Source organism: Mycobacterium sp. 1165196.3, assembly GCF_001673415.1.
Taxonomy (GTDB): domain Bacteria; phylum Actinomycetota; class Actinomycetes; order Mycobacteriales; family Mycobacteriaceae; genus Mycobacterium; species Mycobacterium europaeum_A.
On sequence record NZ_LZLU01000025.1, the window covers coordinates 1 to 56,651 of the forward strand.

Genomic DNA, 56,651 nt, shown 5'->3' on the forward strand with positions numbered 1-56,651 from the left:
GAACTCGACTACCACCTGTATGGAGCGTCGGGCATCCGGCATTTCAAGGGCACGACATCACCGCCGGCGCAGCACGGCTCCCTGACCATCGACGTCGCGGTCTCGGCGGGTGACGGCACCGCGGTCACCCGCAGCTACGTCGCCGGACACGACGACGACACCGTGCGCGCCGTCGACTCGCGCCGCGGCGGACGGGGCATGGAGGTACTGGCCAGCGCGCGATTGCCGGCGCCGATCCGCGCACTCGGCACCGACGACACCAGGATCTACGCCGCCACCGACCACGAACTGGTGACACTCGAGACCGCCAGCTTCACCGGCTTTCCCGACGGGCGAATTCCCGTGCTGCGCACCATCGATTACCGGTCGGGGCTGCCTCCCGACGCGCAGCCGGCGCGCCTGTCGGGCATGGCCGTCGGGCCGCATCGGGTCTACCTGACGTTCGTCGAGGCGCCCTACGTGGTCGGCATCGCCAAACCGCGCCTGTGACGGCCGTGGTTTAGCCCCACGCCCTTGTCGGCTACATTTCGGGCAGGTTCTCCCGAAGGAGGCGCTGCGTGACCCACCCGCAGGACCCGTATTGGCAGAACCCGCTGAGTTACGACCCGCTGGGCCGCGTCCCGCCCCCTGACATTGAGCCGCTTCCGGCGCAGCCGCCGCCGTACGCACCGCAGCCCGCACCCCCCTACCGGCCGCCCGTCAACACCCTGGCCACCCTGTCGCTGGTCTTCGCGTTCCTGTTTGCGCCCGCGGGGGCGATCCTGGGGCACCTCGGGCTGGCGCAGATCCGTCGCTCCGGCGAACTCGGCCGCGACCGTGCGCTGGTGGGCGTGACGCTGTCGTACATCTTCATCCTGTTGGCGGTCGTCGCCCTGGCGGGATGGGCCACGCTGGGCGGCTCGACCTCGTCGCACCGGACATCCCCCGGCTCCAGCACGGCCGCCGGGCCGCCGCCGCCCACCGTGCCGCCGGAGACCATCGCCACCCTGCTGCCCGGGCTCGATGCGCTGCGCAACATCACCGGCGACGCGAATCTAGACGTCGGTCCGACCTGGAACAGCCCCGGTCGCTCCCCGGACGACGGCAGCATCGACCGCCCGGAGTGCTGGGAAAGCATCGCCGCCGGCAGCCCGGACGCCTACACCCCCGGGGTGTTGGCCGGATATCACGCCGGTGAGTTCACCGACACCCGCAGCATGCTGAAGTCCATGCAGGTCATCCAGGGCGTCGCGGCGTTCCGCGATCCGGGCGCGGCCCAGGCACAGCTGGCCACCCTGCTGTCGGGATGGCACAAGTGCGGCGGCTCGACCGTCACCGTCTCCGCTCCCGGCGGGCAGCCGATCCCGATGTCGGTGAGCGCCCCCGCCGACGCCGGCAATGGCATCACCACCCTGGACCTGACGCCCAAGGGCATCCAGGTGCGCTCGGCACGGGCGATCGCGGCCAAGGCCAACGTCGTGATCGACCTGAACGTGTCCGCCAGCGGCACCACGGACAGCGCGCCACCCCGCGCGGCAGCGGTCAGCATCGCCAACTACATCCTCGGCAAGATCCCCGGCTAAGTAGGCTGTCCGCATGAAGTTTGTCGACGTCGACGGGGTCGGCCGGGTCAGCCGGATCGGCCTGGGCACCTGGCAGTTCGGTTCACGCGAGTGGGGTTACGGCGACAGCTACGCCGCCGGCGCCGCGGGTGACATCGTGCGCCGCGCCCGCGCCCTGGGGGTGACGCTGTTCGACACGGCCGAGGTGTACGGCCTGGGCAAAAGCGAGCGGATCCTGGGCGAGGCGCTAGGCGACGAGCGCGCCGAGGTGGCGGTGGCCAGCAAGATCATGCCGGTCGCGCCCTTCCCCGCGGTGGTCAAGCAACGCGCCCGCGCCAGCGCGCAGCGGCTGGGGCTGGACCGCATCCCGCTCTATCAGATCCACCAGCCCAACCCGGTGTTCCCCGACTCGGTGATCATGCCGGGCATGCGTGACCTGCTCGATGACGGCAAGATCGGCGCCGCCGGCGTCTCGAACTATTCGCTGCAGCGCTGGCAGAAGGCCGACGCCGCGCTGGGCCGCCCGGTGATCAGCAACCAGGTGCACTTCTCGCTCGCCTACCCGAAGGCGCTGAAGAATCTGGTGCCGTTCGCCGAGCGGGAGAACCGCATCGTGATCGCCTACAGCCCGCTGGAACAGGGACTGCTGGGCGGTAAGTACGGCGTGGACAACCGTCCGGGCGGCGTGCGCGCGGTGAATTCCCGGTTCGGCACCGAAAACCTGCGCCGCATCGAGCCGCTGCTGCAGCTGCTGCGCGATGTCGCAAAGGACGTCGACGCCAAGCCGGCGCAGGTGGCCCTGGCCTGGCTGATCAGCTATCCGGGTGTGGTCGCCATTCCCGGCGCCTCGTCCGTCGAGCAGCTGGAGTTCAACGTCGCGGCGGCCGACATCGAGCTGCCCACCGCATCCCGTGACGCGCTCACCGAGGCGGCCCTGGCCTTCCGGCCCACCTCGGCGGCGCGCTTCGTGACCGACCTGGCCAAGGAGAAGCTCGGCCGCTGAGCTGCCGGCTTACGACTGATTGGCCTCGGCGAACGCCGCGGGGCTGGCTGGCGCGCCGCGCGCCACCACCAGCGGCATCGACGTCGAGGAGTTGGTCCGCAGGATCGTGTGCACCACGTCGATCAGGTCTTCGACGGGCATCAACTTGCCGGGCATGCAACCGCGCGAGGACCACAGCGGGACCGCCTTCATCGCGAGGTCCATGTCCCAGCCTTCGTTCATACCGGTCTGACCGTCGCCCTCGCCGCCCGCGCACTCCCCGACGATCAGGTTGGTGAAGCCGATGTCGGAGTGCTCGGCCCGCCACGCCTCCACCAACCGTTCCAGGGCCGCCTTGCTGACGCCGTATGCGCCCAGGCCCGGCCACGGCGGCCCGAAGGTGCCGGCGTCGGAGGACAGGTAGACCGCCTTGCCGGCCGACGCGGTCAGGTGCGGCACCGCCGCGGCGGTCACCAGCGACGCCCCGATGACGTTGGTGTCGAAGATGCGTCGCCAGGTGTCGGCATCGGTGTCGACCATGCGGACCAGTGGCCCGACGGCCGGCGTGTAGACCACATTGTCGATGCCGCCGAGCGCGTCGGCGGCGCGGTCGATGGCCGAACGGCACGACGCCTGGTCGGTGACGTCGCATTCGATGGCGACGGCGTTCGGGCCGGCGTCCTTGGCCGCGGCCTCGATGCGCTCCCGACGCCGGGCAAGCAGCGCGACCTGATCACCGCGCTGCGCGAGACCGACACCTATGCAACGCCCCAGACCGCTGGAGGCGCCGACCACCACTGTCCTTGACATATTCGCCCTCTCTTGTAACGCAAGACGCTGTCGCCAGAAACCTACCGGATGGCGGGCGCCGCGTGGTGATCACTAGGGCGCTTAGTTCGGAACGACGGTGTTGCGGTCACCCGATTTGGCCCGGTACATGGCCTCGTCCGCGCGCGCGGTGACCGTGTCGACGGACTCGCCCGAACGGGCGAGGGTGGCACCGATGCTCAATGTCGCGCGAATCATGTTGCCGGACAAGTGGATCGGTTCGGCGACCCGGCCGCGAATCTTTTCGGCGATCTGGGCGAGCTCGTCGGTGCTGCGAACGTCGGGCAACAACACCAGTATCTCGTCGCCTCCCGTCCGCCCGACCGTGTCGCCGCGGCGAACGCTCGCCCGGATCCGCGCCGCCAGGGTTGCCAGCACGAAGTCGCCCATGCCGTGTCCCCAGGTGTCGTTGATCGCCTTGAAATGGTCGACGTCGCAGAACAGGACGCCGACGTGCGTGCCGGCGGGTTGCGGCTGCGCCAGTGCGGATTCGAGCAGGCTGAGCGCCTCGGCCCGGTTCACCAGCCCGGTAAGGGTGTCGAACCGCGCCAGCCGTTCCAGCCGCTGCTCGGCCTCGACCTGATCGTCGACGACGCGTAGCGCCGCGATCAGCCCATCGGTTTTGCCCTCGGCGTCGGTGTAGGGCTTTCCGTGGCCGTCGACCCAGTGGTACTCCCCGTCGACCGAAGACACCCGGAACCGTTGCAGAACCTGTTCGCCGTCGGCGATCCGGCGCACGGCGGCAATGAGTTTGTCGCGGTCCTCGGGATGGATGCGATCGGCGAACGCCGAGCCGATCCAGCGCTGCGGCGGGCCGCCCAGCGCGGCCTGCACCGACGGCGAGACCCACGCGATCTCACCCCCGCGAAAGTGCACGATGATGTCGACCGCGTTGTCGGCGAGGATGCGGTAGCGCGCCTCGGCCTCGGCGCGCTCCTTGCTGGCGAGCTCCTTGGCGATCAGCAGCTGTTGCTCTCGCTGGCTGAAGTAGAACGTGACCACGCCGACGATGAAGGTGCTGAACAGGATTGAGAATGTCCACTCGGCGTGCTCGCCCAGACCGAACGCCAAAAACGCCGGTCTCGACAGCGCCACCACAAGAGGAAAACCGGCAAGGATTCCCGCCAGCCGCACCAATGACCGCCGATCGGGACGGGCGAGCAGCCACGCGACCGGAAAACGGTCGGGTCGCGCCAGCGACGTCGCCGCGATGAGCACCAGCAGCGCCGATGCCGTCGAGAGCGCCTGGCCGGTCGAGGGCGAAACACCAACAAGCGCCAGCGCATCGAACAGGTAGGCGCCGACGGTGACGAGCGGAATGGCCCCACTGCCCGCCAGGCACACCGGCCAGAGCGTGCGAGTGCCGCGATCCACTCGGATCAGCGCGACGGCGACGGCCAGCAGCAGCACCGGCGCCGCGGTCTGCGGGCTGGGACGTCCCGGCCACGAGGTTTGCCGACCGCGCACCGCGTCCCCGAACAGCACCTGGTCGACACCGAGCGACCCGATGGGGGTGTACTCGAGCAGGATCACGACGGCCAACACACCCACCATCAGGGCCAGAGCACGTCCGACCCAGATGCGGTTGGGCGACGGGTGGCCGGACTGCGCCAAAATTGCGGCGCCCAACGCCGCCAGCCATAACGCGGTCCACGGCGTCATCGGCGGCCAACTCGGATAGATCCGCGTCAGCCCGTCAACCCCGGTCGACCAGCCGAGCCAGGTCACGGCGGCTATGACGAGCACCGCCAGCGGGGCCGTCCGGGCCGACCGCTGCAATGCCGATTCCGCAGCCGATTCCGCAGCCGATTCCGCACGCGCGCCGAGGGCGGCCCTGTCCATCGGCTGTCCCTTTCATCCCCGGCAGTGGGTCTGGCGAGGCCGCGGTCGGCGGCATCTGCGCGGCAAAATAGTTGTGCGCAGAAAGTTAACCGATGTCGCCTATTCGGCGCGAGCTATCCGCTCGATCCGCAGAAACGGGGGGATGCAGCCAGGGGAACGCGGCTACGGGTGCCGCGAAAGGCTAGTCCGAGGGCAGGGCCCGCAGCACCACGGCGGTGTGCGCTTCCACGTTGAGCCGGCCACCGCCGGGCACCTCCTCGGCCGGCGTGGTCTCTTCGGGTCCGGTGAACACTACGACCTCCCAGGCGGCGCCGAATTCCTTTGGTGGCAGGGTGAATTCGATCGGCTCGTAGTGGGCGTTGAAGCACAGCAGGAACGAGTCGTCCAGGACCCGCTGGCCTCGCGCATCGCGGTCGGGGATGCCGTGGCCGTTGAGGAACACCGCAACGGATTTGGCGAAGCTGGCGCCCCAGTCCTCGTCGGTCATCTCGGTGCCCTCGGGGGTGAACCAGGCGATGTCCGGCAAGCCGTCCTGCCCGCGTCGGCCCACCGGCTTTCCGGAGAAGAAGCGGCGCCTGCGGAACACCGGATGCTCGGCGCGCAGCGCCGAGACCGCCCGGGTGAATTCCAGCAATCCGGCGTCGGCGTTGTCCCAGTCGATCCAGGTGAGCTCGTTGTCCTGGCAGTAGCCGTTGTTGTTGCCGTTCTGGGTGCGCCCGAGTTCGTCGCCGTGACAGATCATCGGCACGCCCTGGGACAACAGCAGCGTGGTCAGGAAGTTGCGCTGCTGGCGGGCGCGCAGCGCGTTGACCTGCTCGTCGTCGGTGGGGCCCTCCACGCCGCAGTTCCAGGACCGGTTGTGGCTTTCGCCGTCGTTGTTGTCCTCGCCGTTGGCCTCGTTGTGCTTTTCGTTGTAGGACACCAGGTCACGCAGCGTGAAGCCGTCGTGGGCGATGACGAAGTTGATCGAGGCCACCGGCCGGCGCGCGGTGTGCTCGTAGAGGTCCGCCGACCCGGACAGCCGGTAGGCGAACTCGTCGAGGGTGGCGGGTTCGCCGCGCCAGAAGTCGCGGACGGTGTCCCGGTACTTGCCGTTCCACTCGGTCCACTGCGGCGGGAAGTTACCCACCTGATAGCCGCCCGGGCCGACGTCCCACGGCTCGGCGATCAGCTTGACCTGGCTGACGGTCGGATCCTGTTGCACGAGTTCGAAAAACGTCGCCAGGCGGTCGACGTCGTAGAACTCGCGGGCCAGCGTCGAGGCCAGGTCGAAGCGGAACCCGTCGACATGCATCTCGGTGACCCAGTAGCGCAGCGAGTCCATGATCAGCTGCAGCGCATGCGGATGCCCGACATTGAGGCTGTTGCCGGTGCCGGTGTAGTCCATGTAGTACTGCTTGTCGTCGTCGACCAGCCGGTAGTACGCGGCGTTGTCGATGCCCCGCATCGACAACGTTGGGCCCAGATGGTTGCCCTCGGCCGTGTGGTTGTAGACCACGTCGAGGATGACCTCGATGCCGGCATCGTGCAGCGAGCGCACCATGGCCTTGAACTCCTGGACCTGCCCGCCCGGCGTGGTGGAGCTGGAGTACTTGAAGTCGGGCGCGAAGAACCCGATCGTGTTGTAGCCCCAGTAGTTGGACAGTCCCTTGTCGACCAGGGTGGAGTCGTTGGCGAAGTGGTGCACCGGCATCAATTCGATCGCCGTGACCCCGAGTTCCTTGAGGTGCTCGATGATCACCGGGTGCGCCACCGCGGCGTAGGTGCCGCGCAGCGGTTCCGGGATGTCGGGGTGGGTCTGGGTCAGCCCCTTGACGTGCGCCTCATAGATCACCGTGTCGGCGTATTGGTGATCCGGTGGACGGTCGTTGCCCCAGTCGAAGTAGGGGTTGATCACCACCGACTTGGGCATGCTTTCCGCCGAGTCGTCGTCGTTGCGGCTGTCGGGGTCACCGAAGTTGTAGCTGAACAGCGACTGGTTCCACTCGAAGGAGCCGTCGATGGCCTTCGAATACGGGTCGACCAGCAGCTTGTTCGGGTTGCAGCGCAGCCCCGCCTGCGGGTCGTACGGACCGTAGACGCGGTAGCCGTAGCGCTGGCCCGGTTCGATGTTGGGGATGTAGGCGTGCCAGATGAAGCCGTCGATCTCGGGCAGGGTGACGCGGCTCTCGACGCCCTCGGCGTCGAACAGGCACAGCTCTACCCGCTCGGCCACCTCACTGAATACGGCGAAATTGGTGCCCGCGCCGTCGTAGGTCGCGCCCAGCGGGTAGGCCCGGCCCGGCCACACCTCTCCGGTGGGCGTGGGAGCGAGGGCGTCTGCGGTGGTCATGGCGCTTTCAATACCCTGCCGTCATGGCCGTCAAACCGTGGGCCACGCCTGGCGTTGCCGGAACTGAGCGGAAAGCCTTGTGGCATAGGTGATCACGGCTTGAGTATGACCTTGACCGCACCGTCCTGCTTCTTCTGGAAGATGTCGTAGGCGTGCGGGGCCTGGTCCAACGGCAGCACGTGGGTGGCGAAGGTGTCGACGCCGAGCGGGTCATCATCGGTCAGCAGCGGCATGATGTCGTCGACCCACCGCTTGACATTGGCCTGCCCCATCCGCAGCGTCACCTGCTTGTCGAACAGGGTGAGCATCGGTAGCGGGTCGGCGGTCCCGCCGTACACGCCGCTGAGCGAGATCGTTCCGCCGCGCCGCACGATGTCGATGGCCGAGTACAGGGCGTTGAGCCGATCCACCCCGGCGGTCTGCATCAGCCGCTTGCCCAACGCATCCGGCAACACGCCGGTCACCTGCTGCGCCAGTTTGGCGGCCGGCGAGCCGTGGGCCTCCATGCCCACCGCGTCGATCACCGAGTCGGTTCCCCGGCCGTCGGTCAGGTCGCGGATCGCGTCACCGATTGAGGAGTCGAGCCGCCCCAGATCGATGGTGTGGATGCCGCGTTTCGCGGCGCGCCCCAGCCGTTCGGGCACCAAGTCGACGGCGATGACGCGGTAGCCCAGGTGGTCGGCGATGCGCGCGGCCATGTCGCCGATGGGGCCCAGTCCCAGCACGGTCACCGAGCCACCGTCGGGGATGTCGGCATAGGCGACCGCCTGCCATGCGGTGGGCAACACGTCCGACAGGTAGACGAACCGCGAATCCGGCGGGCCCACAGGCACTTTGATGTGAGTGAACTGCGCCTGGGGGACGCGTAGCAGCTCGGCTTGGCCGCCCGGGATTTCGCCGTAGAGCTCCGAATAGCCGAACAGTGCCGCCCCCATGCCCTGGTCGCGCACCTGCGTGGTCTCGCACTGGGTGTAGAGCTGCTGGCCGCACATGTGGCAACTGCCGCAGGAGATTTGGAACGGGATGACGACCCGGTCCCCCACCCGCAGGTCGCCCGTCTGCGCGCCGACTTCCCGCACGATGCCCATGGCTTCGTGCCCGAGGATGTCCCCGGGGTTCATGAACGCCCCGAGAATCTCGTAGAGGTGCAGGTCGGAGCCGCAGATGTTGGTCGACGTGACTTCCACGATGGCATCCGTCGGCTGCTCGATCTTCGGGTCGGGCACCGAATCCACCCGCACGTCGCGCTTGCCCTGCCAGGTAACAGCCTTCATACGGCTGGCACATACCCGTCTGGCACTCGTCGAAACCGCGCCGCGGCCGGGGGCCCGTCCGGCGCGGGCAGCGCCCGACGGCGAGCCGGCGGACATGATCGCGGCCGGCCGCGATTCGGTCAGGCGGCCACGGCGCAGTGCCGCGAATGATCAAACCAAAGGTCTTGGGCGCCAGCAGTTTTGATCGTCTGGCCGACCTGCCCTGAGACGCATGGTCAGTGCCGGTGGCCCTTGAGCGGGTGCTCGCTGTCTATCAGCGCCGCCGCGATGTCGATGAGCCTGATGTTGGATTTCTGCGAGACCCGGGTGAGCAGTTCGAACGCTTCGACGGCGTCGAGGTTGAATCGCTCCATGACCACGCCCTTGGCCTGGCCGATGATGTCGCGGGATGCCAAGGCGCTGCGAAATTGGTCCTGCCGGCGCATCATCGACCACGCCAGCGCGATGTGCGTTGCGAACACCGCCCCGACCTCCACGGCGTCCTCGCTGAAGGCCTGCGGGCGCTCGGCATAGAAGTTGAGCGCTGCCATGCTGGTGCCGTCGATGAACAACTCGTACGACAGGATCGAGCGGATCGGCGTCTGCTCGAGCGCCAACCGGCGATAGCGCAACCAGCGCTGTTCGGCGTTCAGGTCGGCGATGTGCATGATGTGGTGCTCCCAGGCGGCCGCCAGACACGGCCCTTCGCCGGCGCTGTTCTGGATCGCGTCGAGCACCATCGGGTAACGATGCGTGGCGACCACGCTGCTGACCGACTTGTTCTTCTCGGCCAGGGTGATACCGGCGTACTGGGAGCCGGTGACGTGGTCGACCCCGCTGTCGATGAGCTCGTGCAGCCCGGACGCGGTATCGCTTTGTTCGCGCTGCAGATTCGCCACCAGCTCTATGAGCTGAGTGACGATCGTGGCATTGCCACCCCGCATGACATCACCCCCGGAGCCGTCGTGGCCCGCAGAGCCCTTTCTCGCCTTCATGGGGTCCACCACACGCGTGCGAATGCGAACGCCCAACGAGAAGTCTATGGGCCATACAACGAAGCGCAAGGCCGGATAACGAACCGGTCCGAGCGACACCGGCGCGCCACCCGGGCTACCCGCAGAGCCCGAACCCTTCCGTAGCCAACCCTGACGTCAGAAACCCTTCCCAGCCAACGTCTTTCGCGGCCACCAGATACCGAGACGGGACGGGCCTCGCGACCCGTCCCCGATGCGCGCCTACACTCGGGACGGTGACCTCCATTGTGATCGTGGGAAGCGGCTTCACCGGATTCACCTGCGCCCGTCGCCTGGCCCGCATCATGCGCCGACGACGCGTCCCCGTCGACATCACGATGATCTCCCCGGTCGACTACATGCTGTACACGCCGCTGTTGCCCGACGTCGCCGGTGGGGTCGTCGATGCCCGCTTTGTCGCTGTCCCCCTGGCCAATTCGCTCAAGGGGGTGCGCGCGCTGCGTGGCCGCGTGGACGCGGTGGATTTCACCCAGCGCACGCTGACCTATTGCGATCCCGAAGAGCGCAGCCATTCGATGTCCTGGGACCGGCTGGTGCTGACGCCGGGGTCGGTGACCCGGCTGTTCGATGTGCCGGGGCTGGCAAGGCACGCGCGCGGGTTGAAGACCACCGCCGAGGCCCTGTACCTGCGCGACCACTTCGTCGAACAACTGGAGCTGGCCAACATCGAGGACGATCCTCGAGCGGCCGCCGCCCGGCGCACGGTCGTGGTGGTGGGCGCGTCGTATTCGGGGACCGAACTGGTCGCACAGCTGCGGGCGCTGGCCGACGCGGCGGCCAAACAGATGGGCTTCAACCGCGCCGAGGTGCGGTTCCTGCTGCTGGACCTGGCCGACCAGGTGATGCCGGAGGTGGGAAAGCGGCTGGGTGACGCCGCGCTCAAGGTGTTGCGCAAGCGCGGAATCGACGTCCGGCTCGGCATCACCCTCAAGGAGGCGCACGCCGATCACGTTGTGCTCAGCGATGATTCGCGTATCGACACGCGCACCATCGCCTGGGTGACGGGGGTGACCGGCGCACCGCTGATCCAGGACCTGGGGCTGCCGACCGAAAGGGGCCGGCTCAAGGTGCAGGCCGACCTGCAGGTGCCGGATCACCCCGAGGTGTTCGCGGCCGGTGACGCGGCCGCGGTACCCGATCTGACCCAGCCGGGGAAGATCACCCCGCCGACCGCCCAGCACGCGACCCGGCAGGGCAAAGCGCTGGCCCGAAACGTCGCCGCCAGCCTCGGCTATGGCAGCAGTAAGGAATACAAACACCGCAACCTCGGCCTGGTGGTCGACCTCGGGCCGCGCTATGCGGTGGCCAATCCGCTCAACATCCACCTGTCCGGGCTGCCCGCGAAAGCCGTCACCAGGTCCTACCACCTGTATGCGATTCCCCGCGGCGTCAACCGGTGGGCGGTGTCGCTGGCCTACCTGACCGACGCGCTGTTCACCCGTTCGGTCGTGTCGATCGGGTTGACCTCCGAGGACGACGCGCAGTTCACGGCCAGCGAAGGCATCCCGATGCCGAAGACGAGCTGAGCCGACCGCGTCTCGGGGTTCAGCCCTCGGCCGACTGCTGGGCCATCGCGTAGGCGAGCTGAAGAAAGTCCGCGCCCGCCAGCGCGCTGAACACGCCGGCGACCAGCCGGGTGAACCGCGGCGCGAACACCAGGCCGATGGCAAACCCGGTGGCCACCCACATGTCCAGGCAGAACGGGCAGGTCAACAACTCTCCCAGGCTGTGCCGCAGCGGGCTTTGCTCGCGGACCTCTTCCTGGACTTCGGCCGGGCCGCCGGTGCCCGCGTAGCGGGTGAACGGCGCGCGCAGCGGGCTCGTCACGGCGTCCTTGGTCAGGGTTCGCGACAGCTTGTGGGTGCCCAGAGTGAGAATGAGCAGGTCCTGGAGCCGCCACCGGGTGGGCAACGTGCGACCGGTGGCCAGCGCCGCCAGCACCGCGGCGACCACCACCGTGCTGTAGACGGCCATGACGGCCAGGTAGCCCCCCAGCGGCCGGTCGTTGTCGCCCCGGTAGGCGTCCGCTTCTTGGCGTGCGCCATCGACGACCTGGGCACCGGTTTCCGTCAACTCAGCCATCGCTTCTCCTAGAACGCATAGCGGGACGGGTACCCGGCCTGGGCCGCTGCAATCGGCGACGGCTCAGACGGTGTCCGGCTCGGAGCGCTTCGCCGTTTTCGCGGCCTCTCGCAATGTGCGGTTGGTGGACCGCAGATCGGTATTGGCCGCCGACAACGTGGCATTGTGGTCCTCGAGATCGAGGATGCGCGCGACGCCGGCCAGGTTGACCCCGGAATCGACCAGCGCTGTGATGCGCTTGATCCTGGCCAGATCATCGGCGCTGTACCGGCGGGTGCCGCCTTGGCTGCGCGACGGCGCGATCAGGCCGTAGCGTTCGTAAAGCCGCAGCGTCTGCACCGCAGTCCCGGACAATTCGGCGGCCACCGAGATGCCATACACCCCATGGTCGGACGCCGGAGCATCCGCGTTACCGCGGTAGTCGACCATCGCGCCTCCCCTTTACCTTCCCGCTTAGAAAATCTGTTTAGCATACTTGCGTCTTTCTGTCGACGGTGCTATACAAAATCTATGTCATTGGACATAGGAAATTGCCGACCCACAGCCTAGATTGGAGTGAGAGGTGACCACCATGCTGATGCGTTCAGACCCGTTCCGTGAGCTCGACCGCTTCGCCCACCAGGTCCTCGGTACCGCCGCCCGTCCGGCGGTGATGCCGATGGATGCATGGCGCGAAGGCGAGAACTTCGTCGTCGAGTTCGACCTGCCCGGCATCGACGCCGACTCGCTGGACATCGACATCGAGCGCAATGTGGTGACGGTGCGCGCCGAACGACCGGCCGTCGACCCCAACCGCGAGATGCTGGCCACCGAGCGGCCGCGCGGCGTGTTCAGCCGCCAGCTGGTACTCGGCGAAAACCTCGATACCGACAAGATCGAGGCGTCCTATTCCGAAGGCGTTCTGCGCCTGCACATCCCGGTGGCCGAGAAGGCCAAGCCGCGCAAGATCACGGTCGGCCGCGGCGACGGCCACAAGGCGATCAACAACAAGGCCTCGGAACGCGAGGTCATCAACGCCTGACCGACGGCGGGCCGGGCGGCGGCCGTACCCACACCGGCATGCGGCCGCCGCACCCCCGGCTCCTGGCGACCGGATACACGATGAAATGGGAACTCGACGGCCAAACCGCCAACGTTGAAGAGGCGTTGGGCGGCGGCGCCGCGCAACCGGCGGGGTGGTTTCGGTTCTACTTCACCGACCAGCGCTGGGAATGGTCCGAGCAAGTGCAACGCATGCACGGCTACGAGCCCGGCAGCATCACCCCGACCACCGAACTGGTGCTGTCCCACAAGCATCCCGAGGACCGCGGCAACGTCGCGGCCACCATCGATCAAATCGTCCACACCCGCCAGGCGTTCAGCACGCGCCACCGGATCGTCGATACCCGGGGAAAGGTGCACCACGTCGTCGTCGTCGGAGACCGGCTCTTCGACGACGACGGTGACGTGATCGGAACGCACGGGTTCTACATCGAGGTCTCCGCGCCCTACGAACAGGCGCGCGAGGACGCCATGAGCGCGAAAGTCGCTGAGATCAGCGAGAATCGGGCCGGCATCGAGCAAGCCAAAGGCATGCTGATGCTGATCTACGGCATCAGCGACAGCGCGGCTTTCGAGTTGCTCAAGTGGTTGTCGCAGGAAGCCAACGTCAAGCTGCGACCGCTTGCCGAGCAGATCGCCCACGACTTCCGCAACGCCGGCCTGCCGCTGAACACCCAGTCGGAATTCGACCATCTGCTGTTGACCGCGCACGAACGCGTCCAAAGTAACCGCCAATAGCGGTTGCAGGCCAAGGCTTTTCGGTGCTCAGTGGTCGAGCACCGGGGCGACCCAGTGCACCCGGGTACCGCCCCCGGGCCCACCGGTGATCGCACAGCTGCCGCCGAGTTGCTCGGCGCGCCGCTTCATGTTGGCCAGGCCGCTGTATCGGGTGTTGCCGGCCGGTATGCCGCATCCGTCGTCGATGACGTTGAGGATGAACATGTCCGCGACGCTGATCTCGACGGTCAGCCGCGACGCTCCCGAATGACGAAGGGCGTTGCTGACGGCTTCGGTGGTGACCGCTTCGGCGTGATCGGCCAGCTCGGCGCTTACGGCGCTCATCGGCCCGTCGATGCGCAGGGTCGTGAGGACATCACGGTTTCCCGTCAGGTCGGCCACCACCCGCTGGATGCGCTGCCGGAAATCACCACTGGCGGCCACCGGGGATTTGAGCGCGAAGATCGTGGTGCGGATTTCCTCGATGATGGTCTGCAGATCGTCGAGCGTGCGGTTGAGCCGGTCGGCCACCTCCGGCGAACGCGCCCGGGCCAGGGTGCCCTGCAGGTTCATGCCGGCCGCGAAGAGCCGTTGGATGACGTGGTCGTGCAGGTCGTGCGCGATGCGTTCCCGCTCGGCCAGAATGCTCAACCGCCGGGCGTCCTCGCGCGCCGACGCCAGCACCAGCGCGATCGCGGCGTGGGTGGCGAAGTCACTGACCAGATCCAGATAGCTCTCGTTGAACGGCGGCTGCTCGGCGCCGCGGGCGATGGCGATCACCCCGACGACCTCGTCGCGGGCGCGCAGCGGCATCAGGATCGCCGGACGCTGCCCGACGTCGGTGAAGGACTGGATCGGGTAGCGCAGCTCCTCGGTGATCAACGGTTCCCCGGACCGGAACACCGCGCCGCTGGTGGAGCCGTGCACCGGAACCCGCTGCCCGAGCACCTCCGAGGCGTGCAACCCCACCGCGGCGGACACCACCAGCGTGTCGACCTCGTCGTCGGACGCGTCGGCGTCGGCCGGCACCAGGACAATCGCCTGTTCGGCCTCGGTCAGCAGACGCGCGCGTTCGGCGATCAGTTGCAGGGGGCGCCGATGCGGTTCGGGACGCGCCAGCAGCGCGGTGGTGATCTCGCGGCTCGCCTCCATCCACTTCACCGACGTCCGCTCGCGTTCGAAGAGCTGTGCGTTGTCGATGGCGACGGCGGCCCCGAACGCCAACGCCCGCGCGGCAACCTCGTCGGGCTCGGAGAACACCCGCGCCGGATCGACGTGGGTGAGATACAGGTTGCCGAATACGGTGTCGCGGATGGTGATCGGGACCGCGAGGAAGGCGCGCATCCGCGGATGGTGTTCGGGAAAGCCGACGGCGGCGTGGTGCGTGGTCAGATCGTCCATCCGCAGCGCGGGCGTATCCAGCAGCGACAAACTCAGCAGGCCCTTGCCGACCGGCAAATGCCCGATGCGCCGGACCGTCTCGACGTCCATGCCCTCGTGGACGAACGAGATCAGGTTGCCCTCGCGATCGCGGATCGCCAGCGCGCCATAGGGGGCGGAGGTCAATTCCCTTGCCGCGCTGATGATCCGGTGCAACGTGGCGTCCAGATCGAGACCCGCGCCGATCTCGACGATGACCCGCAGCAGCTGCTCCATCTGATCGCGCGAGGCCAGCAGCTCGTCGAGCTGGGCGTGCATCTGGCTGACCAGCTCGCGCTGCCCGAGTCCGGCTAAGGCCGAGCCCTTCTCGCCGCCGCTCACCCCGACCAGTCCGGCGCACTCGACGGTGGGCCGGACCGCTGATTCAGTTTCGACGCGAACACCGCCGCCTGGGTGCGGCGCTCCATGCCGAGCTTGGCCAATAACCGGGATACGTAGTTCTTCACCGTCTTCTCCGCGAGGAACATGCGCGCGGCGATCTGTCTGTTGGTCAGTCCCTCGCTGAGCAGTCCGAGCAGCGTGCGTTCTTGCTCGGTCAATCCGGACAGCGGGTCCTCGCGCGCGGTCGTGCCGCGCAGCTTGGACATCAGCGCGGCCGCGGCGCGGTTGTCGAGCAGCGATTTGCCGGCGCCCACCTCTTTGATGGCGTGGGCCAGCTCCATGCCCTTGATGTCCTTGACCACGAATCCGCTGGCGCCGGCCAGGATCGCCTCGAGCATCGCCTCATCGGAGGTGAACGACGTCAGCATCAGGCAGCGCAGGTCGGGGTGATCCGCCACCAGGTCGCGGCACAGTTCGATGCCGTTGCCGTCGGGTAGCCGAACGTCGAGCACGGCAACGTCGGGCTGCAACGCCGGGATGCGCGCCTTCGCCTCGGCCACCGTGCCCGCCTCGCCGACGATCTGAAGATCCGGATCGGAGGCGAGTAGATCGGAAAGACCGCGACGGACGACCTCATGGTCGTCGACCAGGAACACCTTGACCATGGCGAGCCCTTTCCTGCCGGTCTGGCAACTGGAAAGATTGCGACCGACCCACCCAATATCCCATATTTCGAAGGCAGCCGCCGGGACGCAACGGGTTCAACGACTTTGGTCCCCACGGGTCGGGACCTTCGGCCGACGCCCCGGCCGGTGATGCGCCAATAGTGTTGCGGCCGTGGTCTATTGCGGCGTCAACCGCACCCGCGGAAAGGAGCTTTCGATGACCGATGAGGGAGTCGTCATCCTGCCGGTGCACGAGTGCTGGGAACTGCTGGGCAGCGCGGCGCTGGGGCGGCTGGTCACCTACGCCGACGGCCAGCCCGATATCTTCCCGGTCAACTACGTCGTCCAGCGCCGAACCGTGGTGTTCCGCACCGCGGGGGGCACCAAGCTGGTCAGCTCCGCGATCAACAATCGGGTGCTCTTCGAAGTCGACGACCACAACGTCGCCGAGGCGTGGAGCGTGATCGTCAGGGGCAAGGCGCGCTCGCTGCACACTCCCGAGGAACTCGAGGAGGCCGAGCGCGCGCAGGTGCTGCCGTGGACCAGGCCGGAGAAGACGCACTATGTGCGCATCGTGCCGGAAAGTGTCACCGGCCGCAGGTTCCAGTTCGGATCACCACCGAGTGACGTTTAGCGCCCGCGGTCACTCGCCCACTCGACGAAGTCGTCGAGGTCACGTCGCGGCGTCGCCGGCAGCGGATCGGCGTTGATCGGCGCCCAACCCACCCGGAGCAGCATCTGCGGGTAGTTGCTGTCGCCGAAGATGTCGCGGCGTACGGCCTCGCGGGTGCCGGCCGTCTCCAGCGGTTCGGTGACCGGGCAACTGGCCAGGCCGGTTGACGTCGCGGTGAGCAGCACCGCGCTGGTGGCCTCACCGGCGCGCAGCTGGGCCAACCGGTCGTCGTGGCGGGTGCCCAGCGCAAGCACCACCGCGTTGTCGTCGGCCGGGGACGAGTCCGGTGCCATCGGCAGCGCCGCACCCGCGAACAGCCGGCTCGGGATCTTGGCCTGCGGGTCCGATATCGGCGCATTGCGCGCGGGCACCCCGGCGACCGAGAAGTAGCGCCCACTCCATGCCGCCAGCTCGACGAGATAGTCCTGGGTCAGGTGATCACGGACCGACTGCGCGACGATGCCGTGCAGCGCCTCGATGTCTTCCACCTGACACAGCGTGACGCCGTTGCGCGCGGCCCGCGCCGCCATCAGCGCGATGTCGCCCATGGGCACCGGCCAGGAGCTGTAATAACGCCGATCGGTGCGCCGCCGCGGTATCGCCGCGGCCAGTGCGATGTCGACGGAATCGGCGGGGTACGGCGAAAGCTGCAGCGTGGCAAGGTGATTCGGGTCGGCAACGTTCGGCAGCCGCAACACCTTGGACCGCCACCCCACCGCCGCGAACGCCGCAACGCAGTGGTGCAGCGCCGTGCCGCAACTCAGAACCAAGTCGCGGCCGTCGGGGTCGGTGTTGGGCAGCTGGCGGCCGGCGTCGGCGTGCAGCTGCAGGCTGGTCGCGTCGACGCGCCACCGCCACGGTTGGGTGTTGTGCACCGACGGGGCGCGTGAGGCCAGCTTCAGGGCGGTTCGGATCGTCCCGGCGTCCGGAAAGCGGTCGTTCATGCCATGGTCCCCCTTCTCTCCTAGCGCCTTGCCGGTATCCACCATCACGCGTTGTTCTCGACAGCACGAGGGCAGGACGGCTCTAACTCGAGGGACTTTCGGCCAATCTCCGTGGCCGCCCCGCCGCGGGGCCCTTCGCCCTTATGCTGACGACGATGGCGAACCACGGCCCCGATCCCACCACGCCGCTGTGGCGCGCGGCCCAGGTGTTCCGGCTGCTGAGCTGCATCTACGCCACCGGCTTTCAAATCGCGATCAATCCGGATCTAATGCGGCCGGTGCTGGGCTGGGTGCTCTTCGGCGCGCTGATCGGCTGGAGCGCGGCCTGCGCGGTCGCCTACCTGCGCGGCTTCGGGCGCCGGCCGGCGTGGGTGCTGGCCGAGCTCGTGGTCGTCGTCCTGCTGATGTGGTCGAACAGTCTCGTCGCGAGCCCGCACTGGGCGGCCGAGAACCAGACCTGGCCGACGACGTTGTGGGCGAGTAACCCCACGATCTCCGCCGCCATCCAGTTCGGCCCCGCCGGCGGAATGCTGACGGGCCTGGCGGTGATGGCCACCAATTTCGCCGTCAAGGATTACCTCGCGCTCAACCTCGGGCACAACGCCACCGTCATCATCGAACTGGCGATCGGCATGGCGATCGGGATGGCCGCGCAGACCGCGCGGCGCGCCCACGCCGAGCTGCAACGAGCGGCCCAACTGAGCGCCGCGGTGGCCGAACGCGACCGATTGTCCCGGCAGGTCCACGACGGAGCGATCCAGGTGCTGGCGCTGGTCGCCAAGAAGGGCCATGAGATCGGCGGCGCCACAGCAGAACTCGCCGACCTGGCCAGCGAGCAGGAGCGCGCGTTGCGGCGCTGGCTGGCGGGCACGGACATCGAGGCGGATGCCGACGGGGTGACGCTCGACCTGCGCTCACTGCTGCGGTGCCGGGAATCCGATCGCGTGTCGTTCAGCCTGCCCGGCACCCCGGTGCCGCTGGGGCGTTGGGCGGCAACGGAACTCGACGCCGCGGTGGGCAACGCGCTGGACAACGTCATCGCCCATGCCGGTCCGGAGGCGCACGCGTACGTGCTGGTGGAGGACCTCGGCGATTCGGTCGTGGTCAGTGTCCGCGACGACGGGGTGGGGATTGCCGCCGGCCGGCTCGAGGAGGCGTCTCGTCAGGGACGGCTGGGCATCGCCCAATCGATCGTGGGACGCCTGACGGCGCTGGGCGGCAGCGCCGAATTGCACAGCGCCCCAGGGGAGGGCACCGAGTGGGAGTTGTGCGTGCCACGCCGGAAGGGACGCCATGGCGGATGACGAGACGCCGACGAGCGTGATGGTCGTCGACGACCACCCGATCTGGCGTGACGCGGTCGCCCGCGACCTGGCCGAGGAGGGCTTCGCGGTGGTCGCCACGGCCGACGGCGTGGCCGCCGCGGGGCGGCGGGCCGCCGTGGTCAAGCCCGACGTGGTGGTGATGGACATGCAGCTGACCGATGGCGACGGTGCGCAGGCGACCGCCGCGGTGCTCGCGGTGTCACCGTCGACGCGGGTGCTGGTGCTGTCGGCATCCGACGAGCGCGATGACGTGCTGGAGGCGGTCAAAGCCGGTGCGACGGGATACCTGGTCAAGAGCGCCTCGAAAGCCGAACTGGCACAGGCGGTGACGGCCACCGCTGCCGGCCGCGCAGTGTTCACCCCCAGCCTGGCCGGGCTGGTGCTGGGCGAATACCGGCGCATCGCGCAGAGCAAGGACGACGGGCCCGCCCGCCCCAGCCTCACCGAACGAGAAACGGAGGTGCTGCGCTACGTGGCAAAAGGACTGTCCGCCAAGCAGATCGCCGAGAGGCTGTCGTTGAGCCACCGCACGGTGGAAAACCATGTGCAGGCGACCTTCCGCAAGCTCCAGGTCGCCAATCGGGTGGAACTGGCGCGCTACGCCATTGAGCACGGCCTGGACGAAGAGCCGTGACCCGCGGGGCGGGCGGATAACCGCACTTGCCCCGCGGGCCGACGCCTCTGGGCTACCGCGTCGCGGCGTGGCCGCCGCCGACCGGTACCGCGCCCTTGTGCTGGGCCATGATTCGCGCGCTCACCAGTGCGGTCACCACCACGGCCATGCACACCAGCCCGTCGTCTTTGAGGCCCCACCTGATCGCCGCGAGCAGCGCCACACCGGCCGCGCACAGCAGGGCACCGACGGCCACGCCCCGGCCCCGTGACGTCACCGCGGGCGCGCCGTCCCAGCCGGACAGCGGGTTGTTCTCCAGCGGCCGCAGCGCAACGAACAGCACCGCCACCGTGACGACCACGATGAGCACCTGCGCGAGGCCGATGGCGAGGAAATCCTGCGCGCCCGGAAAGCGTGGGCGGCCAAGGTAATCGAAGATCAGGTGCACACCCAGCAGCACCGGCATGTGCCACAGGTACAGGGTCATCGCGCCCGAGTTGCCGATGGCGGTCCACCACCACACTCGCGGCCGCTGCGCCCAACGCGCGATCGCCGGTGCGGCCGCGATGGCCAACGCGCTCAGGATGATTGCGTGCCCGGCCAGCAGCAGTGACGGCGGGCTGGTGTTGGACAGGTGGTGATCGCCGGTGCCGACCATGCTGATCTGATACGGCCCCCAGTGCACCAGTGCGACATCGACGGCGAGGAAGACGGCGGCGACGGTCAGCGCGGCGCGGCCACCGAGCAACCGGCGCCGGTAAGCCACACCGAACATCGCGGGAATCAGCCAGACGGCCAGGTTCAGATAACCCAGTGGCATCAGCGCCGGCCACTGCAGGCGGATCACGTCGATCAGCGCGATCGTCCCGAAGACCGCCGCCACCCCGGCGGCCAGGCGCCCGGCCGTGGTGATGCGGTACAGCACCGGCATGGCGGCCAGCACCAGAACGTAGGCCCCCAAAAACCACAGCAGCTGCGTGCTGACACCGGCGATCGGCTCGTAGACGTGTTGCGGCAGCGCCCGATACAGCACGGTCAGCGTCACTGCCCAGAACGCCAGATAGTAGAACACCGGCCGGAACAGCCTGGTGCAGCGCCTCATCAGCCAGTCGCCCCAATTGGTGCCCGGCGCCCAGGAGGACACGCACGCCGCGGCGCCGGCGAAGAAGAACAGCGGCATGATCTGCAGCAGCCACGTCATCGCCTGAAACAGCGCCGAGGTGGTGAGCAGGTTGTCCCAGATCAGGACGTTGTTGCGGATGATGCTGGCCGCCATCACGGTATGGCCGAGCACCACGCCGACCAGCGACGTGATGCGGATGACGTCCAGGACGCGATCACGATCGGCCGGCGTACTCGCGGCCACCTCGGCGACGTCGGGAAACCTGACAAGAGTGGTCATGGGAGCGGAACTGCCCTTCTGTGGTGTGAACGCCGAAGCGTTGTGGTGGAGCAGGAATCGTGCGATGAGAAAAGCATCGCCGGTGGCGCGGGCGCGGGCGTGCGCACTTCTACGCGTAGGCGCTGAGTAGTTCTACTCAGCCCGCGGAGTTGAGCGGGTCGTAGTCGGCCAGCAGCTTTTCGATGCGGGCCTCATCGAGTCGCACCCGGACGGTCGCGGCCTCCTGTTGGTCGCGGATCACCTTGGCCAGGGTGAACGCGCTCGACACCAGGAACAGGAAGGTAACACCGAGGAACAATCGCGGCCACGGGTCAAGCGGCAGGAAGTAGATCCCGCCGAGCGCGGCGAGGAAGCTGATCGCGAACGCGACGGCGGCCTGGACGAAGAAGGCGGCGGTGGTTTTCGACGTGCTGTTGGGGATGGTCATGCCAATCAGACTGCGGCAGCACACCACCCGCGAGGATCCGTAAGACTACTCAGATTCGGCGGTGCGATCGCCCGGCCGCGCCAGCAGCACCGCAGCGGCGCCCGCGGCAGCCACCCCGATCGCGGCGGCGATCACCGTCGCCACCTCCACCGAGGCGAACCCGGAGTCGGCGAGCGGTTTGACCACGGCCACCACGCCCAGGGCGGGCATCACCAGCCGAACCCACCAGGCCACCACGCTGTCCCCGGGTAGTCGCGAATTAGCCTCTGTGACAAACACATACAGTGCCATCAACAGCAGGGGTGCTGCGCCCAGGATCGCCAGGCCGATCCAGCGCGCGCCGTCCGCCGAGACGACGGCGCCAACCAACGCGACGAGGGCGACGACCGCCAGCCGCAGGCCCACGCCGGCCGGCGCCCCGCGCATGACCGCCAGGCCCGCGGCGGCGCGCACCGCGGCCCAGGCGGAAACCAACGCGGCGGCCACCGCCAACGCGAGGCCGGCCACCGCGAGCCACCGCCGGCCCTCGTCGGCATAGAACTCGGGCACCGCCTCGGCCAGCATCTTGGCGCTCCATCGCCACGGGCCTATCACGCCCTGGTGATCGCCCACCCACAACACCACCGCCACCGCGGCCACCAGCACGACGGCCAGCGACATGGATCGTCCCGGCCTGGCGACGCACGGGATGCGGACGGTGAGCAGTTCGACGCCCACCATTCCCAGGCCGAAGCCGACGAGCTGGCCGGACAGCGGGCGCGGTGTTGCGGCCGTCCCGATGACGACGGGGTCGGTGCTCAACGCGACGAGGGCGGTCACCGACACCGCGAGGCAGCCGTAGAGGAGCAGGCCGGCGAGCACGAGCGGCATCGCCAGCGTCGCCACGACGCGCGTCGACGCCCAACAGGCGGCGGCACCGACCACCACCGCCACGACTGCGGCGCCGACCGGCAGCCACGACACGATCTTGACGGGGTCTTGATCGGGCCAAAGCAGCTGCAGCAGTTGCAATCCGAGCGTGGCCGCGAACTCCGCGGCCAACACCAGGTAGGCAAGCAACTGAACGATGCCCGCGGCCGTCCCCGCTTGGCGGCCCAGGGCGGCGCCGATCAGCTCGGCGGTGCTGCGCGCGTGCGGCGCGTGGCCGCGCAGCCGCGCCAGCGCGTAGATCACCGAAATCATCACCACCGCGCCCACCAGGGCGCCCAGCCCGTACCACGCCGCGGACGCGATCACGGCCATGCTCAGTGCGGCGGCCCGCCAGGTTCCCAGCACCGGCTCCCCCGAGCCCGTCTCCGGCCGCGCCGGCGCGGGTAGCGATTTCTTCGGCATCGCCTAAGCATGACGTAGCGGCGCTGAATTGATCAACGAACGCGCCTCGGTCGCGCCCGCGAACCAGCAACACAACGCCTTGCATATGGCTCAATAAATCGCTTAGTATCTAAGCGACTTTACCGGTATGTCGGAAGGGGTCTCAAAGTGCCCACGGCGGTCAAGACAAAGCGAGCCCGTCTCGTCGACTTGCTGCTCGGCTCGCTCGCGCGTCGATACAGCACGGCCGCAGTGCTTTTCCACCACGCGGTCGCCGAGAAGCTAGGGCTTGGCCCCACGGACACGAAGTGTCTTGATCTGCTGCGTGAGCGATCCGCGATGACGGGCAGCGAACTCGCCGCGGCCACCGGGTTGACCACCGGTGCGATCACCGGTGTGGTGGCGCGCCTGGAGAAGGCCGGTTACCTCCACCGCGATCCTCACCCGCAAGACGGGCGCAAACAAATCCTGCGTCCGGTCGAGGCGCGGTTTCAACAGGTACACGACGTGTTCGAGCCGTTTCGTGGCGATCTCGCGACCCTGTTGTCGGAGTTCGATGAGCACCAGCTCAACGCCATTGCGCGGTTTCTCGCCGAAGGAACCGAGATCACGTTCAGACATGCGGCGCTACTGCGAGCTCAGCCGTTTTCTGCCGACGACAGATCGGGCGGCTACCGTGGCAAGGCGCCGCGATGAGCGTGCTGGAAGTCGAAGGGGCCCAGCTGTATTACGAGACCCGCGGCGACGGCCCGCCGATGTTGCTGATTCCCGGCGCCAACGGCGATGCGGGCGTCTTTGAGCCGCTCGCCGACAGATTGTCCGCACACTATCGGGTAGCGACATACGACCGGCGGGGCTTTAGCCGCAGTCGCCTTGCCGGCCCACAAGATTACTCACGGCGATTGTCCACCGACGCCACGGACGCGCGGCGCCTCATCGAGCACGTGGCGGGCGGCGGAGAGGCCACCGTCTTCGGTACCAGTTCTGGAGCCGTTGTGGCGCTGCGTCTCCTGCTCGAGCACGCCGACGTGATCGATACCGCCGTGTTGTTCGAGCCGGCCGCCATGTGCTTGCATCCGCAAGGCCGGCAATGGATCGAGTTCTTCGCCTACGTGTATGACGTATACCGGCGCGCGGGAACGGACCCGGCGTTGAAACTGTTCCGCGAACGTACGTTTCCGGCGGTAGACCACGCGGTCATGCAGCGGTCCAGAAATCCAAACTCCCCGCCCGCGGTGGCGAACGCGGTCTACTGGTTCGAGCGTGAGCTTCGCGAGTACACCTCGGCGCAGGTGAACACCGAAGCCCTGCGCCCATGGGCCGATCGCATCGTCCCCGCGGTGGGGCGGGAATGCCGAGGCTATCCCAATCACGAGGTGAGCCGTCGATTGGGCCGCCTGCTGGACCGCGATGTGGCCGAAATGCCGGGCGGACACGTGGGTTTCGTGACCCATTGCGACGCGTTCGCTGACGCCCTGCTCACCCGACTGCAACAGGAAACCTCGGCAAGACACGGAACACGGTAAGCGAAGAACCGAACGGGTCGACGCGGGAAGGCAGATGGCGGGATGGACGTACCGTTCACCACCAGATACGGGATCGAGGCGCCCTATTGGCCGGCGGGATTCGCGCTGGGCGGCGTAGCGCTGCTGGCCGTGGCGCGCTCTCGCGGTCGCTGGTGGCGTGCTCCCGCCGCGGCGTTGTTCGCTCAGGCGGCGCTGTATCTGCACACCACGTTGCGCGGAAAACACGTCGTGTGGCGCCGGGAACTGGACCGGCTGGCATTGAATGGCGATGAGCGCCTACTCGATGTCGGCTGCGGCAGCGGTGCGGTGCTGATCGCCGTCGCCAAGCGGCTCCCCCGCGGGCGAGCCGAGGGTGTCGACCTATGGCGCAGCAGGGACCAGTCCGGCAACGATCCCGCGCGTACGCGGGAAAACGCCCGCGCCTACGATGTGGCGGATCGGATCCGGCTGCACACCGCAGACATGACCGAATTGCCCTTTCCCGACGGCTCCTTCGACGTCGTCACCTCGGCGCTCGCGGTGCACAACATCTCCAACTCCGCTGACCGTCGCCGCGCGGTGGCTGAGATGGCCAGGGTCCTCAAACCCGGCGGCAGGCTTGTCCTGGTCGACATCATGCACGTCACCGACTACGCCAGGGTCCTCGCTGACGCGATGACCAACCTCAACTGCCGCGGTCTTGGCATCAACTATTGGTATGGCGCCCCGTGGCTGCCCGCACGCGTGCTGACGGGCACCCGGCGCTGACTTCAGGCATCGATCACGCGTCTATTTTCACGCGCCCGGATTTCGCGCGGGAGACGCAGACCAGCATCTCGTCGTCACCTTCCGCGGTGCGCCCGCGCCGATCAACTTGCCCGCCAAGCACTTTGACCTTGCAGGTGCCGCAGAATCCCTGCTGGCAGGAGTACGCGGTGGTCGAATCGCGGTCGAGCATCACGTCCAGCGCCGACCGGTTCGCCGGCACCTCAAGCACCCGCTGCGAGCGGGCCAGTTCCAGCTCGAAGGGCACCCCGTCGACCACCGGCGGCGGGCCGAAACGTTCGTAGTGCAGCGGCGCGTTCGCGTGTTCGTTGCGGGCGGTGCGCACCGACTCCAGCATGGCGGTGGGGCCACACACGTAGACGGCCGTCGCCGGCCCGGCGCCGGCGAGCAAGTCCGACGCGGTGGGGATCCGGCCCCGCTCGTCGTCGGCCCACACCGTCACCCGGTCCGGCGCCACGGCCAGCACCTCGTCCAGCAGCGGCATGTAATCGCGGGTGCGCCCGGCATACACGGCGCGCCAATTGATTCCGCGCTGCTGGGCCGTCTGGATCATGGGCAAAATCGGTGTCACCCCGATGCCGCCGATCACGAACAGCACCTCGCGCTCGTCGGTGACGAGATAAAACGCGTTGCGGGGACCCTCGAACTCGAACCTGTCCCCCACCTTGAAGGTGTCGTGCATCTCGATCGAGCCGCCGCCGCCGTCGGCGATGCGGCGCACCGCGATGCGATAGTCGGTGCGTCGGCCGGGCGAACCACACAGTGAGTACTGCCGGCGGCGTCCCGATGGCAGCCGAACGTCGATGTGCGCGCCGGGCGTCCAGGACGGCAACAACCCACCGGCCGGGTCGGCCACCGTCAGGGCGACGACGTCGGGGGCCAGAAGCTCGCGGTTGATCACCACCGCGGTGGTGGTGCGCTGCACGGGCTGCACGCGCGAGGACGTCCACCGCGACGCCGATGCCAGGCCGCCGAACAGCGCGCCGACCCCGTACAACGCCGTGTACATGCGATCACGCTTGCGGCGGCCGTAGAGGTCGGCCGGAATGCTGTCCCAGATGCTCTGTGCCACAATCAACCTCACGCCTGGCCGATGCCGCGACGGTCCGCGGACTGGGCGATCAGGTCAACCCACTCGCCGGTGAGCCGGGCGATGACCTCGGGGTATGCGCTGACCACCCAGTGGCCGCCCTCGATCGGGACGACCCTGCCGCCCTCCGGGATGGAACCGGTAAACCGTTGCAGGGCGGGCGATACGAAGTAATCCTGGCGCGCGACGAGCACCTGCACCGCAACGGTGGTCTGCGGCAACCGCTTTCCGGGCGCGAGCATCGGCTTGGGCATGTTGGCGCGGTACAGGTTGAGCCCGTTGAGATAGTCGCGGATGGAGCGGCTGGTCGCGGCGCGCCGATGCCCGGCGCCCCGCGGCCGCCCGATCAGTTCCACCGCCGCAAAGACCGCCACGGTCGCCCGCGACCAGATCGCCAGCTCGGGCACGCCGGGGCACAGAAAGAACCAGATGTAGCTCGAGGCCAAGGCCTGCTTGAGGACGTCGAAGACGCCGCGCGGCGACCGCGGGGACCGCAGGAACCTGCCCGCGTAGTTCAGGTGCGGGCCCGAGATCGACGTGAACGAGGCAACCTTGTTCATCACCGCGTCGTCGGTGACCGCCGCCCAGGCCTGAATCGAGCCCCAGTCGTGGGCCAACAAATGAACCTGGTCGACCCCGAGGCTGTCGATCACCGCGTCGATGTCCGAAACCAGCTGGCCGAAGCGGTATCCCGCCCGCCTGGCCGGCTTCGACGAATCCCCGGCGCCGCGCACATCGTAGGCCACGACATTGAAGCGGCGGCCCAAGATCTCGGCGACCCCGTCCCACACGTGGTGGTTATCCGGGTAGCCGTGGATGGCCAGGACCGTCGGACGGCCCGGGTCGATGTCGGTGTAGGCGTGCACCGCCAGTCGCACGCCGTCGGAGGCGGCGACCGTGGTTGGGGCCACTTCGGTGGTCATCGTCAGTGCCGTTTCAGTGCGAGGCCCGGGCCGCGGGCGATCGGGCCAGGTAGTCGACGGCGCGCCCGACCCCGCCGAGCTGTGACGGATGAAAACTCGGTGTGTAGTAGGCGCCGATGACCCGGAGGAACTGGAACGGCCCGGGCACCAACCCGCGGCGCGCCGCGCGAAAGTAGTCGCGCCAGCGCGGCTTGGTACCGGGCGGCAGGTGGGGATCGACCGAGTACATGAACCGCACACCGCGGACGAACAACCACAGCAGCGCCGGCGTGATCAGCAGCTGCGTGCGCACCTGCCGCCAGTACCCGCCGCGCAGGTGCTTCATGGTGTCGAACGCGACCGCCTTGTGCTCGACTTCCTCGGCGCCGTGCCAGCGCAACAGGTCGAGCATCACCGGGTCGGTGCCCATGGCGTCGTGTTGTGGGGTGTTGAGAATCCATTCGCCGAGGATCGCGGTGTAGTGCTCGAGGGCGGCGACCATCGACACCCGCTCGAGCAACCAGCTCTGCCGGCGGCGGCTGCTCCACCGCGGCCGGTCACCGATGAGTTGGGTGAACAGCCAACGCATTTGGTCGGTAAACGGCGTCACGTCGATGCCTCTGGCCGCGAAGTGTCCGAGCACCCCCGCGTGCGCCTGGGAGTGCATGGCCTCCTGGCTGATGAAACCCTGCACATCGCGACGCAATTGATCGTCTTTGATCAGCGGCAAGGTGTCCTTGAAGGCGTCGACGATGAATTCCTCGCCCGCGGGCAGCAACAAATGCAGCACATTGCAGAAGTGGGTGGTGAACGGTTCGTTGGGCACGTAGTAGAACGGCAGCGTCGACCAGTCGAAGTCGACGTCACGCGCCTGCAGGACGATCCGCTCGTGGTCGAGCGAGGCGTCATGCGGGCCCGTTGCCTTGTCATCGACGGTGAACATCGTCGCCACCCCTTTCCGTCCTGCGCCAAGTCGTACGGCTAGGCGCTGCGTTGCGCGTCGTCCTCTACCTCAGTGATCAGACGCTCGCTGCGCAAGAACCGGACCAGATGATCGACCGTCTCGCTCAGGGCCGGCTCGCGCAGCCGGACCTTGGTCAGGCCCCGCCGATGACGGTACTGGGTATTGTCGTAGCGCTTGTCGCGCATGGCCGCGATCTTGTCCGCCGACCGGGTGAGGAAATCGACCAGCGGATACATCTGGTCGTTCGGCGTGCAGCGGCGGTTCAGCTGCTCGGTGAACGACGGGATGTCGTGGTATTCAAAGCGATACCCGTAGCGTTCGGACAGAATGCGGGTGACGTCGGTGAGGTTGTAGTAGTCGTCGGCGGTCATGTTGAAGACGCTGCCCGACTCGTCCGGCAGGCCCATCAGCGTGACGATGTGATCCGCGATCAAGTCCGCCGGCAGCAGGCTGATCTGGTTGAGCGCGTTGACGGCGATCCCGTGCTCGATCATGAACGCCGTCAGGCGCACCAGGATGTCGTCCTGGCTGCCGAAGCCCGCCCGGGTGGGCGAGATCAGCGAGGGCCGGTAGATGCGGACGTCGAGTCCCTTGCGCTGCGCGGCCAGCGCCAGCTGCTCGCCGACCCACTTGGTCTGCGAGTAGCCGAAGTCCAGGCCGGCCATCTTCTCGTTGGCGTCCCACTCCCCGACCACCGGTTCGGTGCTCCAGCCGTAGATGAACGTGCTGGAGACGAGGTGGAAAGCCTTGCGGTGGTTGATCATCGCCAGCCGCAACAGTTCACGGGTGCCCTCCACGTTGGCTGGCCGCAGCGCGTCGTAGGTGCGCACGTAGTTGACCAGCGCGCCGTTGTGCACGACGACATCGACGTCATGGGCCAGTTGCTGGAAGGCCGCCTCGCCGATGCCCAGCGCGGGCTGGGCGAGGTCGCCGCAGACGACGCGCACCCGGGCGCGGACATCGGCTTCCAGCGCCGGGGACCACAGCTGGGCGCGCCGCAGCGACGCGACGATGCGGTCCAAGCCGTGCGCGGGGTCGGTGGCGCGCACCAATGCGTGCACGGTGTAGGAGGTCCGCGACAGCAGGCTGCTCACCAGGAACGGCCCCAGGAATCCGGTCGCGCCCGTCAGCAACAGGTCGGTGGGCTCGCCCGGCCGCGCCGGCGCCAACTCCGGCAGCGGCAGCGCCGCGTCGGCCCGCATCTGGGCGGCCTCGTGGGCCTCGTACTCGGCGGCAATCTTGTCCAGCGCCCCGCGCAGGGCCTCGAGCGGCTGGCCGGAGCCCTCGCCGAATTGCCTTATCAGGCCGAAGAATTCGGACACCGTCAACCGCTGGAGCAGCCGGGTGTTGACCTCTTCGGCGAGCTCCCCCGCGCCGTTCTCCTCCAGCAGGGCCTGCAGGTCCGTGCGGAGCTCGGCCAGCGCCAGCGAGTCGATGCCGAGATCGGCGAACGAGCAGTCCTCGTCTCCGGTGAGGTCGTAACTCTCGATGAGGTTGCGGAAGCGTTCCAGCGGACCGGCGCCGGCACCCAGTTGGCCGTGTGTCCGGTTGGCGGATTGGTTGACCCAGGTGGCGAAGGCGGGCAGCTCGTCGTCCAGCCACAGCTGGCGCGTCGAAGCGCGCCGGATCTTGCCCGACGTGGTCTTGGGGATGCTGCGCGGCGGCGCGAAGACGATCGCGTGCGGATCGATGTGGCAGTGCCGGCGGATCGCGCGGGCCACGGACTTGGCGTCCGGAAGGTTGTGCTCGTCGCGCACCTCGGCGACGACGATCAGCGCTTCGGACTCGTCGTGCTCGACCGCGAAGGCGGCGACGCAGCCGCTCCGGACGTGCGCGGCCGTGCGCTCGACGACGGCTTCGATGTCGGAGGGGTAGCAGTTGACGCCGCGGACGATGATCAGGTCCTTGCTGCGGCCGCAGACGAAAAGCTCACCCTCGTAGAGGAAACCGAGATCGCCGGTGCGCAGGAAGGTGTGTTCGTCATCGCCGGCGATGTGGGCGCCGAACATCTCGGCGGTGAGCTCCGGACGGTTCCAGTAGCCGGCGCCCTTGGAGGGCCCGGCCAACCAGACCTCGCCGACCCGCCCGTCGGGCAGCGCCTGGCGCGATTCGGGATCGACGATGCGGACCAGCGTCTCCTCGATGGGCTTGCCGCAGCTGACCAACGCGACCTGGTTGCTGTTCTCCGGCAACGCCTTTTCGACGCGCGCGACGTTGCGCTCCAGCCCGCGCTTGTTGACCGCGATGGTCTGGCGCCCGCGGATCGACACGATCAGGGTTGATTCGGCCATGCCGTAGGCGCCCGTCAGCGCCTCGGGCCGCAGGCCGTACTCGGCGAACCGCTGCCGGAAGCGAGCGAAGGTGTTGGCGCGCAGCGGTTCTGCGCCCACCACGATGCATTCGAGGCTGCTCAGGTCCACGCCGGCCAGCTCCGCGGCGGGCAGCTTGTCCTCGCGCAGGCAGTACTCGAGCGCGAAGTTGGGTCCCGGGGTGTGGGTGGCGCGCACGTCGCTGATGAGCCGAAGCCACGACGAGGGCCGGGCGAGGAAGTCCAGGGGCGACATCGCGTGGGTGGACCCGCCCAGCAGCACGATGAACATGTAGGCCGAGATCAGGCCCATGTCGTGATGCTGCGGCAGCCACGAGGCCAGCACCACGTCGCCGGTGAAGGCGGAGCCATTGGCGATGACGTTGGCGTGGGTGACGATCACACCCTTGGGATTGCTGGTCGACCCGGACGTGTACTGCAGGAAGAGCACCTCGCCGGGCGTGTCCGCGACCGGGGCGCCGCCGAAGTCCTGGGCACCGTCGGTGGCGAACCAGGGCAGGTCCGGCAGGCCGGCGTCGGACTCGTCCGTCCAGACGCCCTGCCCGCGGCGCTGGCCGAGCAGCAGGCGGAAGTCGTACTCGAACTGCTTCGTCGACAGCACCGCAGTCGCCTGGCAATCGCGCGCGATGAAGCTGAGCTTGGCCAGTCCGGAATCGAAGGACATCGGCAAGGGCGGGCTGACCGGAACGGCGATGACCCCGATGCGCGCGCACGCATACAGCGCGGCGATCATTTCCAGACCGGGTGGGTAGACCAGCAGCGCACGATCGCCGGACTTGAGGCCGGCCTCTGTGGACAGGTAGGCGGCCAGCTCGCGGGTGCGTTCGGCGAAGGCCTGGTAGGTGTAGTGCTCGAGTTCGCGGCCGTCGGCATCGACGAACCGGAAGAGGGTTTGGTCCGGCCTCTGCGCTTCCCACATCTGCAGGTAATCGATCAGCGTCTCCATCGTAGGAGTGATCCCCCTTCCAGGTTGGCTTAGCCCGAGAACGACTTCCGTCGTGAATATAAAGACTAATGTAGCGCCGTGAGGCCGTCCTGAGCAAAGCGTAGATAGGCATTAAGGGCCGTCGCACACCACATTCACAGGTGAAACTTAAATGGCAGAATTAAATGCACTAATGCTGATCTCCGCGCATACGGACTTCAGTATCTCAGTGGCATGCGAGCTGGCGTTACGCCGGTTCGACCACCTGAGATACTGAACTACGTATCTACGAATTCACGCAATTCGATTGCGCCGCCGATCGGACGCACGGTCACAACAATATTATCTTCGTCACGCCCAATGGCGAAATTGCAAATCGAAAAACGCAATTCGATTCGCGCTGCAGAGCCCACCACGGCGACCGCCCGCCGAACGGCCTGCGTGCCGGGCTAGGCGGGCCGGGCGATGCGGATACGCGGGCCTGGCCGGACCACCAGTTTGACGATGCCCAAAAAGCGCTCCCCGTCGATGATGGGCGACAGCGGTTCGTCCTCGGCCTCGATGACCATCTCACGGCCGTTGACATCGCGTAGCCCGGCGCCGCGGAGCATGCCGTTGGTCAGGGCCGTCGGAAGCTGCGCGACGATCCTGGACGGCCGCAGGTATCCGGCCTGAAAATGCAGCGCACCGGGCTCGGAAGCCTTGGGGAACAACCGAAGTGGGCCGCCGATGCGCAGGTCGATCGCGCCGGCGTGCAGCAGGCTGTGCGTGCGCGAGGGGACCTCGTTGCCGTCGATCACCACGCGCGCTTGCGTCGGGGTGAACAGGATGGACGCATAGTTCGGCGTCTTCACTCGGCTGGGGGCGACCTTGGAGGTGATGTAGTCGCCGAAGCTGCGAGCGATCACCCGCGCGACGGCCAGCCGGCCGTGATCGGGAGAGTCGTAATACCGGTCGTAGAAACGGTTTCCGACGCCGCCGGCGGCCAGCCCGAAGCAGAGCCGATGAAACGCCGCGCCGTCGGCGGTGGCGCCGTCGAGCACCAACGTGTCCAGCTCCACCTCGGGCGGGGGCCGATCGTTTTCGGCGGCCGCGGTCAGCGCACGGATGATCGCCTCGGGCCGCCCGCGCACCCGGGCCTTGCGGGCGACGGCGTTGACGCTGCCGCCGTTGGTCGGGACGAACGCGGGCCAGCGTTGCGGATCGCCGATGCAGTGCTCGATCTCGTTGATCAACCAGTGCAGTGCGCCGTCGCCGCCGTCGCCCACCAGGTGGGTGACCCGCGGCGCCAGCTGCGCGATGGTGTCGCGCAGCTCCTCGATCGAGTTGGTCTCGTGCACCTCGCCCCAGGGGCCGACGATGCGACGCAGTTCGGCGATGCGATCGCGGGAAGCGGAGCGATTTTTCCGCGCTTTCGGATTGACGATGACGCCTAGATGCATCCGGCGATCCCCGCGGCAGGTGGGGTTTCGCTGGTCATCCCAGGCACGATACCTGGGCGCGGCGGGTGACCGACATCGCTCCCGCCCGCCGCCGCACGGCCCGTCGGCCCACCGGCCGGGGTCGCAAGTGCGAAGTTAGGGTGGCTGCCATGGCCGATTGGACCGCAGCACAGCTGCCCTCGTTCGCCGGACGGACCATCGTCATCACCGGGGCCAACGCCGGGCTGGGCGAGATCACCGCCCGCGAATTGCTCCGGGTGGGTGGCCACGTCATCCTGGCAGTCCGCAACACCGACAAGGGCCACGCGGCCGCCGCTCGCATGACCGGTTCGGCAACCGGTCCCGCGACCGGGACAGCCGAGGTGTGTCAGCTCGACCTGCAGGACCTGTCCTCGGTGCGGCGCTTTGCCGAGGGCGTCGACAAGGTCGACGTCCTGATCAACAACGCCGGCATCATGGCCACCAAGCACGCGGTGACCGTCGACGGGTTCGAGGGTCAGATCGGCACCAACCACCTCGGCCACTTCGCCTTGACCAACCTGCTGTTGCCCAAGTTGACCGACCGCGTGGTGACGGTGTCCTCGCTGATGCACCACTTCGGCTACATCAGCCTCAAGGACCTGAACTTTCAGTCCCGGCCGTATTCGGCCTGGCTGGCCTACAGCCAATCGAAGCTGGCCAACCTGTTGTTCACCAAGGAGCTGCAGCGGCGGCTGGACGGCGTCCCCACAGCGCTGCGGGCCCTGGCCGCCCACCCCGGCTGGTCGCACACGAATCTGCAGGGCAACTCCGGCCGGAAACTGGGCGACGCGGCGGTGCTGGCCGTCGACCGGATCGTGTCCACCGACGCCGACTTCGGCGCCCGCCAGACGCTGTACGCGGTCTCGCAGGATTTGCCGGGCGACACCTTCGTCGGGCCGCGGTTCGGGCTGTACGGCCGCACCCAGCCCACGTGGCGGAACTGGCCGGCAAAGCGCGCGGGCACCGCGAGCGCGCTGTGGGAACTGTCCGAGCGGCTCACCGGGACGAAGTTCCCGCTCTGACGCCGTGTTCGCTGGCCCGGTGACCTTCGACGCGCCGGTCGTCCGGGTGGTGGCTAGATTGGATGGGTAGCGCCATCGCACCCAGCCAGGAGGTAATGCCATGTCGGACGCGCATCTGGCGGCCATTATCGCCCTGTGTGCCGCGCTGGCGTCCGCGATCGGCAACGTGGTGCGGCAGCGTTCCGCGCAGGAGGTCACCGACAAACGGGTGGGCCACCTGACGTTGTTCGGCATGTTGCTGCGCGACAAGCGTTGGTGGCTGGGCGGTTTGGGGGACATCGGCAGTTACGTGCTGCTGGCCGCCGCGCTCGACAAGGGCTCGGTGTTGCTGGTGATGTCGTTGCAGGTCACGGCCCTGCTGTTCGCCCTCCCGATCTATTCGCGGATGACCGGTAACCGGATCACCCGCCGGGAGTGGACCTGGGCGCTGGTGCTGGCGGTGGCGTTGGCGGTGCTGATCGCGGTCGGGGACCCGACCGGCGGCCAGCAGCGGGCGCCGCTACACATCTGGATCGTGGTCGCGGTGGTGATCGGCCCGCTGCTGTTGCTCGGGCTCCTGGGCGCGCGGATCTGGGCGGATCGCCCGGTCGCGGCGCTGCTGTTGGCAGCCGTCGCCGGCACGTTGCTGGCGGTGTTCGCCGTGCTGATGAAGGGCGTGGTGGACATCCTGGAGCACCACCCGGGTCAGGTGTGGGTGTCATTCGAGCTGTACGCGCTGGTGTTCTGCGGGGCGGCGGGAATGGTCTATCACCAATCGGCGTACCGAGCCGGCGCGCTCACCGCGTCGCTGCCGACGATCATCGTGGCGAAGCCGGTGGTGGGCGGGATCCTGGGCATCATCGTGCTCCGCGAGACGTTGGCAGCCGGCGGCTGGGAATGGTTTATGCTGGCGGCCACGCTGGTTGTGGTGATCGTCGCGACGGTCGGGTTGGCTCGCGGCGAGGCCGCCTCGATGTCGGCCGGCGCGGGCCGGGACGTGAAATCCAGCGCCCGGCCGCCGGCGACCACCCAGGCCTGACACAGGCCGAAAGCGTTGCCCTAACGGCGTTCTCACGACGCCGGCGTCCGCTTTACGGGTTGATGGTGTTGTCGCCGACCTGGCGGCCCCAGACGTATTCGATGGCATAGGGCGATCCGGTGTCCAGGTGGTTGTAGGGCGCGATGCTGTTGCCGGTGTCCATGATCAGCTCGGGCGCCGGCCACAGATCGCGGGTGACCTTCTGCCAGCAGCCAGGAGCGCCGCCCGGCCCGCCGCGCGCGTTCACCCGCGGCAAGTTCTCCGGCCAGATGTACGGGTTGGGTGCGCCGCCGACGACTCCGGCGATGCCGCCGACCAACGACGCCAGGACGGGCACCGCGGACACCGGGTTCGCGATCAGTCCCAGCCCGGAGAGCACCTCGGTGTCCATGTTCAGCGAGTAGCCGTTGAAGCCGCCCTCGGCCGCCCCGGTGGCGGGCAGCGCATCGTGTTCGCTGCGCATCAGGCAGTAGATTTCGGGGCTGTAGGTGTCCAGCAGCTGCGCCGTGGGCACCAGGTCGGCGGCGCCGCGCGCCAGATACGGCCCACCCTTGTTGAACAGCTCGGCACCGGTGTTACCGAACCCGGCCGCCGACAACAACGCCTGATCCAAATCCTTCTGCTGAGCATTGAGGGTGCGCGCGGTGATCACCGCGTCGTTCAAAAAGTCGAACAGATCCGGCGCCGCATTCGCATACGTATCACCCAACGCCGCCAACTGCTGAATATCCTTGCGCGCCTGCGGCATCCGCGGATTCACATCATCAAGCAACATGTTGGCGTTGACCACCGACTGACCGAACTTCTCCCCCAACCCCGACAACGACTGCGCCGCCGCACTCAACGTCAGATTCAGCTTGATCGGATCCACCTTCTCCGCGATCGACGTGATCGTCTGAAACAACGTGTTGATCTCGGTGGTCACCGACCGCGCATCGATCACCGTGCGCGACGAAATCTTCTGCGGCGACGGATTCGCCGGCGTCGTCAACGACACATACTTGCCACCAAACACCGTCGTCGCCTTGATATCCGCATTCACATTCGACGGAATCAACGCCAAATACCGCGGAAACACCTCCAACGTGAACTTCGCCGCCGGCTTCCCATCACGCACCGTCTCCGCAATCGACCCCACCCGGCCGATCTCCACCCCGTTATACGTCACCTTCGAACCCGGATCCATCACCAAACCGGCCCGCGACGCAATCATCGTCAACTCGGTCTTGGGGGTGAAACCGCCCCGGAACTGGATGTAGACCAGGGTGAAGATCACGCCGAGCACCACCACCACGAGCAGGGTGATGAACTTGTACGGCGGCTCGCGGGAGTCGTTGATCTGAACGGGTGAACCTTCCACGGCGCTACACCGTGAGCCCGAAAGTCATCGTGGACAGCCGGCGACACGGGTGGTTATCCAGGTCACCCACCGTCGCCAACCCTGCCCCTCGCCTCGGTGCCGTCGCCACCCGGCGCTGGCCTGTACACGCATGTAATAAGACCAGTGAAATGTACCGCGCCGCAGTGGCACAAACAAAGCAACGGCGGGACCGGCGGGCGGACCACGTCACCTTTCAGGTACGCGCGGTGGCGTGTGCCAGCTGACCGCTGCTGTCGGCACGCTAATGACGTTGTGTAGCAGGACTTTCGCGGTTTACGGATTGATGGTGTTGTCGCCGACCTGGCGGCCCCAGACGTATTCGTTCGCATACGGCGACCCGGTATCCAGGTGGTTGTAGGGCGCAAGGCTGTTGCCGGTGTCCATCACCAACTCCGGCGCGGGCCACAGATCGTGGGTGATCGGCTGCCAGCAGCCCGGCGCACCACCGGGGCCGCCGCGCGCGTTCACCCGCGGCAGGTTCTCCGGCCAGATGTACGGGTTGGGTGCGCCGCCGACGACTCCGGCGATGCCGCCGACCAACGACGCCAGGACCGGCACGGTCGCAACCGGATTGAGCAACAGACCCAGTCCGGACGTGACCTCGGTGTCCATGTTCAGCGAGTAGCCGTTGAAGCCGCCCTCGGAGGCACCGGTGATGGGCACGATGTCGTGGTAGTTGTGCAGCGTGCAATAGATTTCGGGGCTGTAGGTGTCCAGCAGCTGCGCCGAGGGCACCAGGTCGGCGGCGCCGCGCGCCAGATACGGCCCACCCTTGTTGAACAGCTCGGCACCGGTGTTACCAAACCCGGCCGCCGACAACAACGCCTGATCCAAATCCTTCTGCTGAGCATTGAGGGTGCGCGCGGTGATCACCGCGTCGTTCAAAAAGTCGAACAGATCCGGCGCCGCATTCGCATACGTATCACCCAACGCCGCCAACTGCTGAATATCCTTGCGCGCCTGCGGCATCCGCGGATTCACATCATCAAGCAACATGTTGGCGTTGACCACCGACTGACCGAACTTCTCCCCCAACCCCGACAACGACTGCGCCGCCGCACTCAACGTCAGATTCAGCTTGATCGGATCCACCTTCTCCGCGATCGACGTGATCGTCTGAAACAACGTGTTGATCTCGGTGGTCACCGACCGCGCATCGATCACCGTGCGCGACGAAATCTTCTGCGGCGACGGATTCGCCGGCGTCGTCAACGACACATACTTGCCACCAAACACCGTCGTCGCCTTGATATCCGCATTCACATTCGACGGAATCAACGCCAAATACCGCGGAAACACCTCCAACGTGAACTTCGCCGCCGGCTTCCCATCACGCACCGTCTCCGCAATCGACCCCACCCGGCCGATCTCCACCCCGTTATACGTCACCTTCGAACCCGGATCCATCACCAAACCGGCCCGCGACGCAATCATCGTCAGCTGCGTCTTCTCGGTGAATGCACCGCGAAACTGGCCGTACACCAAGGCCAGAATCAGCCCGCAGACAAGCATCATGGCGAGGGCGATCCACTTGTAGGGCGGGGTTCGTTGCGAGTTGATCTGCACGGGTGAGCTGGGACCTGTTTTCGTCGACAAGACCGCCGCCACCCCTCACGTCCGCGCCGCCGCCTGCCGGCGCGGCGACAAATCCACTCCCCTGCCTTTGCCAGGGGCTTCGTAACTGTGCACTAACGAAGTCAGTGAAATGTACCGCGACGGCCGAACTTGTGCGAACCGCTGTTCACAAATTCGTCGGGCGCCGCGGTTGGCAAGATGCCGGGTCTACGCTCGATGAGAACCTCGATGAGGACAACGAAAGGTGCGCGATGCTGGCAGCGTTCGGATTCGAATCCCTGGGTGTGGTCGTCGGCGACATGTACTTCATCGACCCGTCCCCGCTCGAAGGTCAGGAGACGCCGGAGCGCGGCGTCAGGCTGGAACTGCGCCTCGTCGACCGGGCCGAGCCGCAGGGCTCGATCTACGCCGGCGTCCCGATCGCGTTCACTCGCCCGGTGTGGCGGGTCGACCTGTTCGGGTCCACCGAGAGCCCACCCGGGACCCTGGACCGCGCCCATCACCACCCGCAGTTCAACGGTTGGGAACCCAGCCGCCGGCACTTCGTCCCCGAGCTGTCCGCCGACCCGCTGGCCTGGTTGACCGAGCAGCTGGCCGACCCGGCCGCCGTGCTGGCCCGCGCCGGCGTCGACGCCGACCAGGTCAGCGAGGCCGACACGGCCGGGCTCGCGGCGGCCGCTCCGGAGATCGTCGCCGCCGTGAAACGGTTGCTCGACGGGGTGCGCAACGGCTCGCTCGCCCCGGAGCCCGCCGAGCCGGTCGCCGCCGCCCGCACCGGCTGGCTCTGACGTGCGTTAGCGTCGTCGGCGTGACCCTGAAAAACATCGCCCTGACCACCCTCGACGGTCGGCCGACCACGCTGGCCGAATTGTCCGACGGCGCAACGCTGGTCGTCAACGTCGCCTCCAAATGCGGGCTGACGCCGCAGTACACAGCCCTGGAAAAGCTGGCCAAGGACTATCGCGACCGCGGCCTGACGGTCGTCGGCGTCCCCTGCAACCAGTTCATGGGCCAGGAGCCGGGCACAGCCGACGAGATCCAGGAGTTCTGCTCGACGACCTACGGCGTGACGTTCCCGCTGTTGGAGAAGACCGACGTCAACGGCGACGGCCGCCACCCGCTGTACGCCGAGCTGACCAAGGCCGCCGACGCCGACGGCCAGGCCGGCGACATCCAGTGGAACTTCGAGAAGTTCCTGCTCGCACCCGACGGCGAGGTGGTGCGCCGCTTCCGGCCCCGCACCGAGCCCGACGCCCCGGAGGTCATCAGCGCCATCGAGGACGTGCTGGCGCGCTAGGCATGAAAACGGCCCCCGGAGCTATCTCCGGGGGCCGTTTTACCTGGTAGCGGGGACAGGATTCGAACCTGCGACCTCTGGGTTATGAGCCCAGCGAGCTACCGAGCTGCTCCACCCCGCGTTGGTGAATGCCAGGTTACCGAACCGGCGTCACGGCGACCAAATCGCCCGCTCAGCGGGCATCGAAGCCGCGAACGGCTCAGTGCGACGGCGGGTTCAGCCCGTATCGCTGGGCGATGTCGTCCATCCACTCCGGCGAGCCGTACGTCAGCCCATATTTGTCGGCGAGCTTGCCGAACTCGGGCAGCTCGTGCAGCGGTGTGCCCGCCGGGTCCTGGTCGTGCTCGACGAGCAGCTCGCCCAACTCGCGGAAGTAGTTCTCGAACCCGCCGGGGGTGATGACCTCGATGATGCGGCCCGGCTCGCTGCCGGCGTTCCACATCGCATGCATCTGCCCGCGCGGCTTGGTGATGTATCCACCGGGACCCAGCACCACTTCGCTGTCGTCGGAACGGAACCCGATCTCACCGGCCAGCACGATCGAATGCTCGTCCTCGCGGGTGTGCCGGTGCGCCGCGGTGAGCAGGCCGACGGCGAACGGATGCTCGACGATGGACACCTCGCCGCCGTTGGTCTTGCCGGACAGTTTGAACACCGCCCCGAAGCCCGGGAGAGTGACGACCTCGCCCTCCCCCGGTTGCACCACGGTGACGCCGATTGGATCTGGTCCGCTCATGTGAGATACCTTCCTCGCAAACCCGTTGCGCCGCAAGACGTGTTCAGCCCGTCGCGGCCAGGTCGGCCGTCATCTCGTCGTGCGGCGGCCACAGTGGCTGCGGCACTTCGATGCCGAACGGCTTGTCCCAGCCGTTGCGGGACGAAACCTGGTGCACCGGATGGCGATTGGCCGCGACGCCCCACCTGCCCAACGGGTAGCCCAGGGTGAGCATCGCCGACATCTTCCAGCCCTGCTCGGCCGGAACTCCCAGTAGCTCGTTCACCTCGTCCTCGAAATTGCGGAGCACCATCGTCATGACACCGCCGACTCCCTCGGCGCGGGCGGCGAGCAACGCACTCCAGATGGCCGGGTAGATGTTGGCGCCGCCCAGGTCATCGATGGAGTAGACGAACAGCAACAGGGGGACCTCTTCGAAATGGTCGGCCAGGTAATTGCCCGAGCCCTTCATTCGGCGCATCGTTTCGGCGTGCGCGGCGGGATCCGCTCCCGGCGCCGTGGCGACCATCGGTCCCGTTCCCGTGCTGAACTTCTCGTATTCGATGGCGCGGGCCTTGCGGAACAGTTCGGCGAACTTGCCGATGAGTTCCCGATCGTCCACGGCCACGAAGTGCCAACGCTGGGTGTTGCCCCCGTTCGGGGCGCGCACGGCCGCATCGAGGATGCGCGCCTGGGTCTCCAACGGAATCGGATCCCGGCGCAGCCGGCGCATCATCCGGGTGGTGTACAGGCCTTCGTAGATGTCCATTGTTGTGCTCCTTCCACTATTCGGGCCAAGGACTGTTGTGGATCGCGTCGACCATGTTGGCGGGCGTGAAGTTCGGATCGAAATGCGCCAGGACGTCGGCGTTCATGGTGCCGTAGGTGGTCTCCGGGCGGTGCTTCATGCCTTCGTTGAAGGCGACCAGGATGCGGTTCTTGAAGTCGGGACGCGGGTGGGCCGCGGTGACCGCCTCGACAGCGTCAGAAGGCAGGGCCTCGCGGCCGGCACCGACGACGTCGGTCGCGACACCGGCGATGAGCAAACTGATTTCCGGGTCCAGGCGGGCCGGCACGCCGGGCGTCGTGTGCAGGGCGATGCCCAACCACACCTTCTGCGCCTGCGCTTCCTCGACGCCACGTTCCACCAAGAATTCGCGCGCCGCGTCGGCACCGTCGATTTCGAAGCGCTCGGTCGAGGCGCCGTAGCGCGACGTGAGACCCAGGTCGTGGAACATCGCCGCCACGTAGAGCAGTTCCAGGTCTGGGTGCAGCCCGAGGCGGCGCCCGTGAAGCGCGCCGAAGAAGTACGCCCGCCGGGAATGGTGGAAGAGGACGTCGTCCTCGGCGGCGCGGATGAACTCGGTTGCCTCGCGCACCAGCGCGGTGTCGGGGACCACGATGTCCGCAACGGCTGTTGTCGATGGAATGGCCATGACCGCGTCTCCTTCCCTGCTTGCCTGAAGTGTGCGCCGCCGCGCGGTCAGGGAGGAGTCGGTATGCGGTCGTTCTTCCCACAGAATCCGACATTGGCCGTCAGGCGGTGAGGATCGCCTGGGCCACCTCGTCGGGGTGGGTGAGCAGCCCATTGTGCGTGCCCGCAACGACGACCGGCCGGACCCCGATCCGCGCGGCCGATTCGGCCGCCGGCCGCGGCATCGCCAGGTCGTCTTCGCCGGCGATGTAGACCAACGGGATGCCAAGGTCGGTCGGGTGGATGTCGAGGGAACCGAGGAAGTAACCGCCGGGCTGAACGGTGAGCAGGTCCGCCACCAGCCGCTGTAGGTCAGCACAGACGCCCTGCATCAGTTCCCGTCCGAGATATTCCGCGGTTGCCGGAACGGCGCCGACCGGCGATTCCTCGATCCACCGCAGCGCGGACAGGCGCTTGTCGGGCGGGTTCTCGTCGATCAGCGATCTGCCGGGCAGCGGCACGTGCGCGTTGTAGTACACCAGTTTCTCGACTCGACCGGCGAGCACTTGCGCGGCGCCGGTCGCGGGGAAACCGCCCCAGCTGTGGCCAACCAACACCACCGCGCCGGATTCCCGCCGCCGCACCTGCCGGGCGATGTAATCGACCGCATCGTGAAGTTGGTATCCCGAGGGATCCTCGCCGTCGCCCATGCCGGGCAGCGTCAAGGTGATGGCCCGGTGGCCCGCCGCGCGCAGCCGCTGGGCGACCGGACGCCAAGACCACGCCCCATGCCAGGCGCCGGGGATCAGGACGTATGTCGACATGTCCGCTAATCAGCCGGGGCGGCCGGGCCGGGCGGCGGCCAGGTCACCGGTGGCCAAATCCCAAGTGTGGCAGTCGCTTCGCGTCATGTCCTGCTTTCTGTCGATCGAGGCAGCGCTCACGCTGAGGTCCGAGTCGCTATCGGGACGTTCCGCGCATTCGGAACCATGCGCAGCATCGTGGATGGATGAAACAGCTCCGCGCGCCGGCCGACCATGTTCATCAGATGCAGGAATCGCTGGACCATTTCCGGGTCGGTTTGCGCGGCGCGGACCATGCGCTCCACCAGAGCGTTCCTGAGCCGCACCGACACGGTTCGCTTCCCCGCTATTTGCGGCAGTGCCAGGTCCGAACTCACGGCGGTGTGCCAGGCCACGGCGATCTCCTTGGCAGCGCGGCCGAAGAACCGCCGTGGCAGTTTGTCGCCGCCGTCCCGAAGGCAATCACGCAGAATCAACGCCTCGATGGCGGCGATCGACATGCCTTGGCCGTAAAGAGGATTGAAATTGCACAGCGCGTCGCCCATCACGATCAGGCCGTCGGGCGTGCGCGTCAGCTTGTCGTAGCGTCGCCATCGATTCGAGGGAAACTTGTAATGCGTGACGTTCGCGAGCGGTTCCGCGGCCCGCGCGGCGGCCAGCACATGTGGGGGCGCTACACCGGTCAGACAATCGAACAGGGCGGCGCGATCGGTGGGCGCCGGTTGCCCGGACAGCGTTTGCACCGCGAGCATGTACGCGTTGTTCTCCCTGGCGAACATCGCGAATGCGACCGGCCGGCTGGGCTGGGCGGCGGTGAGCGTGACGTTCTCCCGCAAGGTGCCCGGCTCCAGATAAACCGGCAGACCGGCGTAGGTGACGTGCACCTTCAATTCGTCCTCGCGTGGACGGCGATACCCGAGTTCTTCGAGAAAGATCGGTGTCCGCGAGCCGCGGCCCGTCGCGTCAACGACAAGGTCTGCGGTCAGGACGCTTTCGGCGCCCGAGTCACGTCGCGCCACCACGACACCCGTCACGCGGGCGCGCTGCTGGGTGGACGTCAACCGCACCGCGTCACGGCCCTGCAGCAACTCGACATTGGGAAGGGCATGCACGCGCCGACGTAGGTTCCACTCGAGAAAAGCGCGGTGCGCGTAGTGGATAACGATCGACTCCGGGTCGGGGACGTTGCCCGAGCGCAGCAACTCGTGTCCACCGAAATTGATGCAGAGGCGCGACAGGTCGCCGTCGTCCCAGACTCGGGCACCGCCGACCACCAATTCGTCGAGGAAACCGGGAAAAAGCTGTTCCAAACTTCGTGTTAGCCGTGCCGGTGGGATGTGCGGCAGGCCGCCTTGCGGGACCCCGCGGCGGGTCCGCGGTCCGTCCGGGAGAACGTCTCGTTCGATCACGACAACGTCGCGATAAAAGTCGGCCAGTACCCGTGCCGCCAGTAAGCCGGTGATGCTTCCCCCGAGAACTATTGCGGTGTCCCCGATTTCGGACGCATTCGTCTTCAAGCTGACTCCTGTGATCGCACCTGATGAGAACCGCCGCATCCCCCGGCGGTCACCGCTCAGTCTGCTGCGGTGACCGTCGGGGCACCGGTGCGATTTCAGACCGCTATCCCACAGTTCGCGACATCACCGGCCGCGCGGACGGAGCGCCTACTCGGGCCAGGTGTTGTCCAGGATGATCTCGACGAAGTCGTCACGGCGGAAAGTGGGATCGAAGTGTTGCAGCACATCGGCGTTGACGGTGCCAAAGGTGCTGTGCGGGCGGTGTTTCATGCCTTCGTTGAAGGCAGCCAAGATTCGCCGCTTGAAGTCAGGCCGGGGATGCGCCGCGGTGACCGCGGCGAGGGCTTCCGCGGAAAGGTCGTCGCGTCCGATGCCCAGCACGTCGGTCTCGACACCGGCTGTGACCAAAGCGATTTCGGGTTCCATGAATTCGGGTATGCCGGGCGTGGTGTGCAACGCGATGCCGAGCCACACTTTGGCGGCGTCGGCCTCGCCGACGCCGTGCTCCAACAGGAAAGCCCGCGCCGCGTTGGCGCTGTCCACCTCGAAGCGCAGGGTGGACGTGCGATACCGCTCGGTGAGGCCCAGGTCGTGGAACATCGCCCCGGCGTACAGCAGTTCCAGGTCGGGCTCCAGGCCCCGGCGCCGCCCCTGCAGCGCACCGAACAAGAACACGCGCCGCGAATGGTCGAAGAGCAGGTCACCCTCGGCCTCGCGGATGAACTCGGTGATCTCGCGAACCAGCGGGGTGTCCGGTATGACGATGTCGGCGATACTCTCGACGTGTTGAGTGACCATGATCAACCTCCTGTGTCGGGTGGACTGTCCTCAGTATTCGACCGCGCCGTTCAAGCCACCCGAATCGTTTGAGCCGTCTTCACCACAGAATGCGACGCGTTCGCCACCGTCGGTCGGCCCGCTAGCCGCCCAGCCGCCATATTTCCCACAAATTGCGACACAATGGCTGGCGTGACCGAAGCCAAAGCGCGTACGCGGGTGGTGGTGATCGTCGTGTTCGACGGGGTGACGCTGTTGGACGTCGCGGGCGCGGGTGAGGTCTTCGTCGAGGCCAACCGGTTCGGCGCCGACTACCAGGTCAAGATCGCGTCGCTGGACGGGTGCGACGTGACCAGTTCGCTCGGGTCCCGACTTGGCGTGACCGACAGCATTGCGGCGATCGAATCCGCCGACACCGTCCTGGTCGCCGGCAGCGACAACCTGCCCGCGCACGCCATCGACCCCGCCCTGGTCGAGGCCATCCGATCGGTGTCGGCCCGGACCCGGCGGCTGGCCTCCATCTGCACCGGGTCGTTCGTCCTCGCGCAGGCGGGCCTGCTCAGCGGAAGGCGCGCCACCACGCACTGGCACGATGCCCGGCGGTTCGCGCGTGCCTTCCCCGATGTCACCGTCGATCCCGACGCGATCTTCGTCCGCGACGGCAACGTCTTCACCTCGGCCGGGATCTCGTCGGGCATCGACCTGGCGCTGGCGCTGGTCGAAATGGATTACGGCACCGAACTGGTCCGCAACGTTGCCCGGTGGCTGGTCGTCTACCTCAAACGCGCAGGGGGCCAATCACAATTCTCGGTGTTGGTCGAGGCCGATCCCCCGCCGCAGTCGCCGCTGCGTGCGGTCATCGACGCGGTCGCGGCCGACCCGGCCGCGAACCACAGCGTGCAGTCCCTTGCCGCGCGGGCGTCACTGAGCACCCGTCAGCTGACCCGACTCTTCCAATCCGAGCTCGGGATGACCCCGGCCCGCTATGTCGAATTGGTTCGCATCGATTTCGCCCGTGGGGCATTGGAATCCGGCCGGTCCGTCAGCGAGTCCGCGGGCATGGCCGGCTTCGGCAGCAGCGAAACCCTGCGACGCGTGTTCGTCAACCACCTGGGCATCAGCCCGAAGGCCTATCGGGACAGGTTCCGAACGGCCTACGCCTGAGCGATCGAGTGGCAGTCTTGCGAGATGCGCCTGGCCAGGGTTCGCGATTGTTTCGCTACGTAGCCGATCAACGCTGGGCGGCTCAGCAGACCATGGAAGTACAGGCCATCGGCCGCAGGCGTCGGCGCCAGCAGGACCGGTGCGCCGTCGGGTGCGAGTACCCTCAAGTGCCCGACCAACGGGCCCAGGCCGGGCCCGTATCCGGTCGCGCAGATCATCACGTCGGGTTGAATTCGTGCACCGTCGGCCAGCGCCGCCTTGGCACCCTCGAGCGCGCTGACCGCCCCGACCACTTCGATGGATCCGTCGCGCACCGCGTCGATGACCTCGCGGTCGACAACTGTCGGTGCGGCGTGCAGCCGGTGGGCTCTGGCAAACGGGCCTTCCTCCGGAACAGGCAGACCGAATTCTTGGAGGTCGCCGAATGCGCGGTGGCGCGCTGCGTTAGAGATCCGGTCGGCTACCCGCGGGGGCAGATGGAACAACGGAATCGAGAGCACGTCGTTGGGCAGCCCGACAGGCCCCTTACGCGGCAAGAGGTTTGGTGGAGTTCCTACCGAGAGCCAGACTTTGGCCGCCGCGCCTACGGTCAGGTCGTGGGCGATCTCCATTCCCGAGGATCCCGACCCGACCACCAGCACGCGCTTGCCCGCGTACCGCGCCGGGCCTCGATAACTCGATGAATGCAATAGCTCACCGCTGAAAGTGCCGGCCCAATCCGGGATCAAGGGAGTGTGCAGGTAACCCGTGGCGACCACGACGTGTCGAGCGTCGAGGTCGCCGTCAGACGTTGTCAACCGCCATCCCACCGTACAGCGGTCGATCCGCTCGACCGTGGTGTTGAGCCGGAGGTCGATGCCGTCCTCGCCCGCGTGTCGGTCAAGGTGCGCGACGACCTGGTCACGAGTCGGATAGAGCGGAGTCCCCTTCGGGTATGGCCGGCCCGGCAGGTGGGAGAACTGCCGACCGGTGTTGAGCCTGAGCCGGTCATACCGGCCGCGCCACGACGCGGCCACTGCATCGGCCCGGTCGATGAGCAATGGCCGGATTCTGTTGTCCTTCAAGCTCAGCGCGGCAGAAATGCCGGCCGGGCCGGCACCAATAACCACTACTGCCCGGTCAGGTCGCGAGGATCGCATTGGCCACTTCGTCGGGGTGGGTCAGCATTCCGTCGTGTGTCCCCGGAACGACGACCGGTTTTACACCGAGCCGGGCGGCAAATTCGGGCCCCGGGTGCGGCATCGCCTGATCGCTGTCGCCGGTGACGTAGGCGGTGGAAACACCGAGACTCGCCGCATCGATGTCGAGAGCGCCAAGGAAGTAGCCGCCGGGTTGCGGGGTCATCAGATCCGCCACCAATCGCTGCAACGCTGGGGCGACGCCTTGCAGCAACAGCTGTTCGACGTACTCCAGGCTCGGTGCAATGGCGCCGAACGGTGATCCGTCGATCAATTGCAGCATCAACTCGCGTGTGTCTGGCGGGGTTTCGTCGACGAGCGACCTGACCCGAACCGGCACGAAAGCGTTGTAGTAGACGATCTTGCTGACCCGGCCGCGCAGAAGGTGAGCGGCGCCGGTCGCGGGGTAGCCGCCCCAGCTGTGCGCGACGAGGACCACATTGTCCAGCTCGAGCCGGCGCACCTCGTTGACGATGTAGTCGACCGCGTCCCCGAGCTGGTAACCCGACGGGTCATCGCCGTCGCCCAGACCCGGCAGCGTCAGGGTGATCGCCCGATGACTCGCCGCGCGAAGCCGGTTGGCAACCGGCCGCCAGGACCAGGCGCCGTGCCAGCCGCCTGGAATCAGCACATACGTCAGCCCTTGCGTGTCCGGCGGTAGGGTCCCGTCGAGAATCATCTGGCGCGAGCCTCGATCACGCTGAAATCCGTTTCGGTATCGAAGACTTGAGTCATCTCGAAGCCGGCTTCATCGAGGAGTCGCTGATACTCCTTGGCGGTGCGTTCACGCCCATCGTTGAACAGCAACATCTCGATGTCAGCGATCTTGCCGATGAATTCGCGGGTGTCTTCGGGGATTACCGTCTCGACGAGCAGTAAGGCCGCGCCAGTTGGCGCAGCCCTCCTCACATTCCGCAGGATTTGCAGCGCCGCGTCATCGGACCAGTCGTGCACAATGTGCTTGAGCACATAGGCATCAGCTCCCGGCGGAACATCGCAGAAGAAGGAGCCCGCAACCAGGCGAACCCGTTGCGCCACGCCTAACTTTCGTAGCAGCGGCGCTGCTTCGGCCACCACATCGGGAAGGTCGAACAGCACACCACGCGTGTTCGGGGCCGAGGCCAGGATGGCCGCGAGCAAGCGGCCATGACCGCCCGCGACGTCGACGATGGTAGCGAATGGCGTGAAGTCATACGCCGCCACGAGCGGTCCATCTACGTACGCCGACAAGCCCGTCATCGCGTCGTTGAAGATCGCACTGAATTCGGGTTCGTCGCGCAGGTAGTCGAAGAAGCGCTTACCGCGCAACGCCTGGACCGGCGAAGTGCCGGCTCTAACAGTCTGGGTGAGCAGGCTCCAATGTTCGCGCTCCTGCGGTGCGCCCACGAGCCGCGCCAGGGCCGCCATAGATACCGGGGCGTCCGAGCGCAGCAGGTCTGCTCGCTCGGTCAGTTCATAGCGGCCATCGTCGCCCTGAGCGAAGATGCCCTTGCTGATCAATGCTCGCAACACCCTGCGCAACGCATCGGAATCGGCTCCGACTTTGTCGGCGAGTTCATCGATGTGCAGTGGCCCGTCGCCAAGCGCATCGGCCACTCCCAAGTCGGCAACTGTAGTAATGGTCTGCGCTACCCACGCGCCCAGTATGAGCCCCTGCATCGCTTTCGCCGGCGATGACGCCGGCGGATCCAATGGCATTGTCTCCCAACCTCCTCATTCTGGTTGACAAAAATCACGGCCGCGCCCGCCGCCCGGACCGGGTGAGGGCTACCAACTCATCGCGATAACGGCTGCCAGCAGCAAGACCGTGACGAGACCGTGGAGGACGAGTTGGCGCAGAAAGGTGTTCTGGACAAGACGGTCCAATTCGGCCGACTGTGAAAAATCAGGCAACACATAGTGATTACGCATTGAGCCGAAACCCATTCTCGCGCTCAGCGATATGGTCATTGTTGATCATCGATCGAGTCGGCCGGCCGAAGCCGTTGGCCCGAGGTCGTATTGCTCGCAACGTGGGAAGGTCTTGGCAGACCCTGGAAGGTCACCGAAAGCCGCGGCCCATAGCATGGTGCCCATAAAGACCAGCACTATCGCGATGAAGCTGTGAACGCATGCTTGCCGCACTATCATCGCCAGGGGCGGCTGCAGTGGGTAATCCTCCGGAAATCTCGTCATGGTGGGCCCTTCTGTGTCACGGATCGGCAGAGCCGGAATCACTTCAGTGAGTAGCGGATCGGCAGGTGTTTGAGACCACCGACGAGTGTCGTCGCGCACAATTCCGGCTCGCCTGCGAGCTCGATCGATTTCAGCCTGGGGAGCAGTTCGCGGTAGAGACTGTTGATCTCCATCCGCGCTAATGCGGCACCGAGGCAGAAGTGCACGCCGTACCCGAAGGCCAGGTGTTTGTTGGGATCGCGGCGGATGTCGAAGCGGAACGGATCGTCGAAGACCTCCTCGTCGCGGTTGCCGGACGCGTATGCCAGATACACCGACTCTCCTTCGGCGATGTCGACCCCCCGAACCGTGGTGTCGGCGGTTGCGGTGCGCATGAATTCCTTCACCGGGGTGGTCCACCGGATCATCTCCTCGATCGCCGTCGGCATCAGCGTGAGGTCCTGCTTCAATCGCGTTAGTTCACCGGGGTTTTCGATGAGCGCGCGCAGCCCGCCGGAGATGGCGTCTTTGGTGGTGTCATGGCCGGCGCTGGCGATGATCACGTAGTAGGACGCGGTGTCCACGTCCGAGAGCGGCTCGCCGTCGACGCGCCCGTTCGCGATGGCCGAGGCCAGGTCGCCGGTGGGGTTCTGGCGGCGCGACGCGGTCAGCTCGGCGAAGTAGTTGAGGAAGTCCTGCATCACCGCGAGCACGGCCTGGGGGCCTTGACTTCGCTGGTATTCGGCGTCATCGCGGCCGAACATTTCCTGGGTAAGCGTGCGCATCCGAGGAAACTCGGATTCGGAAAGACCCAATAGGGACAGGATGACGTAGAGCGGAAAGTCGGCTGCGACGTCGGTGACGAAGTCGCACTCAGGTCCGATCTCGCACATCTTGTCGACACAGCGCTTGGCCAGCTGGTCCACCTGCGCCTTCAGGTTGCGCATGGCCGCGGGGCGGAACCAGTTCGCGGAGATCGCGCGCACCTTGCGGTGGTATGCGCCGTCCATCTGGACCAGGGTGCGCATGCCGGTCCCGGCGTCTAGCTCTGCATTGCGCAGATCGTCGACGGCGGCGGCTGTGAGCATTGTGCGGGGCGCGCTGATGAAGAGGTCATTATCGCGCTCGATCGCCATGATGTCAGCGTGCTTGGTGATCGCCCAGAACGGCCGATACGGCGGATGGTCCACCCATGCAACCGGATTGGTTGCCCGCAGCTGCCGTAGCCCCGTGTGCAGCCGCTCGTCGTCGGCGTATGCCGATGGGTCAGCCAGAACTTTGGTGGCGTCATGCATTGTGGGTGCGTTCATGTGGATTCCTCACTCCGGGGTTGTCAGAACTTCGATAGATGAAGACCCAATGCGCCGCCGTCGACGCGCGGCCGTCCTCGCTTCGACGCATCCTCAGAGCCTGATCGGCTCGAGGCGGCCTAGGATCTCCTCGCGCCGCGCCTCGAATTGCTCCGGCAGCTGAAATTGCGTGCCCAGCTCCTGCGGCGACTCGTCGCAGTCCCAGCCACCGTCATTGTGTGTCACGGCCAGTTCGAAAAGGGCGCCGCCGGGTGATCTGACGTAGACCGACTTGAAGTACTTGCGGTCTCGAACTTCGGACATATCTGTGTAGCCGGCACCCTCGATCTCGAGTTTCAGGTCGCTCTGGTTTTCGAGAGTGTCTGCGTTCCAAGCGAAGTGGTGAATAGTTCCGGCACCATAGGTCCACGTGCCCGGCCCATCTGTGCGATTGACGACAAGCTCGACCGCACCGCCGAGCCCGGACTTACCGGCCTCCAACGCAAAACGGTCACCTTCGGTCAAACCCTCGCGAGCACCAAGGTGGTTGGCGGCGAACTCGACTGCGGTGTCCGGCCCCGTCACGTGTACGCCTACACCGTAAATCCCGTGGATGGCGTACTCCTCGGGCACACCGTTGCCGGTGTAACCCCGACGAGGGTCGTCGACGACCTCGACCAGCTGGTACTCGATCCCGCACGGATGCCGGAACAGGACGCGGCGGCGATCGAACACGGTCGCGTCCCGGACGTCCGCGGCCCGTTCCTGCAACCTGGAGGACCAGTAGTTCAGCGAACCCGCGGGAGCGGCGAGCAATACCTCACGTGCCTGGTTGGTACCACGTCGCCCGCACATCCCGGCCTGGCCAACCGGGAACGTGGTGAGCACCGCGCTCGGGTCGCCGTTGGCGTTGCTGTAATACAGGTGATAGATCGGGATCGTGCCGTCGAACAACACCGTCCGTTTGATCAGCCGTAGACCCAGCATCTTGACGTGAAAGTCAACGTCCTCCTGGGCCCCGTTCACCGACATGGTGATGTGGTGACTATCGATGATGTACGACATTCGAGCTCTCCCGCCGGCGGGTGGTCATCGGGCCCCCAGGAAGCGGAAAGCCGCTTCGGACATCGTTCTCGCCGTGAGCGTTTGCGGTCTGATCGGGCCATCGGGCATAGACACGTTGGCGTAGCCGCCGGGAAGCACATGCTGCGGAAGCGCAGCTGATACCACCTCGGGCCAACCGCGATGAGCAGTGTGGCCAGATCTGTTCTTTGTCACACCTGCGACGTTAAAAAGCAACGCGCCCAGCGGCTAACCTGCGCCCACTGAGTGGGCTTTACCGGCCGGTCACCGTTTGACGGTGTGGCGATAGGGGCAGCGCCCGAGCTCTAGGCTGGGGTAATAGATTGGCGCTCAAGGAGTACCAGGACGGATCCCAGAAGGGGCCGTCAGGTCATTGAGGAGCATTCGTGACGAGTGATTCTGGTAAGGCGAATGGCTAGAGGCGTCGGCACTTCCCCAATGACGGGGCGGCCGATCATGATCGGGTTGGTCGCGATTCCTGTATTGGTCGCCATGTCCGCGCTCGCCGCGGGGTGTGACTCACCGACTACGACGTCATCGACAGCCACGCCGGCGTCCGTCGGATTGCCACAAATTCTGCAGCGCGGCACGGTCCGTGTGTGCAGTACCGGCGACTACCGCCCATTCACGTATCGTGACGCACAGGGCATCTGGAGTGGGCTCGACATCGACATGGCCCACGACATGGCCACTCGACTGGGAGTCCGGCTGGACATGGTGCCGACCACGTGGGCAAGTGTTGTCAACGATCTGGGCAACAAGTGCGATGTGGCGATGGGAGGAATCACCATCACGCTCAACCGCGCCGAGCATGCGATCTACAGCGCTCCCTACCTACGCGATGGAAAAGCGGCCATCGTCCGTTGCGCTGAGGCATCAAAGTTCCAGACCCTGAGCGACATTGACCGCCCGGGTGTCCGCGTGGTCGTCAACCCCGGTGGCACCAATGCCGAATTCGACAACGGCCATCTCCACAATGCGCACGTGGTGAACTATCCGGACAACAACACCATCTTCGGCCAAATCACTAACGACGCCGCCGATGTCATGATCACCGATGCCAGTGAGATCCGTTGGCAGACAGGCCAGGATCCGCAGCTCTGCGGTCAGAGTCTGGACCATCCGTTCACGTTCGAACAAAAGGCCTATCTCATTCCTCGAACCGCCACGGACGTGCAGCAATGGATCAATCTGTGGCTCAACATCGCACAGAACGACGGAACCTACGCAGCGCTAAGCCAGAGGTACCTGGGTGCGCTAATCGGGCCATGATTCTTGCGGGCCGATCGACACTCGAGCCCTCCTCTAACCGACGCTGGGAAGCGGAATGGCGGTGAAGACGCCGTCGGGGTCGTACCGCGCTTTCGCGGCGGCGAGTCGGACGGCGTTCTCGCCGTAGGCATTCGCGACCTGCTCGTGGTCATCGGGTCCCAACAGGTTGGCGTAGCCGCCCGGTTGGGCGTGAGGCGCAAGCGCCGCCGACACCGCGTCGGCCCACGCACGGTGAGTAGCACCATCCCCGGTCTCCCAACTGGCGACAATCTCGACGACGAAGTGTGGGCGGCGGTTTGCGAACGCGGTTTGGTCCGAGGCGACGCGCGTCGACGCGCCGTGACAGTGGTGGATGGCGATGCCGCTGGGTGGTGAGGTCAGCGCCCGACCGGCCTCGCGGAGCGTATCGATCACCCCAGGTGTGTACCCCGCGACCGTGCGGGTGCGAATCGCCCAGCACTGCCCACGCACGCTCCAGGCATCGAACAGGCTCAGCCATTCGAGGTACGTCATCGGCGCGACCTGTGTGGTCAGCGGAGTTCCAAGCTTGACGAGCTTATCGACGGCGGCTTCGCCGCAACGATGATCGCCGCTGAAGGCCGGAGCCAGGAACACCGCCGGATTTCCGCCTGGGTCGCAAAGCAGTCCACTTAACACGGTCAGCTCGTCCGGAGCCGTCGACAACAGCTCACCGAGCCCACGCCACACCGTCGCGGCCTGCGACCACGGGAAGGTGATCATCCCGCCGATCAACCGGTCCAGCGGATGTAACCGCACGCGCATCGAGGTGACCACCCCGAAGTTGCCGCCGCCACCGCGCAGTGCCCAGAACAGCTCCGGCTCGTGAGTCGCGTCGGCTGCGACGGTTCGACCGTCCGCCAGGACAACCTCTGCACCGACCAGGTTGTCCGAGGCAAGGCCGAACCGGCCGTTGAGCGGTCCGTAACCTCCGCCGAGTGTCAGGCCGGCCATACCGACGCCGCCGCAGTTGCCGGTGGCGGCAACCAGCCCGTACGGCGTGACCGCGTCGGTCAAATCAGTCGCTGTGACACCCGCGCCCACCGTTGCGACCGGTACCGTGGTATCGACTGTGACACTTCGCATCCCGGACATGTCGATCACCAGACCGCCGTCGCACACAGCGCGACCAAGCCAGTCGTGGCCACCCCCGAGCACCGAGAGCCGCATCCCGCGGTCACGCGCCACCCGGATGGCTATCTGCACGTCGAACGATGACTCGGGTCGCACGATCAATGCCGGACGATGCTGCGCCGCCGCATTCCAGATCAACGGCGCAGCACCGGGGACCCGCACTTGCGTGGCATTGATCGCTCTCGTCAGGTCGGCGGCGGCCGCGGATATCACAGCGGGGGTGGTCATTTATCTCCTACGGGTTGACGACGACGTCCAGCAAGAACGTCCGCCCTGATGCGACGGCTTCGAGCGCCCGCTGCACGGCCACGGCCAGCTCATCGAATTTCTGCACGCGTTCGCCCATGCCGCCATACGCTTCGGCCTGCTTCACGTAGTCGGGCATCGGTTCAATGGTGTTGCCGACGAAGTTCTGTTCGCGGACGGCCGCGCTATCCGGGTAGTACCTGACGAGGTTTCGGATCTGGGATGCGTACTGCCGGTTATTGCACAGCACGATGAGCAGCGAAACTCCGTATTCCTGTGCGAATCCCAGCGCAGCCGGCACGGGATTGTAGTGCCACGCTCCGTCACCGAGGATGCAGACGACCACTTGCTGCGGGCGCGCGAGCTTGACGCCGAGTGCGGTGCCCAGGCCGGTGCCCAGTGCTCCTGCCCAACCGCGATACTGCTCGAAAAGTTTACGGGTGTACAGGAATTGAATCATTTGCGGCACTTGAGACGTGATCTCATCGACACAGATCGCGTCGTCGGGAAGTGCGTCGTGCAACGCACCGAACAAGTCGGCGGCACACACGAAATCGGTTGCCTGCAACGCTAGTTGGCGAGCTTCTTCGATTCCCTTGGCGCGCACGCCGTCCGTGTAGCGCGTCCACCGCTCGTCGGCGTCGTGCCGAACGGCCGATCGCGTTTGTAGATTGGCAGCGAGCGCAACCAGATTGATCGACACATTCCCCGGGATCGCGTGAGTGATCGGGTAGCCCCAATAGGCACCGCGCGGGCGCAGCGGGTCTTGTTCGAGGTGAATGACCGCGCACCCTGGGCGTAACGCCGCCTGCGGCGGATGCCACGGTCCATTGCAGCCGGCCAACAGCACGGCATCGGCTTCACCCAGCACCGCTTCCACCGGCCCCGCCCCGTACAGGGGGTGCGACCGCGGAAAGTTGTGATAGGCGGGATTCCAGAATTCGAAGACGGGCGCCGACAGCGCCTCGGCGATGCCTATCAGGGCGTTGCGGTCGGCGTCGGTGCGCCCGCCGTGTTCGGTGACGATGATCGGGTTTGTCGCGCGCACGAGAATTCCGGCCACCCGGTCGATATGTTCTGGTGTCGCGACATTCGGTGCAGCGGGAACCCACGGGGGGACCTCGGGGTGACCCTCGCCCAGCAACAGCTGAAACGGTATCTCCAACAGCGTCGGGCCGAGCGGGACGGACTCGGCGATGAAGCGGGCGCGCCGGAGTTCGTGAACCAGATCGAACGGCGTGCGCGCTCGCTTCGCCCACTTGACGACGACTTCGGCGTTGCGCGCCGGGCCGGCATGGTCGGTCAGCAGTGCGGGCCATTCGGCACCGGGATCGCCGTCGGGGTCATCACCATAGCTGAGCGTGTCGGGCGACAGTGCCGTCATCGGTGTGCGCTCCTGCAGCGCCGTGCTCAGCGCCATCGACGCGTTTTGAACTCCCAACGATGTCGGCAAGAAGACGATCTGGCTTCGGCCGGTGGCCTTGTAGTAACCCGATGCCAGGCTCACCGCCAACAGCTCATGGCGACAGCGGAAGTACCGCAGCCTCATCTCGTTGCCGCGCCGGGCAAGCACTTCCCAGATCGGCGCCATCACGGCGATGGGAGAGGCGAAAATGCAGTCCACGCCCTGGGATTCCAAATGATCCAGCAGTACTTCTGCGCCATTCTTGGCGCCATGAGCGCGTGTCACACGAGTGACGCTAGGAAGCGACGAGGCCAACTGCGAGCCCGCGCCCACTGGGTGGGTTTTGCTAGCTGATCAGTGATTCACGGTTAGTCGCTTCTGATTTGAGGGCTAGTGTGGTGTGCGATCAGCGCGCCGACCATCCACACGCCGAAGGCGGTGCCGGGTTCATCGCCGCATCTACCTGTCACGCACCGGATGGCAGCTGCCGGCCAAAGAGCTGCGGTAAGCCCTTCAGGCGGGGGTTAACGCGATAACCGGGATGGGCCGCGATGTTCGGCTCTGGTAGCCGGTGTATCGGTTCGCGTTGTTTGTATTGACGATCTCCCACAGCCGAGCGTAGCCGGCGTCACCGGGTGCGACTCTGCGTGCTGTCACCGCGAATCGTATTGGCCCCACGTTTATTTCGCAGTCCGGCTGGTTCCGTAGGTTGTGGTACCAGCCCGGATGCTTATCGCTACCACCGAAGGACGCGACGACCAGATACGAGTCGCCGTCCTTGGCGTAGGTCAGTGCATTGCTGCGCTGCTGACCGGTCTTCGCGCCCGTGGTGTGTAACAGCAAACAGGGTGGCATGCCTGGCATCCGGTGGCCGATCCGACCGTCGGTCCTCCGATAGACCATGCCATGAAGGCGCAGCAGCGGTAGGAGCACCAGTTGCTCCGCCGGAGTCATATTGCTCATGAGCAGTTTGCGCCTGTCATGCCCGCGACGTTAGGAAACCACGCGACGGGCGGCAAACCTGGGCTCACTGAGTGGGTTTTCGCGCCTGGCACCGTTTCACGGGTTGCGAAGGAGGCTGACGATGCGGCTGCCGGTAGCCCTGGTGGCAGCCAGCAGTCCCAGCGGAGGCCGGCGTTGCGGGATGAGCGCCGAAACGGCTGCCGCCGCGTTGTCGCCGAGAGGAATTGCTATGGCAACGCAGCTGAGATCCGCCAGCACCCCGCCGGCATCCACTATGGGGGCGCGGCCCAACTCGGTATAAGCCCGCGCAGTCGCCGTACCTGGCGGCACCCGAGCCCCAGGTTCGGCTGTGAATCCCACCGGAATCCGAGCGTCCACCACGTCCAGATACACCACCTCGCCACCGATCAGCGCAGACAACTGAACCGCAGCCCCAGTGGCGCTTGCCAGCTCGGCGATCGGCCGACGGGCGGCCACCCGCAATCGACG

General features: G+C 66.8%; 53 protein-coding genes, 1 tRNA gene and 1 pseudogene (1 of these 55 running past the window's edge). 18 read left to right on the top strand and 37 right to left on the bottom strand.

Annotated elements, in window-relative coordinates:
- From A5659_RS28040 to A5659_RS02785, 3 genes and pseudogenes are all read left to right on the top strand, one after another.
- Positions 1-489, top strand: a pseudogene (locus tag A5659_RS28040) (hypothetical protein); the annotation flags it as partial.
- 68 nt (positions 490-557) lie between these two features.
- Positions 558-1,562 (top strand): sensor domain-containing protein, encoded by a 1,005-nt coding sequence (locus tag A5659_RS02780; RefSeq protein ID WP_067144371.1) that lies wholly within the window; start codon positions 558-560, stop codon positions 1,560-1,562.
- Between the two features lie 13 nt (positions 1,563-1,575).
- On the top strand, positions 1,576-2,544 hold the full coding sequence (locus tag A5659_RS02785) for an aldo/keto reductase (protein ID WP_066871023.1): 969 nt from the start codon (positions 1,576-1,578) through the stop codon (positions 2,542-2,544).
- A 9-nt stretch (positions 2,545-2,553) separates the two neighbouring features.
- Here A5659_RS02785 and A5659_RS02790 read toward each other — a convergent pair whose 3' ends face one another.
- The 5 genes from A5659_RS02790 to A5659_RS02810 form a co-directional block, all read right to left on the bottom strand.
- On the bottom strand, positions 2,554-3,321 hold the full coding sequence (locus tag A5659_RS02790; RefSeq protein ID WP_082972651.1) for an SDR family oxidoreductase: 768 nt from the start codon (positions 3,319-3,321) through the stop codon (positions 2,554-2,556).
- Between the two features lie 93 nt (positions 3,322-3,414).
- Positions 3,415-5,193, bottom strand: coding sequence for a sensor domain-containing diguanylate cyclase (locus A5659_RS02795; protein ID WP_067179210.1), 1,779 nt, complete (start codon positions 5,191-5,193; stop codon positions 3,415-3,417).
- A gap of 181 nt (positions 5,194-5,374) precedes the next feature.
- On the bottom strand, positions 5,375-7,525 hold the full coding sequence (gene glgX / locus A5659_RS02800) for a glycogen debranching protein GlgX (protein WP_067179212.1): 2,151 nt from the start codon (positions 7,523-7,525) through the stop codon (positions 5,375-5,377).
- Positions 7,526-7,617: 92 nt separating this feature from the next.
- A complete protein-coding gene (locus A5659_RS02805; RefSeq protein ID WP_067144376.1) occupies positions 7,618-8,799 on the bottom strand; it encodes a zinc-dependent alcohol dehydrogenase in 1,182 nt (393 codons plus the stop codon).
- A gap of 215 nt (positions 8,800-9,014) precedes the next feature.
- The gene (locus tag A5659_RS02810) at positions 9,015-9,722 is read right to left on the bottom strand and encodes a GAF and ANTAR domain-containing protein (RefSeq protein ID WP_067179214.1); all 708 of its coding nucleotides are present in this window, start codon (positions 9,720-9,722) and stop codon (positions 9,015-9,017) included.
- Positions 9,723-10,027: 305 nt separating this feature from the next.
- Here A5659_RS02810 and A5659_RS02815 point away from each other — a divergent pair, with 305 nt between their 5' ends.
- Positions 10,028-11,338, top strand: coding sequence for an NAD(P)/FAD-dependent oxidoreductase (locus A5659_RS02815; protein WP_067179216.1), 1,311 nt, complete (start codon positions 10,028-10,030; stop codon positions 11,336-11,338).
- Positions 11,339-11,357: 19 nt separating this feature from the next.
- Here A5659_RS02815 and A5659_RS02820 read toward each other — a convergent pair whose 3' ends face one another.
- Positions 11,358-11,894: a DUF1360 domain-containing protein gene (locus A5659_RS02820; protein ID WP_066871044.1), complete on the bottom strand. Its 537-nt coding sequence runs from the start codon at positions 11,892-11,894 to the stop codon at positions 11,358-11,360.
- Between the two features lie 63 nt (positions 11,895-11,957).
- The gene (locus tag A5659_RS02825) at positions 11,958-12,323 is read right to left on the bottom strand and encodes a helix-turn-helix transcriptional regulator (protein WP_066871047.1); all 366 of its coding nucleotides are present in this window, start codon (positions 12,321-12,323) and stop codon (positions 11,958-11,960) included.
- A gap of 142 nt (positions 12,324-12,465) precedes the next feature.
- Here A5659_RS02825 and A5659_RS02830 point away from each other — a divergent pair, with 142 nt between their 5' ends.
- The gene (locus tag A5659_RS02830; RefSeq protein ID WP_067179266.1) at positions 12,466-12,915 is read left to right on the top strand and encodes an Hsp20/alpha crystallin family protein; all 450 of its coding nucleotides are present in this window, start codon (positions 12,466-12,468) and stop codon (positions 12,913-12,915) included.
- Positions 12,916-12,995: 80 nt separating this feature from the next.
- Positions 12,996-13,673 (top strand): PAS and ANTAR domain-containing protein, encoded by a 678-nt coding sequence (locus A5659_RS02835; protein ID WP_066876926.1) that lies wholly within the window; start codon positions 12,996-12,998, stop codon positions 13,671-13,673.
- Positions 13,674-13,700: 27 nt separating this feature from the next.
- Here A5659_RS02835 and A5659_RS02840 read toward each other — a convergent pair whose 3' ends face one another.
- Together A5659_RS02840 and A5659_RS02845 are read right to left on the bottom strand one after the other, a co-directional pair.
- On the bottom strand, positions 13,701-15,350 hold the full coding sequence (locus A5659_RS02840) for a GAF domain-containing sensor histidine kinase (RefSeq protein WP_067179267.1): 1,650 nt from the start codon (positions 15,348-15,350) through the stop codon (positions 13,701-13,703).
- A gap of 59 nt (positions 15,351-15,409) precedes the next feature.
- Positions 15,410-16,078: a response regulator transcription factor gene (locus A5659_RS02845; protein ID WP_067179218.1), complete on the bottom strand. Its 669-nt coding sequence runs from the start codon at positions 16,076-16,078 to the stop codon at positions 15,410-15,412.
- 217 nt (positions 16,079-16,295) lie between these two features.
- On the opposite strand from A5659_RS02845, the gene A5659_RS02850 reads away from it, so the two are divergent.
- Entirely contained in the window at positions 16,296-16,712 is a 417-nt protein-coding gene (locus A5659_RS02850) for a pyridoxamine 5'-phosphate oxidase family protein (RefSeq protein WP_067179269.1), read from the top strand.
- On the opposite strand, the gene A5659_RS02855 is transcribed toward A5659_RS02850, so the two are convergent.
- Positions 16,709-17,695 carry an NAD(P)H nitroreductase gene (locus A5659_RS02855; RefSeq protein ID WP_067179220.1) on the bottom strand — a complete coding sequence of 329 codons (987 nt, stop codon included), beginning with the start codon at positions 17,693-17,695 and terminating at the stop codon, positions 16,709-16,711. The genes A5659_RS02850 and A5659_RS02855 overlap by 4 nt on opposite strands.
- A 143-nt stretch (positions 17,696-17,838) precedes the next feature.
- Here A5659_RS02855 and macS point away from each other — a divergent pair, with 143 nt between their 5' ends.
- Positions 17,839-18,999 (top strand): MacS family sensor histidine kinase, encoded by a 1,161-nt coding sequence (gene macS, locus A5659_RS02860; protein WP_067179222.1) that lies wholly within the window; start codon positions 17,839-17,841, stop codon positions 18,997-18,999.
- Positions 18,989-19,654 carry a response regulator transcription factor gene (locus tag A5659_RS02865; protein WP_066871056.1) on the top strand — a complete coding sequence of 222 codons (666 nt, stop codon included), beginning with the start codon at positions 18,989-18,991 and terminating at the stop codon, positions 19,652-19,654. Before macS ends, A5659_RS02865 begins: the two co-directional genes overlap by 11 nt.
- Before the next feature lie 52 nt (positions 19,655-19,706).
- Here A5659_RS02865 and A5659_RS02870 read toward each other — a convergent pair whose 3' ends face one another.
- The 3 genes from A5659_RS02870 to A5659_RS02880 all read right to left on the bottom strand — a co-directional run bounded on the left by A5659_RS02870 (position 19,707) and on the right by A5659_RS02880 (position 22,794).
- Positions 19,707-21,035: an acyltransferase gene (locus tag A5659_RS02870; protein ID WP_067179224.1), complete on the bottom strand. Its 1,329-nt coding sequence runs from the start codon at positions 21,033-21,035 to the stop codon at positions 19,707-19,709.
- Between the two features lie 136 nt (positions 21,036-21,171).
- Positions 21,172-21,462: a YiaA/YiaB family inner membrane protein gene (locus A5659_RS02875; RefSeq protein ID WP_066871062.1), complete on the bottom strand. Its 291-nt coding sequence runs from the start codon at positions 21,460-21,462 to the stop codon at positions 21,172-21,174.
- Between the two features lie 45 nt (positions 21,463-21,507).
- Complete coding sequence (locus A5659_RS02880) at positions 21,508-22,794, bottom strand: hypothetical protein (protein ID WP_067179226.1); 1,287 nt, start codon at positions 22,792-22,794, stop codon at positions 21,508-21,510.
- Positions 22,795-22,941: 147 nt separating this feature from the next.
- Between A5659_RS02880 and A5659_RS02885 the strand changes: the two genes are divergently transcribed.
- From A5659_RS02885 to A5659_RS02895, 3 genes are read left to right on the top strand one after another with little or no spacing between them, the layout of a single operon-like run.
- Positions 22,942-23,469 carry a MarR family winged helix-turn-helix transcriptional regulator gene (locus tag A5659_RS02885; protein WP_067021312.1) on the top strand — a complete coding sequence of 176 codons (528 nt, stop codon included), beginning with the start codon at positions 22,942-22,944 and terminating at the stop codon, positions 23,467-23,469.
- The gene (locus A5659_RS02890) at positions 23,466-24,299 is read left to right on the top strand and encodes an alpha/beta fold hydrolase (protein WP_067179228.1); all 834 of its coding nucleotides are present in this window, start codon (positions 23,466-23,468) and stop codon (positions 24,297-24,299) included. Before A5659_RS02885 ends, A5659_RS02890 begins: the two co-directional genes overlap by 4 nt.
- A 42-nt stretch (positions 24,300-24,341) precedes the next feature.
- Positions 24,342-25,046, top strand: coding sequence for a class I SAM-dependent methyltransferase (locus A5659_RS02895; RefSeq protein WP_067179230.1), 705 nt, complete (start codon positions 24,342-24,344; stop codon positions 25,044-25,046).
- A gap of 13 nt (positions 25,047-25,059) precedes the next feature.
- Here the strand turns inward: A5659_RS02895 and A5659_RS02900 are convergent, their stop codons facing one another.
- From A5659_RS02900 to A5659_RS02920, 5 genes are all read right to left on the bottom strand, one after another.
- Complete coding sequence (locus tag A5659_RS02900; RefSeq protein ID WP_067179232.1) at positions 25,060-26,142, bottom strand: PDR/VanB family oxidoreductase; 1,083 nt, start codon at positions 26,140-26,142, stop codon at positions 25,060-25,062.
- A 2-nt stretch (positions 26,143-26,144) separates the two neighbouring features.
- Entirely contained in the window at positions 26,145-27,077 is a 933-nt protein-coding gene (locus A5659_RS02905; protein WP_067179234.1) for an alpha/beta fold hydrolase, read from the bottom strand.
- A 13-nt stretch (positions 27,078-27,090) separates the two neighbouring features.
- On the bottom strand, positions 27,091-27,999 hold the full coding sequence (locus A5659_RS02910) for a metal-dependent hydrolase (protein ID WP_067179236.1): 909 nt from the start codon (positions 27,997-27,999) through the stop codon (positions 27,091-27,093).
- Positions 28,000-28,037: 38 nt separating this feature from the next.
- Positions 28,038-31,295 carry a thioester reductase domain-containing protein gene (locus tag A5659_RS02915; RefSeq protein ID WP_067179245.1) on the bottom strand — a complete coding sequence of 1,086 codons (3,258 nt, stop codon included), beginning with the start codon at positions 31,293-31,295 and terminating at the stop codon, positions 28,038-28,040.
- Between the two features lie 428 nt (positions 31,296-31,723).
- Positions 31,724-32,716: a diacylglycerol kinase family protein gene (locus A5659_RS02920; protein ID WP_067179246.1), complete on the bottom strand. Its 993-nt coding sequence runs from the start codon at positions 32,714-32,716 to the stop codon at positions 31,724-31,726.
- Positions 32,717-32,865: 149 nt separating this feature from the next.
- On the opposite strand from A5659_RS02920, the gene A5659_RS02925 reads away from it, so the two are divergent.
- Both A5659_RS02925 and A5659_RS02930 read left to right on the top strand, forming a co-directional pair.
- Positions 32,866-33,759 carry an oxidoreductase gene (locus A5659_RS02925; RefSeq protein WP_067179248.1) on the top strand — a complete coding sequence of 298 codons (894 nt, stop codon included), beginning with the start codon at positions 32,866-32,868 and terminating at the stop codon, positions 33,757-33,759.
- Between the two features lie 100 nt (positions 33,760-33,859).
- Positions 33,860-34,777, top strand: coding sequence for a DMT family transporter (locus A5659_RS02930; protein ID WP_067179250.1), 918 nt, complete (start codon positions 33,860-33,862; stop codon positions 34,775-34,777).
- 52 nt (positions 34,778-34,829) lie between these two features.
- Here the strand turns inward: A5659_RS02930 and A5659_RS02935 are convergent, their stop codons facing one another.
- A complete protein-coding gene (locus A5659_RS02935; protein ID WP_067179251.1) occupies positions 34,830-36,137 on the bottom strand; it encodes an MCE family protein in 1,308 nt (435 codons plus the stop codon).
- Between the two features lie 294 nt (positions 36,138-36,431).
- On the bottom strand, positions 36,432-37,724 hold the full coding sequence (locus A5659_RS02940; RefSeq protein WP_066871099.1) for an MCE family protein: 1,293 nt from the start codon (positions 37,722-37,724) through the stop codon (positions 36,432-36,434).
- A 260-nt stretch (positions 37,725-37,984) separates the two neighbouring features.
- Between A5659_RS02940 and A5659_RS02945 the strand changes: the two genes are divergently transcribed.
- Positions 37,985-38,521: a hypothetical protein gene (locus tag A5659_RS02945; RefSeq protein ID WP_066871204.1), complete on the top strand. Its 537-nt coding sequence runs from the start codon at positions 37,985-37,987 to the stop codon at positions 38,519-38,521.
- Between the two features lie 20 nt (positions 38,522-38,541).
- On the top strand, positions 38,542-39,030 hold the full coding sequence (locus A5659_RS02950; protein ID WP_066871102.1) for a glutathione peroxidase: 489 nt from the start codon (positions 38,542-38,544) through the stop codon (positions 39,028-39,030).
- Between the two features lie 44 nt (positions 39,031-39,074).
- Here A5659_RS02950 and A5659_RS02955 read toward each other — a convergent pair.
- The 7 genes from A5659_RS02955 to A5659_RS02985 all read right to left on the bottom strand — a co-directional run bounded on the left by A5659_RS02955 (position 39,075) and on the right by A5659_RS02985 (position 44,277).
- Positions 39,075-39,151, bottom strand: a tRNA-Met gene (locus A5659_RS02955).
- Between the two features lie 78 nt (positions 39,152-39,229).
- Positions 39,230-39,766 (bottom strand): cupin domain-containing protein, encoded by a 537-nt coding sequence (locus tag A5659_RS02960; protein WP_066871104.1) that lies wholly within the window; start codon positions 39,764-39,766, stop codon positions 39,230-39,232.
- 43 nt (positions 39,767-39,809) lie between these two features.
- Complete coding sequence (locus A5659_RS02965; protein ID WP_067179253.1) at positions 39,810-40,514, bottom strand: nitroreductase family protein; 705 nt, start codon at positions 40,512-40,514, stop codon at positions 39,810-39,812.
- A gap of 16 nt (positions 40,515-40,530) precedes the next feature.
- Positions 40,531-41,181 (bottom strand): HD domain-containing protein, encoded by a 651-nt coding sequence (locus A5659_RS02970; protein WP_066871110.1) that lies wholly within the window; start codon positions 41,179-41,181, stop codon positions 40,531-40,533.
- A gap of 100 nt (positions 41,182-41,281) precedes the next feature.
- Positions 41,282-41,983: an alpha/beta fold hydrolase gene (locus A5659_RS02975; RefSeq protein ID WP_067179254.1), complete on the bottom strand. Its 702-nt coding sequence runs from the start codon at positions 41,981-41,983 to the stop codon at positions 41,282-41,284.
- Positions 41,984-42,099: 116 nt separating this feature from the next.
- Positions 42,100-43,479: an NAD(P)/FAD-dependent oxidoreductase gene (locus A5659_RS02980; RefSeq protein ID WP_197497895.1), complete on the bottom strand. Its 1,380-nt coding sequence runs from the start codon at positions 43,477-43,479 to the stop codon at positions 42,100-42,102.
- Between the two features lie 147 nt (positions 43,480-43,626).
- On the bottom strand, positions 43,627-44,277 hold the full coding sequence (locus A5659_RS02985; protein WP_066881662.1) for an HD domain-containing protein: 651 nt from the start codon (positions 44,275-44,277) through the stop codon (positions 43,627-43,629).
- Positions 44,278-44,439: 162 nt separating this feature from the next.
- On the opposite strand from A5659_RS02985, the gene A5659_RS02990 reads away from it, so the two are divergent.
- Positions 44,440-45,420, top strand: a complete 981-nt coding sequence (locus tag A5659_RS02990; protein ID WP_197497896.1) for a GlxA family transcriptional regulator — start codon at positions 44,440-44,442, stop codon at positions 45,418-45,420.
- On the opposite strand, the gene A5659_RS02995 is transcribed toward A5659_RS02990, so the two are convergent.
- The 6 genes from A5659_RS02995 to A5659_RS03020 form a co-directional block, all read right to left on the bottom strand.
- A complete protein-coding gene (locus tag A5659_RS02995; RefSeq protein ID WP_067179256.1) occupies positions 45,411-46,559 on the bottom strand; it encodes an NAD(P)/FAD-dependent oxidoreductase in 1,149 nt (382 codons plus the stop codon). The genes A5659_RS02990 and A5659_RS02995 overlap by 10 nt on opposite strands.
- A complete protein-coding gene (locus A5659_RS03000) occupies positions 46,540-47,277 on the bottom strand; it encodes an alpha/beta fold hydrolase (protein ID WP_231997718.1) in 738 nt (245 codons plus the stop codon). The genes A5659_RS02995 and A5659_RS03000 overlap by 20 nt, the downstream gene beginning before the upstream one ends.
- Positions 47,274-48,296, bottom strand: coding sequence for a methyltransferase (locus A5659_RS03005; RefSeq protein WP_082975879.1), 1,023 nt, complete (start codon positions 48,294-48,296; stop codon positions 47,274-47,276). The genes A5659_RS03000 and A5659_RS03005 overlap by 4 nt, the downstream gene beginning before the upstream one ends.
- Positions 48,297-48,365: 69 nt before the next feature.
- A complete protein-coding gene (locus A5659_RS03010; protein ID WP_066871127.1) occupies positions 48,366-48,548 on the bottom strand; it encodes a hypothetical protein in 183 nt (60 codons plus the stop codon).
- Positions 48,549-48,811: 263 nt separating this feature from the next.
- The gene (locus A5659_RS03015; protein WP_066871130.1) at positions 48,812-50,062 is read right to left on the bottom strand and encodes a cytochrome P450; all 1,251 of its coding nucleotides are present in this window, start codon (positions 50,060-50,062) and stop codon (positions 48,812-48,814) included.
- Positions 50,063-50,155: 93 nt separating this feature from the next.
- Positions 50,156-51,106 (bottom strand): VOC family protein, encoded by a 951-nt coding sequence (locus A5659_RS03020; protein ID WP_067179258.1) that lies wholly within the window; start codon positions 51,104-51,106, stop codon positions 50,156-50,158.
- Positions 51,107-51,580: 474 nt separating this feature from the next.
- On the opposite strand from A5659_RS03020, the gene A5659_RS03025 reads away from it, so the two are divergent.
- On the top strand, positions 51,581-52,396 hold the full coding sequence (locus tag A5659_RS03025; RefSeq protein WP_231997719.1) for a transporter substrate-binding domain-containing protein: 816 nt from the start codon (positions 51,581-51,583) through the stop codon (positions 52,394-52,396).
- Between the two features lie 33 nt (positions 52,397-52,429).
- Here A5659_RS03025 and A5659_RS03030 read toward each other — a convergent pair whose 3' ends face one another.
- From A5659_RS03030 to A5659_RS03045, 4 genes are all read right to left on the bottom strand, one after another.
- Positions 52,430-53,776 carry an FAD-binding oxidoreductase gene (locus A5659_RS03030; protein WP_067179261.1) on the bottom strand — a complete coding sequence of 449 codons (1,347 nt, stop codon included), beginning with the start codon at positions 53,774-53,776 and terminating at the stop codon, positions 52,430-52,432.
- A 7-nt stretch (positions 53,777-53,783) separates the two neighbouring features.
- Positions 53,784-55,484, bottom strand: a complete 1,701-nt coding sequence (locus tag A5659_RS03035) for a thiamine pyrophosphate-dependent enzyme (protein WP_197497897.1) — start codon at positions 55,482-55,484, stop codon at positions 53,784-53,786.
- 228 nt (positions 55,485-55,712) lie between these two features.
- Entirely contained in the window at positions 55,713-56,162 is a 450-nt protein-coding gene (locus A5659_RS03040) for a nitroreductase family deazaflavin-dependent oxidoreductase (RefSeq protein ID WP_067179263.1), read from the bottom strand.
- 96 nt (positions 56,163-56,258) lie between these two features.
- Positions 56,259-56,651: the 3' portion of a helix-turn-helix domain-containing protein gene (locus tag A5659_RS03045; protein ID WP_197497898.1), read on the bottom strand. The gene runs 288 nt beyond the window's last position; the window shows 393 of its 681 coding nt (coding positions 289-681); its start codon lies off the right edge, out of view; it ends in the stop codon at positions 56,259-56,261.

Excerpts from the sequence above, each read along its gene's own strand:
- A5659_RS02785 (WP_066871023.1), top strand. The coding sequence starts at position 1,576 with ATGAAGTTTGTCGACGTCGACGGGGTCGGCCGGGTCAGCCGGATCGGC.
- A5659_RS02795 (WP_067179210.1), bottom strand. The coding sequence starts at position 5,193 with ATGGACAGGGCCGCCCTCGGCGCGCGTGCGGAATCGGCTGCGGAATCG.
- glgX (WP_067179212.1), bottom strand. The coding sequence starts at position 7,525 with ATGACCACCGCAGACGCCCTCGCTCCCACGCCCACCGGAGAGGTGTGG.
- A5659_RS02805 (WP_067144376.1), bottom strand. The coding sequence starts at position 8,799 with ATGAAGGCTGTTACCTGGCAGGGCAAGCGCGACGTGCGGGTGGATTCG.
- A5659_RS02810 (WP_067179214.1), bottom strand. The coding sequence starts at position 9,722 with ATGCGGGGTGGCAATGCCACGATCGTCACTCAGCTCATAGAGCTGGTG.
- A5659_RS02820 (WP_066871044.1), bottom strand. The coding sequence starts at position 11,894 with ATGGCTGAGTTGACGGAAACCGGTGCCCAGGTCGTCGATGGCGCACGC.
- A5659_RS02825 (WP_066871047.1), bottom strand. The coding sequence starts at position 12,323 with ATGGTCGACTACCGCGGTAACGCGGATGCTCCGGCGTCCGACCATGGG.
- A5659_RS02830 (WP_067179266.1), top strand. The coding sequence starts at position 12,466 with ATGCTGATGCGTTCAGACCCGTTCCGTGAGCTCGACCGCTTCGCCCAC.
- A5659_RS02835 (WP_066876926.1), top strand. The coding sequence starts at position 12,996 with ATGAAATGGGAACTCGACGGCCAAACCGCCAACGTTGAAGAGGCGTTG.
- A5659_RS02840 (WP_067179267.1), bottom strand. The coding sequence starts at position 15,350 with ATGCACGCCCAGCTCGACGAGCTGCTGGCCTCGCGCGATCAGATGGAG.
- A5659_RS02845 (WP_067179218.1), bottom strand. The coding sequence starts at position 16,078 with ATGGTCAAGGTGTTCCTGGTCGACGACCATGAGGTCGTCCGTCGCGGT.
- A5659_RS02850 (WP_067179269.1), top strand. The coding sequence starts at position 16,296 with ATGACCGATGAGGGAGTCGTCATCCTGCCGGTGCACGAGTGCTGGGAA.
- A5659_RS02855 (WP_067179220.1), bottom strand. The coding sequence starts at position 17,695 with ATGAACGACCGCTTTCCGGACGCCGGGACGATCCGAACCGCCCTGAAG.
- macS (WP_067179222.1), top strand. The coding sequence starts at position 17,839 with ATGCTGACGACGATGGCGAACCACGGCCCCGATCCCACCACGCCGCTG.
- A5659_RS02865 (WP_066871056.1), top strand. The coding sequence starts at position 18,989 with ATGGCGGATGACGAGACGCCGACGAGCGTGATGGTCGTCGACGACCAC.
- A5659_RS02870 (WP_067179224.1), bottom strand. The coding sequence starts at position 21,035 with ATGACCACTCTTGTCAGGTTTCCCGACGTCGCCGAGGTGGCCGCGAGT.
- A5659_RS02875 (WP_066871062.1), bottom strand. The coding sequence starts at position 21,462 with ATGACCATCCCCAACAGCACGTCGAAAACCACCGCCGCCTTCTTCGTC.
- A5659_RS02880 (WP_067179226.1), bottom strand. The coding sequence starts at position 22,794 with ATGCCGAAGAAATCGCTACCCGCGCCGGCGCGGCCGGAGACGGGCTCG.
- A5659_RS02890 (WP_067179228.1), top strand. The coding sequence starts at position 23,466 with ATGAGCGTGCTGGAAGTCGAAGGGGCCCAGCTGTATTACGAGACCCGC.
- A5659_RS02895 (WP_067179230.1), top strand. The coding sequence starts at position 24,342 with ATGGACGTACCGTTCACCACCAGATACGGGATCGAGGCGCCCTATTGG.
- A5659_RS02905 (WP_067179234.1), bottom strand. The coding sequence starts at position 27,077 with ATGACCACCGAAGTGGCCCCAACCACGGTCGCCGCCTCCGACGGCGTG.
- A5659_RS02910 (WP_067179236.1), bottom strand. The coding sequence starts at position 27,999 with ATGTTCACCGTCGATGACAAGGCAACGGGCCCGCATGACGCCTCGCTC.
- A5659_RS02915 (WP_067179245.1), bottom strand. The coding sequence starts at position 31,295 with ATGGAGACGCTGATCGATTACCTGCAGATGTGGGAAGCGCAGAGGCCG.
- A5659_RS02920 (WP_067179246.1), bottom strand. The coding sequence starts at position 32,716 with ATGCATCTAGGCGTCATCGTCAATCCGAAAGCGCGGAAAAATCGCTCC.
- A5659_RS02925 (WP_067179248.1), top strand. The coding sequence starts at position 32,866 with ATGGCCGATTGGACCGCAGCACAGCTGCCCTCGTTCGCCGGACGGACC.
- A5659_RS02930 (WP_067179250.1), top strand. The coding sequence starts at position 33,860 with ATGTCGGACGCGCATCTGGCGGCCATTATCGCCCTGTGTGCCGCGCTG.
- A5659_RS02945 (WP_066871204.1), top strand. The coding sequence starts at position 37,985 with ATGCTGGCAGCGTTCGGATTCGAATCCCTGGGTGTGGTCGTCGGCGAC.
- A5659_RS02960 (WP_066871104.1), bottom strand. The coding sequence starts at position 39,766 with ATGAGCGGACCAGATCCAATCGGCGTCACCGTGGTGCAACCGGGGGAG.
- A5659_RS02965 (WP_067179253.1), bottom strand. The coding sequence starts at position 40,514 with ATGGACATCTACGAAGGCCTGTACACCACCCGGATGATGCGCCGGCTG.
- A5659_RS02970 (WP_066871110.1), bottom strand. The coding sequence starts at position 41,181 with ATGGCCATTCCATCGACAACAGCCGTTGCGGACATCGTGGTCCCCGAC.
- A5659_RS02975 (WP_067179254.1), bottom strand. The coding sequence starts at position 41,983 with ATGTCGACATACGTCCTGATCCCCGGCGCCTGGCATGGGGCGTGGTCT.
- A5659_RS02985 (WP_066881662.1), bottom strand. The coding sequence starts at position 44,277 with ATGGTCACTCAACACGTCGAGAGTATCGCCGACATCGTCATACCGGAC.
- A5659_RS02990 (WP_197497896.1), top strand. The coding sequence starts at position 44,440 with ATGGCTGGCGTGACCGAAGCCAAAGCGCGTACGCGGGTGGTGGTGATC.
- A5659_RS02995 (WP_067179256.1), bottom strand. The coding sequence starts at position 46,559 with ATGCGATCCTCGCGACCTGACCGGGCAGTAGTGGTTATTGGTGCCGGC.
- A5659_RS03000 (WP_231997718.1), bottom strand. The coding sequence starts at position 47,277 with ATGATTCTCGACGGGACCCTACCGCCGGACACGCAAGGGCTGACGTAT.
- A5659_RS03005 (WP_082975879.1), bottom strand. The coding sequence starts at position 48,296 with ATGCCATTGGATCCGCCGGCGTCATCGCCGGCGAAAGCGATGCAGGGG.
- A5659_RS03010 (WP_066871127.1), bottom strand. The coding sequence starts at position 48,548 with ATGACCATATCGCTGAGCGCGAGAATGGGTTTCGGCTCAATGCGTAAT.
- A5659_RS03015 (WP_066871130.1), bottom strand. The coding sequence starts at position 50,062 with ATGAACGCACCCACAATGCATGACGCCACCAAAGTTCTGGCTGACCCA.
- A5659_RS03020 (WP_067179258.1), bottom strand. The coding sequence starts at position 51,106 with ATGTCGTACATCATCGATAGTCACCACATCACCATGTCGGTGAACGGG.
- A5659_RS03025 (WP_231997719.1), top strand. The coding sequence starts at position 51,581 with ATGATCGGGTTGGTCGCGATTCCTGTATTGGTCGCCATGTCCGCGCTC.
- A5659_RS03030 (WP_067179261.1), bottom strand. The coding sequence starts at position 53,776 with ATGACCACCCCCGCTGTGATATCCGCGGCCGCCGCCGACCTGACGAGA.
- A5659_RS03040 (WP_067179263.1), bottom strand. The coding sequence starts at position 56,162 with ATGAGCAATATGACTCCGGCGGAGCAACTGGTGCTCCTACCGCTGCTG.